60 protein-coding genes and 2 pseudogenes (1 of these 62 only partly in view) are annotated in these 57370 nt (G+C 68.2%); 31 read left to right on the top strand and 31 right to left on the bottom strand.

Annotated elements, in window-relative coordinates; translation table 11 throughout:
• Positions 1–1449: the 3' portion of an integrase gene (locus F9278_RS15250; RefSeq protein WP_152167257.1), read on the top strand. It extends 615 nt beyond the left edge of the window; the window shows 1449 of its 2064 coding nt (coding positions 616–2064); its start codon lies off the left edge, out of view; it ends in the stop codon at positions 1447–1449.
• On the opposite strand, the gene F9278_RS15245 is transcribed toward F9278_RS15250, so the two are convergent.
• Positions 1440–2198 carry a class I SAM-dependent methyltransferase gene (locus F9278_RS15245; protein WP_152167258.1) on the bottom strand — a complete coding sequence of 253 codons (759 nt, stop codon included), beginning with the start codon at positions 2196–2198 and terminating at the stop codon, positions 1440–1442. The two genes, F9278_RS15250 and F9278_RS15245, sit on opposite strands and share 10 nt — an antisense overlap.
• Positions 2199–2399: 201 nt before the next feature.
• Here F9278_RS15245 and F9278_RS15240 point away from each other — a divergent pair, with 201 nt between their 5' ends.
• Both F9278_RS15240 and F9278_RS15235 read left to right on the top strand, forming a co-directional pair.
• Positions 2400–2801 (top strand): hypothetical protein, encoded by a 402-nt coding sequence (locus tag F9278_RS15240; protein ID WP_152167259.1) that lies wholly within the window; start codon positions 2400–2402, stop codon positions 2799–2801.
• Between the two features lie 52 nt (positions 2802–2853).
• Positions 2854–3321 (top strand): ATP-dependent DNA ligase, encoded by a 468-nt coding sequence (locus F9278_RS15235; protein ID WP_193241495.1) that lies wholly within the window; start codon positions 2854–2856, stop codon positions 3319–3321.
• Positions 3322–3488: 167 nt separating this feature from the next.
• On the opposite strand, the gene F9278_RS15230 is transcribed toward F9278_RS15235, so the two are convergent.
• The 5 genes and pseudogenes from F9278_RS15230 to F9278_RS15210 form a co-directional block, all read right to left on the bottom strand.
• Entirely contained in the window at positions 3489–3908 is a 420-nt protein-coding gene (locus F9278_RS15230; protein WP_226966755.1) for a DUF6233 domain-containing protein, read from the bottom strand.
• Between the two features lie 35 nt (positions 3909–3943).
• The gene (locus F9278_RS15225; protein WP_152168818.1) at positions 3944–4147 is read right to left on the bottom strand and encodes a hypothetical protein; all 204 of its coding nucleotides are present in this window, start codon (positions 4145–4147) and stop codon (positions 3944–3946) included.
• Positions 4148–4296: 149 nt separating this feature from the next.
• Positions 4297–4569: pseudogene (locus F9278_RS15220) on the bottom strand (IS630 family transposase); the annotation flags it as partial.
• A 17-nt stretch (positions 4570–4586) separates the two neighbouring features.
• Entirely contained in the window at positions 4587–5672 is a 1086-nt protein-coding gene (locus tag F9278_RS15215; RefSeq protein ID WP_193241993.1) for an IS110 family RNA-guided transposase, read from the bottom strand.
• Positions 5673–5896: 224 nt separating this feature from the next.
• A pseudogene (locus tag F9278_RS15210) lies at positions 5897–6769 on the bottom strand (IS630 family transposase); the annotation flags it as partial.
• 130 nt (positions 6770–6899) lie between these two features.
• Between F9278_RS15210 and F9278_RS47070 the strand changes: the two are divergent.
• From F9278_RS47070 to F9278_RS15160, 11 genes are all read left to right on the top strand, one after another.
• Complete coding sequence (locus F9278_RS47070; protein ID WP_226966753.1) at positions 6900–7601, top strand: hypothetical protein; 702 nt, start codon at positions 6900–6902, stop codon at positions 7599–7601.
• Positions 7598–7933: a type II toxin-antitoxin system PemK/MazF family toxin gene (locus tag F9278_RS15200; RefSeq protein ID WP_152168815.1), complete on the top strand. Its 336-nt coding sequence runs from the start codon at positions 7598–7600 to the stop codon at positions 7931–7933. The genes F9278_RS47070 and F9278_RS15200 overlap by 4 nt, the downstream gene beginning before the upstream one ends.
• Positions 7934–8115: 182 nt before the next feature.
• Positions 8116–8634, top strand: coding sequence for a hypothetical protein (locus F9278_RS15195; protein WP_152168814.1), 519 nt, complete (start codon positions 8116–8118; stop codon positions 8632–8634).
• A gap of 35 nt (positions 8635–8669) precedes the next feature.
• Positions 8670–9362 carry a hypothetical protein gene (locus F9278_RS15190; protein ID WP_152168813.1) on the top strand — a complete coding sequence of 231 codons (693 nt, stop codon included), beginning with the start codon at positions 8670–8672 and terminating at the stop codon, positions 9360–9362.
• A gap of 642 nt (positions 9363–10004) precedes the next feature.
• On the top strand, positions 10005–10766 hold the full coding sequence (locus F9278_RS15185; RefSeq protein ID WP_193241493.1) for an alpha/beta fold hydrolase: 762 nt from the start codon (positions 10005–10007) through the stop codon (positions 10764–10766).
• Positions 10767–10886: 120 nt separating this feature from the next.
• Positions 10887–11399 carry a hypothetical protein gene (locus tag F9278_RS46175; protein WP_193241491.1) on the top strand — a complete coding sequence of 171 codons (513 nt, stop codon included), beginning with the start codon at positions 10887–10889 and terminating at the stop codon, positions 11397–11399.
• Positions 11400–11472: 73 nt separating this feature from the next.
• The gene (locus tag F9278_RS15175; protein WP_152168808.1) at positions 11473–12306 is read left to right on the top strand and encodes a transposase family protein; all 834 of its coding nucleotides are present in this window, start codon (positions 11473–11475) and stop codon (positions 12304–12306) included.
• A 171-nt stretch (positions 12307–12477) separates the two neighbouring features.
• Positions 12478–14211 (top strand): hypothetical protein, encoded by a 1734-nt coding sequence (locus F9278_RS15170; RefSeq protein ID WP_152168811.1) that lies wholly within the window; start codon positions 12478–12480, stop codon positions 14209–14211.
• 258 nt (positions 14212–14469) lie between these two features.
• Positions 14470–14796, top strand: a complete 327-nt coding sequence (locus F9278_RS15165; RefSeq protein ID WP_152168810.1) for a hypothetical protein — start codon at positions 14470–14472, stop codon at positions 14794–14796.
• A gap of 183 nt (positions 14797–14979) precedes the next feature.
• Entirely contained in the window at positions 14980–15144 is a 165-nt protein-coding gene (locus F9278_RS46170; protein ID WP_193241492.1) for a hypothetical protein, read from the top strand.
• Positions 15145–15219: 75 nt separating this feature from the next.
• Entirely contained in the window at positions 15220–15522 is a 303-nt protein-coding gene (locus F9278_RS15160) for a hypothetical protein (RefSeq protein ID WP_152168809.1), read from the top strand.
• 68 nt (positions 15523–15590) lie between these two features.
• On the opposite strand, the gene F9278_RS15155 is transcribed toward F9278_RS15160, so the two are convergent.
• From F9278_RS15155 to F9278_RS15145, 3 genes are all read right to left on the bottom strand, one after another.
• Entirely contained in the window at positions 15591–16424 is an 834-nt protein-coding gene (locus F9278_RS15155) for a transposase family protein (protein ID WP_152168808.1), read from the bottom strand.
• A gap of 73 nt (positions 16425–16497) precedes the next feature.
• The gene (locus tag F9278_RS46165) at positions 16498–17010 is read right to left on the bottom strand and encodes a hypothetical protein (RefSeq protein ID WP_193241491.1); all 513 of its coding nucleotides are present in this window, start codon (positions 17008–17010) and stop codon (positions 16498–16500) included.
• Positions 17011–17185: 175 nt separating this feature from the next.
• Positions 17186–18754 (bottom strand): helix-turn-helix domain-containing protein, encoded by a 1569-nt coding sequence (locus F9278_RS15145; protein ID WP_152168807.1) that lies wholly within the window; start codon positions 18752–18754, stop codon positions 17186–17188.
• On the opposite strand from F9278_RS15145, the gene F9278_RS15140 reads away from it, so the two are divergent.
• The 5 genes from F9278_RS15140 (at position 18741) to F9278_RS15120 (ending at position 21284) form a co-directional block, all read left to right on the top strand.
• Positions 18741–18938, top strand: a complete 198-nt coding sequence (locus F9278_RS15140; protein ID WP_152168806.1) for a hypothetical protein — start codon at positions 18741–18743, stop codon at positions 18936–18938. The genes F9278_RS15145 and F9278_RS15140 overlap by 14 nt on opposite strands.
• Complete coding sequence (locus F9278_RS15135; protein WP_226966752.1) at positions 18935–19306, top strand: pentapeptide repeat-containing protein; 372 nt, start codon at positions 18935–18937, stop codon at positions 19304–19306. Before F9278_RS15140 ends, F9278_RS15135 begins: the two co-directional genes overlap by 4 nt.
• 401 nt (positions 19307–19707) lie before the next feature.
• A complete protein-coding gene (locus tag F9278_RS15130; RefSeq protein WP_152168804.1) occupies positions 19708–20082 on the top strand; it encodes a DUF317 domain-containing protein in 375 nt (124 codons plus the stop codon).
• Between the two features lie 77 nt (positions 20083–20159).
• Positions 20160–20450 (top strand): hypothetical protein, encoded by a 291-nt coding sequence (locus F9278_RS15125; RefSeq protein WP_152168803.1) that lies wholly within the window; start codon positions 20160–20162, stop codon positions 20448–20450.
• A gap of 15 nt (positions 20451–20465) precedes the next feature.
• The gene (locus F9278_RS15120; RefSeq protein WP_152168802.1) at positions 20466–21284 is read left to right on the top strand and encodes a DUF317 domain-containing protein; all 819 of its coding nucleotides are present in this window, start codon (positions 20466–20468) and stop codon (positions 21282–21284) included.
• A 232-nt stretch (positions 21285–21516) separates the two neighbouring features.
• Here F9278_RS15120 and F9278_RS15115 read toward each other — a convergent pair whose 3' ends face one another.
• Together F9278_RS15115 and F9278_RS15110 are read right to left on the bottom strand one after the other, a co-directional pair.
• Positions 21517–22305 (bottom strand): hypothetical protein, encoded by a 789-nt coding sequence (locus tag F9278_RS15115; protein WP_226966751.1) that lies wholly within the window; start codon positions 22303–22305, stop codon positions 21517–21519.
• 29 nt (positions 22306–22334) lie between these two features.
• Positions 22335–23021: a hypothetical protein gene (locus F9278_RS15110; RefSeq protein ID WP_152168801.1), complete on the bottom strand. Its 687-nt coding sequence runs from the start codon at positions 23019–23021 to the stop codon at positions 22335–22337.
• 459 nt (positions 23022–23480) lie between these two features.
• On the opposite strand from F9278_RS15110, the gene F9278_RS15105 reads away from it, so the two are divergent.
• Positions 23481–24113 carry a class I SAM-dependent methyltransferase gene (locus F9278_RS15105; protein ID WP_226966750.1) on the top strand — a complete coding sequence of 211 codons (633 nt, stop codon included), beginning with the start codon at positions 23481–23483 and terminating at the stop codon, positions 24111–24113.
• A gap of 438 nt (positions 24114–24551) precedes the next feature.
• Positions 24552–26216, top strand: coding sequence for an IS1182 family transposase (locus tag F9278_RS15100; protein ID WP_193241490.1), 1665 nt, complete (start codon positions 24552–24554; stop codon positions 26214–26216).
• 105 nt (positions 26217–26321) lie between these two features.
• Here the strand turns inward: F9278_RS15100 and F9278_RS15095 are convergent, their stop codons facing one another.
• From F9278_RS15095 to F9278_RS15050, 10 genes are all read right to left on the bottom strand, one after another.
• Complete coding sequence (locus F9278_RS15095) at positions 26322–27017, bottom strand: hypothetical protein (protein WP_152168800.1); 696 nt, start codon at positions 27015–27017, stop codon at positions 26322–26324.
• 79 nt (positions 27018–27096) lie between these two features.
• Positions 27097–27540: a hypothetical protein gene (locus tag F9278_RS15090; protein WP_152168799.1), complete on the bottom strand. Its 444-nt coding sequence runs from the start codon at positions 27538–27540 to the stop codon at positions 27097–27099.
• Between the two features lie 425 nt (positions 27541–27965).
• Entirely contained in the window at positions 27966–29711 is a 1746-nt protein-coding gene (locus tag F9278_RS15085; protein WP_152168798.1) for a relaxase/mobilization nuclease domain-containing protein, read from the bottom strand.
• Positions 29708–30334, bottom strand: coding sequence for a plasmid mobilization protein (locus F9278_RS47065; RefSeq protein WP_226966749.1), 627 nt, complete (start codon positions 30332–30334; stop codon positions 29708–29710). Before F9278_RS47065 ends, F9278_RS15085 begins: the two co-directional genes overlap by 4 nt.
• The gene (locus F9278_RS15075) at positions 30331–30567 is read right to left on the bottom strand and encodes a hypothetical protein (RefSeq protein WP_152168797.1); all 237 of its coding nucleotides are present in this window, start codon (positions 30565–30567) and stop codon (positions 30331–30333) included. The genes F9278_RS47065 and F9278_RS15075 overlap by 4 nt, the downstream gene beginning before the upstream one ends.
• Positions 30568–30653: 86 nt before the next feature.
• Positions 30654–30845, bottom strand: a complete 192-nt coding sequence (locus tag F9278_RS15070; RefSeq protein WP_152168796.1) for a hypothetical protein — start codon at positions 30843–30845, stop codon at positions 30654–30656.
• Positions 30842–32683: a hypothetical protein gene (locus F9278_RS15065; RefSeq protein WP_152168795.1), complete on the bottom strand. Its 1842-nt coding sequence runs from the start codon at positions 32681–32683 to the stop codon at positions 30842–30844. Before F9278_RS15065 ends, F9278_RS15070 begins: the two co-directional genes overlap by 4 nt.
• Complete coding sequence (locus F9278_RS15060; protein ID WP_152168794.1) at positions 32680–33321, bottom strand: WhiB family transcriptional regulator; 642 nt, start codon at positions 33319–33321, stop codon at positions 32680–32682. Before F9278_RS15060 ends, F9278_RS15065 begins: the two co-directional genes overlap by 4 nt.
• A 162-nt stretch (positions 33322–33483) precedes the next feature.
• Positions 33484–34200, bottom strand: a complete 717-nt coding sequence (locus F9278_RS15055; protein ID WP_152168793.1) for a zinc finger domain-containing protein — start codon at positions 34198–34200, stop codon at positions 33484–33486.
• Positions 34201–34202: 2 nt separating this feature from the next.
• Positions 34203–35090 carry a helix-turn-helix domain-containing protein gene (locus F9278_RS15050; RefSeq protein ID WP_152168792.1) on the bottom strand — a complete coding sequence of 296 codons (888 nt, stop codon included), beginning with the start codon at positions 35088–35090 and terminating at the stop codon, positions 34203–34205.
• Between the two features lie 697 nt (positions 35091–35787).
• On the opposite strand from F9278_RS15050, the gene F9278_RS15045 reads away from it, so the two are divergent.
• A complete protein-coding gene (locus F9278_RS15045) occupies positions 35788–36651 on the top strand; it encodes a helix-turn-helix domain-containing protein (protein ID WP_152168791.1) in 864 nt (287 codons plus the stop codon).
• A gap of 81 nt (positions 36652–36732) precedes the next feature.
• Here F9278_RS15045 and F9278_RS15040 read toward each other — a convergent pair whose 3' ends face one another.
• The 3 genes from F9278_RS15040 to F9278_RS15030 are packed head-to-tail and all read right to left on the bottom strand — an operon-like array spanning position 36733 to position 38997.
• Complete coding sequence (locus tag F9278_RS15040; RefSeq protein WP_152168790.1) at positions 36733–37194, bottom strand: NUDIX domain-containing protein; 462 nt, start codon at positions 37192–37194, stop codon at positions 36733–36735.
• Between the two features lie 2 nt (positions 37195–37196).
• On the bottom strand, positions 37197–38480 hold the full coding sequence (locus F9278_RS15035) for an MAB_1171c family putative transporter (protein WP_152168789.1): 1284 nt from the start codon (positions 38478–38480) through the stop codon (positions 37197–37199).
• Complete coding sequence (locus tag F9278_RS15030; RefSeq protein WP_152168788.1) at positions 38467–38997, bottom strand: hypothetical protein; 531 nt, start codon at positions 38995–38997, stop codon at positions 38467–38469. The genes F9278_RS15035 and F9278_RS15030 overlap by 14 nt, the downstream gene beginning before the upstream one ends.
• A 710-nt stretch (positions 38998–39707) precedes the next feature.
• Between F9278_RS15030 and F9278_RS15025 the strand changes: the two genes are divergently transcribed.
• From F9278_RS15025 to F9278_RS15000, 6 genes are all read left to right on the top strand, one after another.
• Positions 39708–40499 (top strand): MmyB family transcriptional regulator, encoded by a 792-nt coding sequence (locus F9278_RS15025; protein WP_152168787.1) that lies wholly within the window; start codon positions 39708–39710, stop codon positions 40497–40499.
• Positions 40500–41108: 609 nt separating this feature from the next.
• Positions 41109–42341: an IS701 family transposase gene (locus tag F9278_RS15020; protein ID WP_450372093.1), complete on the top strand. Its 1233-nt coding sequence runs from the start codon at positions 41109–41111 to the stop codon at positions 42339–42341.
• 902 nt (positions 42342–43243) lie between these two features.
• Complete coding sequence (locus tag F9278_RS15015; RefSeq protein WP_152168786.1) at positions 43244–43972, top strand: hypothetical protein; 729 nt, start codon at positions 43244–43246, stop codon at positions 43970–43972.
• Between the two features lie 603 nt (positions 43973–44575).
• Positions 44576–46411, top strand: coding sequence for a hypothetical protein (locus F9278_RS15010; protein ID WP_152168785.1), 1836 nt, complete (start codon positions 44576–44578; stop codon positions 46409–46411).
• A 503-nt stretch (positions 46412–46914) separates the two neighbouring features.
• On the top strand, positions 46915–47781 hold the full coding sequence (locus tag F9278_RS15005; RefSeq protein WP_152168784.1) for a hypothetical protein: 867 nt from the start codon (positions 46915–46917) through the stop codon (positions 47779–47781).
• A gap of 128 nt (positions 47782–47909) precedes the next feature.
• Entirely contained in the window at positions 47910–48335 is a 426-nt protein-coding gene (locus F9278_RS15000) for a hypothetical protein (protein ID WP_152168783.1), read from the top strand.
• Here the strand turns inward: F9278_RS15000 and F9278_RS14995 are convergent, their stop codons facing one another.
• The 6 genes from F9278_RS14995 to F9278_RS14965 all read right to left on the bottom strand — a co-directional run bounded on the left by F9278_RS14995 (position 48336) and on the right by F9278_RS14965 (position 53619).
• Positions 48336–48635, bottom strand: a complete 300-nt coding sequence (locus F9278_RS14995) for a hypothetical protein (RefSeq protein WP_152168782.1) — start codon at positions 48633–48635, stop codon at positions 48336–48338.
• Between the two features lie 63 nt (positions 48636–48698).
• Positions 48699–48917, bottom strand: coding sequence for a hypothetical protein (locus F9278_RS14990; protein WP_152168781.1), 219 nt, complete (start codon positions 48915–48917; stop codon positions 48699–48701).
• Positions 48918–49030: 113 nt separating this feature from the next.
• Positions 49031–49645, bottom strand: a complete 615-nt coding sequence (locus F9278_RS14985) for a hypothetical protein (RefSeq protein ID WP_152168780.1) — start codon at positions 49643–49645, stop codon at positions 49031–49033.
• Between the two features lie 511 nt (positions 49646–50156).
• Positions 50157–50984 (bottom strand): shikimate dehydrogenase, encoded by an 828-nt coding sequence (locus F9278_RS14980; protein WP_152168779.1) that lies wholly within the window; start codon positions 50982–50984, stop codon positions 50157–50159.
• Positions 50981–51826 carry a coenzyme F420-0:L-glutamate ligase gene (locus F9278_RS47060; RefSeq protein WP_226966748.1) on the bottom strand — a complete coding sequence of 282 codons (846 nt, stop codon included), beginning with the start codon at positions 51824–51826 and terminating at the stop codon, positions 50981–50983. The genes F9278_RS14980 and F9278_RS47060 overlap by 4 nt, the downstream gene beginning before the upstream one ends.
• Before the next feature lie 128 nt (positions 51827–51954).
• The gene (locus tag F9278_RS14965) at positions 51955–53619 is read right to left on the bottom strand and encodes an IS1182 family transposase (protein ID WP_193241490.1); all 1665 of its coding nucleotides are present in this window, start codon (positions 53617–53619) and stop codon (positions 51955–51957) included.
• A gap of 186 nt (positions 53620–53805) precedes the next feature.
• Between F9278_RS14965 and F9278_RS14960 the strand changes: the two genes are divergently transcribed.
• The 3 genes from F9278_RS14960 (at position 53806) to F9278_RS49025 (ending at position 57126) form a co-directional block, all read left to right on the top strand.
• A complete protein-coding gene (locus F9278_RS14960; protein ID WP_226966747.1) occupies positions 53806–55080 on the top strand; it encodes a helix-turn-helix domain-containing protein in 1275 nt (424 codons plus the stop codon).
• Between the two features lie 79 nt (positions 55081–55159).
• Complete coding sequence (locus F9278_RS14955; RefSeq protein ID WP_152168777.1) at positions 55160–55795, top strand: 2'-5' RNA ligase family protein; 636 nt, start codon at positions 55160–55162, stop codon at positions 55793–55795.
• A gap of 368 nt (positions 55796–56163) precedes the next feature.
• Entirely contained in the window at positions 56164–57126 is a 963-nt protein-coding gene (locus tag F9278_RS49025; protein ID WP_450372089.1) for an NUDIX hydrolase, read from the top strand.
• 17 nt (positions 57127–57143) lie between these two features.
• On the opposite strand, the gene F9278_RS48465 is transcribed toward F9278_RS49025, so the two are convergent.
• Positions 57144–57299, bottom strand: a complete 156-nt coding sequence (locus F9278_RS48465; protein WP_319023108.1) for a hypothetical protein — start codon at positions 57297–57299, stop codon at positions 57144–57146.
• Positions 57300–57370 lie beyond the last annotated feature (71 nt).

Below are 57370 nucleotides of genomic sequence, written 5' to 3'. Positions count from 1 at the left end.
GGCCCATTGCTCATCTGGGCCCTCCGCGTGGTCGACGATTTTTCCGACGACATCCTTCGCGCCATCGACAGGAGGGAAGAGATACTGACCCAAAGTGAACTGACACCTTCCACTCCAGCGGGTGGGGCTGCGCTTGAGGAATATCTAAGAGGGCTGATAACTGCCGGAATATCGCCGCCCAGTATGGCTGCCGGAAACCGGAGTGGCCTCGCGGCAAAGTACATCTCCTTCGTGACAGGTGCTTCGATTCGCCAGGTCCACCGTCAGGTTATCGAAGGGTCTTGGAGGGATCATCTTCTGTCTGCCAGCGGACCAGCTCCAGTCCTCACTGAGGTAGTTGGACAAATCGATGGACTTCCATGGACGGAATTCATCGACTACTCGGAGGTTGAGGCCCTAAGGCGCCATCTGCTCACTGCCGCTTACGTAGCGGTCTCGTACCTGACCGGAATGCGCCCCCGCGAAGTTCAGGGACTCGAAAAGGGATGTTGCCCCGATCCGAGGTCAGGACGGCACCTAATCTACAGCCGCGTCTTCAAGACGGCACTCGACGACGAGGGGAATCACGTTCCTCAAGGTGTCCTACGCGATGTGCCGTGGGTTGCAATTGACCCGGTGGTCAAGGCTATTCGCATCGTTGAGCGCCTGACCCCGGAGGGATATTTGTTCGGCGGCGTTATACCAGAAACGATGAACAAGAGGATCGAAAACTTCACCATGTGGGCTTCGGACCTTGCCAAGCGTTTTGGGCGCCCTCATGAGGTGATCCCAGCTGACAAGTACGGAGCTGTCGGGGTATCACGTTTTCGTCGAACGTTGGCCTGGCATATAGCAAGGCGTCCGGGCGGCCTGGTCGCACTCGCTATTCAGTACGGACATATGCGTACTGCCATGAGCGTCGGATACGCATCCCGAAGTCGGGACGGGATCCATGACCTCCTGGACGTTGAAACGGCCCTGTCGGTTGCCGACACTCTCGCCGCGCTCAACGATGACTTGGCGAACGGTGAAGGAGTATCTGGTTCAGCAGCTCGGAGAGCGATCAACGCGGCCCAGCATGCCCCTGAATTCTCCGGATCCGTGGTCACCGCACGGCAGGCTCGTGCACTTCTTCAGAACCCATCACTGGCGGTCTATGACAACCCATCGGCCATGCTCATGTGTGTCTATAAACCCGACCGGGCGCTCTGCAATCGTGTCACCAACAGAGAATCGCCTCGCCTGGACCGATGCGTCTCGTCATGCTCGAACGTGGCACGGCTCGATAGCCATGCCCGGCTCATGAGGAAGGAGGCAGAATCCCTGAACGGGCAAGCCCTCAACGTTCCAGATCCACTCGGTCATCGAATGCGCGCCCGAGCCGACCTTCTTCGCGCCCAAGCCGACCACCACGACCGCTCTCGCGTCATCCTCAGTGACCCTTTGAGTTCCAGCTCTGATCAGGCATGAGTGGTGGCCGGCCGTACGACGGTCAGACCGCACCGGTACGGCTCATCAAGCTCGCCATCGGGGAAGAGCCGCGCAAGCGCGGTACGGTTCGCGTCGAGGAGTTCTGTCCGCTCGACGGGGTCCATGACCACGAAGTGCGAGTGGGTGGCGAGGTTGCGGACGTGCTCTTCGACGGTGATCCGGCGCGACCACGTGATCTCGCGGGTAGCCACCCTGACCGGAAACGAAGCAAAGAGCTCGGCCACAGTCGTCGGGAAACCGCGAGTGAAGGGCGCGAGCCGGTCCTCCTCCGCCGCGATCCACGGGACGCTGACGTCGGCCTGGTTCCACCACAGGGCCAACACGCCGTGCGGGCGCAGCACACGCAGTGCTTCGGGGACGGAGCGGGCCGGGTCGGTCCAGTGCCAAGCCTGGGCGTAGGTGATCACGTCGAACCTGCTGGCGGCGAAGGGCAGTCGGTTCCCTTCACCCCGCACCAGCGGAACCTCCAGCTCGGCCTGGCGCAGCTCCGCGGCCATACCGGCGCCCGGCTCCAGGGCGACGACGCGGGCGCCGCGTTCGCTCAGCAGCCGGGTGGCGATGCCGGTGCCAGCCCCACAGTCCAGCACGTCGGCGTCGGCCAGCGCTCGGCCGGCGAGTTCCTCTACGGCGTCAAAAAGGGCTGGTGGATAGCCCGGGCGGGTCGCAGCGTACTGCGTGGCAACGGTATCAAAGGACAGGGCGCGGGCTTGGTTCACGTGGGATGCCATACCCGCGATCTTTGCGGGCGGAGGGTGGAGTTGCCAACGGTGCACAGCGAGATCGGCGCCTAAGCGCGTGCAGTTGCCCGGGCCCTGGTGGCTGGGCAGCGAGACGGTGAGTCGTTTCGTCGGCTTCGAGAATCACTGCGCAACTGCGCCCACCGGGTCCCGCCGAATCCGGGATCCCAAACAGAAATTTAAGGAAACAGAGTGAGTCCCACACACGACGAGCGCATCCGCATTAAAGCGGCCATGGAACGAATCCTCACTGGAGAATCGGAGAACTCAAGCGGCGCTCTAACCATCGTCGCTCTGGCAGTAGAGGCAGGAGTTCCGAGAAACGCGCTCACCCAACGGCACCTCGACCTCAAGAACCTCTTCTACCAGAAGGTGCGAGCCCTCGGCGGCACTCCAGACAGCGAACAACGCCTCCGCCGGGAGGTCGCCAGGTTGAAGCGACTACGGAAGGATGATGCGGAAGAGATCCGACAGTTGAAGGCAGACAATGAAGCTCTCGTCGGCGCCCTCCATCTCGCACAACTTGAAAACGAAGAGCTTCGCCAGCAGCTGGCAGAGGCCGGGGGCAAGGTGCACGTCATCGCGAGGAGGTGAGGCGTGGTCCTTGACGCTGTCCGTCCGCCGGCCTCGCTTCAACACGCTGAACTTGACAGGGAAGCTGAAGGGCGGGGCGCAACGCTACCTGCCCGGGGTGCGCGGCTGGTACAAGATCCGCCGCAGGGACACGACCGAGGCCATCGTCGGCGGCATCACCGGAGCCCTGGACCGTCCCCGGACCGCACTCCTCGGCCGCTACGACCAAGGCGGGACGCTGCGGCTCGTCGCCCGCACTATGCCGTTGCATCCCGAAGTGGCCCGCAGCCTCGGCGAGCGGCTGACCGCGGCCGGGCCCGCTCACCCCTGGGCGGGCGTGCGCTTCACGACGTCGTGGAGATCGCGGACCCCGCTCGACGTGATACTCGTCGAGCCGGACACCGTCACCGAGATCGACGTGGACACCGCCCGGGACCGAGGAGCGTGGAGACACCCGGTCGGGGTTCTCCGGATCCGCCACGACATGAGGCCCGGCGACGTACCAGCATTCGACGAGGGCACGACCCAGACTGACGACTGACCGACACCGGCGGCTGGACACGTTCCCCCTCGGACCTCTCTCCGTAGACGCCCACGTCCAGGGTGACGGCGCTCCGATCCGTCACGGAGGCGATGCGCTGACACATCTCACCCATGCGCCCAAGAGCACGCCCATTCCTCGTACAGGCCGGACAGTGGTCAGGCCGGTCACGCCACGTCAACGCCCAGCTCGGTGTCCGGCCGACAGAACTGGCACGGCTCGATACTCGGATCAGTCAGTGCCGCCCGCGCCTCGTCCGCTCTGATCCGATGCGGAGTGCCCTCGACCATGGTGCAGTCATCCAAGTGGATCACGGCGGGCTCGGGCCCCGTCGGGGTGCGTTTCTGCTGTACGACGAAGCCCACATCCCTCGCCGACGGCGGGGCGAGGGCGGGGAGATGGCCCCCGCCCTTCGGCCTGCGTGCCGGCCGCTGCGGACGACGGCCCTCGGAGTCTGCGAGCGCGGCCAGCACAGCGTCCCGCTGGAGCCGCAGATAGACGGCCACAGCCTGGTGTTCCGCTATCTGGCGGTCGATGTAGGCAAGGATCGCCCGGAGCCGGAGCTGATCAGGTGGCAGCTGGGACATGAAGTGCACCATCCCTGTACGGGGGCGTCGCACAGTCAGCTTCCTGTGCCCCTCCCCGCGTACATCGCCGACCGTGCGGCGGTCGTCAGGCGGCCCTCCCAGTACGGGTGGAACAGCCCCGTCGTCGAGAGCCGGATGAGTTCGCGTCGCAGCGAAGTGCACGGCCGGGTGGCGAGCTGGCGGTAGGCGCTCTGCCGCGCTTCGAGGCAATGGGCGAGGTCGGTTGGCATGGGGCGCATGCTCAGATTCAATCATGTGTTCGAATTCTGCTGCCAGTGCGAACGCTGCTGACCCGGCTGTCCGATGTGACTAAGCGCCTGACGTGACCCTTGAGTGGTTCAGATGGCTGCTTTGACGCTCAGTGCGGCGGCAGGTAGCTAGTGCCGCATCAGGCAACGTTGGCCCTGTCGACGACGGCGCGTAGGTGCCGGTCGTCGGCGTGGCGGTTTCGCCAGATGATGTAGCGGCGGATCATGCTGCCCTGTTCTTTGTGGGTGGCGTGGTCGGTGCCGTCGAGGGTGAAGTAGCGCAGGGCGGTGAACTGGGCTTCGATGCGGTTGAGCCAGGAGGAGTTCGTCGGGGTGTAGGCGATCTCGACGTTGTTCGCGGCGGCCCAGGTGCCGACCCGCTGGCACTTCTTCGTGGTCAGGTGCGGGGAATAGAAGCCCCTATGTTTCGTCAAGCCGCAGAAGGGACCCGATTGGTGACTCGGGGCTGGATGTACCGGTAGAGCTCGCGGGCGACGTACCGCTTCAGACACCGGATGATCTCGCGCTTGGACATGCCCTCGGCGGTGCGTCGCTGCAGGTAGGACTGGGTGCGTTCGTCCCAGCGTATGCGAGTCTGCACGATGCGGTAGAGGGCGGCGTTGGCCTGGCGGTGGCCTCCGCGGTTCAGGCGTCGGCGTTGGGTCTTGCCGGAGGACTGTTCGACCGGGCTGACACCACACAGAGCGGCGAAGCACGCTTCGTCGACGAGCCGGTCGGGGTTGTCACCTGCGGCGATGAGGAGGACAGCGGCGCTGTCGGGCCCGACGCCGACCAGGTCCAGCATCTGGGGCCGACAGACACGAACGGCCCTGGTGGTGCGGCGGGTGAGCTCTTTGACCTCGTCGGACAGGTGCTGGGCCCTGCGGGCGAGCAGGCGCATCGTGAAGACAGCCTCGCCCCGGTCATCGACGTCGAGGGCCGCACAGGTGGCGACCAGCGCAGGGTTACTCAGGCCGGACAGCACCTCACGCAGGTCCGGGTCGATGGACATGAGGACAGCCTTGAGCTGGTTCAGCGCCTGCGTGCGAGCCTTGACCGCCGATTCCTTGGCCAGCCGCAGGACCCGCATGGCCTCCACGGGCCCGTCCGCGCTCTTCGGCACGGTGGTGGCCCGTCCGGACAGCACTGCACGAGCGGCCGCGTCCGCGTCGATGGCGTCGGTCTTGCCGCGCTTGCGCCGGGTGGCACGATCGGGTTGGTTGATCTCGATGACGTCGATGCCCTCCCGGCGCAGAACTCGGGTCAGCGCGGCTCCGAAGGAGCCGGTGCACTCGACACCGGCCCGACGCAGGAAGCCGAACGATCTTGCCCAGGTGAGCAGTTGGCGATAGCCGATGGCGGTTGTCGGGAACTCCTGCTGAGCGAGCGAGGCACCCAGGGTCGTGATGACCGCAGCAACATGGGCGTCCTTGTGGGTGTCCACCCCCAGGATCACGTCCTCGGCCTCCTGGGCCGGGGCGGGGACCCGCTGGGCGGGCAGCGTCGGCTGGGGCATGCTGGTGACGGTCACGAGGCTCCTTGGACTGGGTCTGGTGGCTGACACCGGTCCGGTGGACGGTCAGAACTGTGACGGTGCTTTGTGCAGCAAAGCCCCTATCGGGACACGTTCACCGGGCCGGCGGCAGTACGCACCGCAGGAGGCCGGGGCCGACAGTTCTACTCCAAGGCAGCTGCGGCCAGTTGTCGCACGGGTCAGGCTCCGGCCCCCTGCGGCACACCATGATCCTCACAGTTGTCGCAGATGATCGCGATCCGCACCGTCGGCGGGTAGAGGGTTCGCAGGTAGCGGCAGAACTCCAGGAACTGGGTGCGGCGCTTGACCAGCTTGATGTGGCCGTAGAGCTTGTCCCTGGCCAGGTCCAGGGCGGCGAACAGGTGCCTTACTCCGCCGTAGCGGTTGTAGGTGGCCCGCCGTCTGCGGCGCGGCTCACGGTCGGGGTCCTTGCCTTTGCCGCCGCGTTCGGCCCACTGCTTCCCGGGGTGGGGCATGAGGTTGAGCGGGCCGAACTCGTCCATGCAGAAGATGACTTCGGGCTCGCCCTCCTCGGGTAGGACTTCGCCGTCGGCGATCGCGTAGAGGTGCTCGACGCGGGCCTTCCTGGCCGCGTAGTCGGGGTCGCGGGAGGTCTTCCAGGTCTTCAGGCGTTGAAAGGAGACGCCTTCCTCGCGGAGCAGGATGCGCAGGCCCTCGTGGCTGATGTCGTCGACCACCCCCTCGGCGACCAGGAAGTCCGCCAGCTTGGACAGACTCCAGGTCGAGAAGGGCAGGTCGTGCTCGGTCGGCTTGGACTTCGCGATCTTCTTGATCTCGCGGCGCTCGGGCAGCGTGAACGTCCTGGGCCGCCCGCCCTTGTATTTCGGGTAGAGCGAGTCGAAGCCGTCGGTGTTGAAGTTGTGGATCACATCGCGGACCCGGTCGTCGCTGGTGAACGACACCTCGGCGATCTTCACCACGGGCATGCCCTGGGCGGACAGCAGCACCATCTGGGCCCGCCGCCAGGTCACCACCGATCCGGTGCCCCTGCGGATGATCCGCAGCAGCCGCCGGCCCTCGTCATCGTCGATCTCCCGGACCCGCACTCGTTCTGCCACGAGAACAGCATGACCTGCCCGCGCCGCCCGGACCGACACCCGGACAGCGCGTCACAACAGGGCGAACGTTGCCTGATACGGCACTAGTGAAGATCCCCCCCATGTTGAACAAACGTTGTACGCTCGAATCATGAGCGTTGGATTCCGTCCTTCACAGGAGGACAACGAGATAATCCAGGCCCACAAGCGTCCCGATGAGTCGACCTCCGATGTGCTTCGTCGGGCGCTGCGCGCGCTTGACCGTGAGCGGTGGGACAAGCAGGCGCGCGAGGACATGGAGCGAATCGCTGCGAGTGGTGAAGACCTCTCCGACGAGCAAGATGAGTGGGGATACGACGAGGACGGTCGCGCCACCGATCTTCGCGGGCGCACCACCAAGATGACTGGTGAGAACACTGGAACCGGCACGGTTCATTGGTTCCACCATGACACCCTGAAGGCGGCCCTCTCCCTCAAGCCCTTCGAGCACACCACCCCATTGCTCCTTTCCCCTCTCTCCGTGCGCGTGCCTGACACCGCGAAGACCGCCGAGCTGATCAGGGGCTTCGCAGAGATCACCGACGCCCCTTCGGAGCAGGCCCGGCTATTTGGGTGGCACTCGTCGTTTGCCCTGCCTGTGTTCTCTGCCTCTGACTGCGCCCTCGTGGACATGGACATTGCGGAGGCAGTCCGGGAGGCCGATGCGCTGATACCCGTGTCTGTGAAGGGTTCCGAGACGTTGGTCCGGCAGCATTCCGGCGAGGCTCGTGCTGCGTCCTGGAACCTGACCCGCCTCAAACTGGCACGTCTTCGCGCCGCCCGCGCCGCCGCCCGCCGGGCCCGCAAGCGGTGATCCGCGGCTCGGTGTACCCCGTTGATCTCGGCGACGCGAAACGGGGACACGAACAACGGGGCAAGCGGTTCGGCATCGTTCTCAGCGACACCCCCGACACCTGGTCGACGGTGGTCATCGTGCCGACGTCGACCAGTGCACAGCAAGCGATCTTCCGTCCCCGTCTGGTCATTGCCGGCCGGGAGACAGCGGCCTTGGCGGACCAGGTCCGCACCATCGACACACAGTTCGTGTGCGGGGATCCCGTAGATCACTTGACAGGTACGGACATGGCTCAGGTTGAGTTCGCGCTCGGCAGACTCCTTAGGCTTCGCATCAATCTCGACTACTAAGCCGTGTAGCGAAGACCGACCGAGGCCAGTCGTGTCACGCAGGCTGCTGATCGGCGCCGCCAACTGAGGTAGTCGATGGCCAGCTGGCGCGCTCAGTCACATCCAAAGGGGTTTTCCGTGCTCACCGTCCTACTGTGGGAGGGCAACGATCTCTCCTGGGAGCACAACGAGTGACAGCGTCAATGGAGCGGCTCTGCGACTGGGTCGTCAATAAGGACAAGGTCTGGGTTCACGGCGACCGGATCACCGACGGTCACGTCGCTCTCGACATGCGCCTCACCCCAGGGCTCGACCCTGGCGAGGTCGGCCGGGACGGACAGTGGGTCCTCCGCAAGGCGCAGCCCTCGCGTTGGGTGTCTGAGCAGCACCCCGACCTCTCGGACGTCATCCCGGACCCGGCCGACGGCGCGGACTGGAGCGAGGTCGCCTGGTCGGCCTGGGTGACCCGCGGCCTGCGTATTGGCGCGCTACAGGGCGCCGCGGTGGCCGTGGACCACGGGTGGCTCTCTCGCCTCCAACCCGGCTACCGGATCGAGGGGGCTCCCGGACACGGGATCCTGCGGATCGTGACCAAGAAGCCCGAGCCGTCGCTGCTGTCGGGCGGTGCCGCGCACCGAACGGTGGTCGGTGTCGTGATGCCCACGTCGATCGAGGGTTCGGATGCGGTCCTTGAAGCCATCGTGCAGGACCTTGCCGGGTGAGCAAGCGGCCTCAGCTTCCAGGGGATCCTTCCGACTTGTACCTGCGCATCTCCTACGACGACGAACTCTGGGACACCCCGCAGGCAGACACGCTGGAGCGATGGAGCGTGTCCGTCCTCCACCGCCGGCGGGTGCACGACGGAGGCCAGGGGCCGGCGGCCACGAGCAGCTGCGTAACCGTGGAGTGCCCCGCGTGCACGGTCGAGGACGTCACCGTGGGGTCGATGACGTTCTACCGGGTGCACCTCGACCGTGGCCGGAATGCGTTCCGGGCCATGGAAGAGGAGTCCGAGGACCTGTACGAGACCGCCCAGGTCCTCCTCGATCCCGAGACCGGCTCGTTCACCAGCGAGGTCAGCGAGAGGCTGGAGTACGTCGGCTCCGCCCTGCTCGTCATGGACCGGGTCACCCTTGAGCCACACTGGCGCGGACACGGCCTGGCCCCTGCACTCGCCATCGAGGCGATCCACCGGCTCATGACCGGATGCCGGGCCATCGCCTGCTCACCTGGCATCACCGACCTCAGCAGCCGACGTCTGACAGACCAGGGCGAGTGGGACCGCGTGAACACCAAGATCGCCCAGGGATGGCAGAGCCTCGGGTTCCGCCTCTTCCACGACAACGTCTATCTCCTCTCGCCCGCCTCGCAGGACCTGGAGGAACAGCGCGGCGCCCTTCGAGGGCGGCTCGCCGAACTCGGTGCCTCGTGGCGGAAGGGCACATCATGACCGGCCTCGCCACCATGAGAGGCGGCACGTCAGGGGCCGGACTAGGCGCGGGCGGGGGGTAGGTCTCACGGAAGCGGAAACACCACAGCAAGAGAAGGCCGCACGTCTTCGGCGGGCCAAGGAAAAGGACGCCCAGGCTGATAAGCAGCTTCGGACCGAAGCCGTTAGCACTCGCAGTACATCCGATGGTGCGGCCCACCGCGAAGCTGGTCTTCGGAATGAGCTATCAGCGCGAGCCGTAGAGAAGGCGCTGACGTCGATTGAAGGGCCCCGCACTCAGCCTGGGCGGGGTGGAGTTCCCGTTTCTCCCCACGCTGGGCCAGCCGACGTGCACGTTCATCAATCCCACGATGGACCATGAGAGCCACCTATTGAGCCTTTGCTGTGATGGCACCCGTCGCCTTCACACCTTCGGAGCGGGACGGTATACGGCGGTCCAAGCCTTGAGGGAACCAGCTTGACGTGCCGGGATGAGTGAGTGTCTCCGCGGCCTGTTGGCCGGTAGTGTCCCGACGTCGGTCCTCCACCAGCAGTCACGGCACTAACGGTTGAGCGTCTCTGTGTGCAACGGGCTCGGAGCAGCGTCATCGGTGCGCGACAATCAGTCGCACGCAGGCATCGCGAGGAGTACACGGAGGCGTAGTGAGCTCAGGCACCACCAACCTGGGAGTGGTGTTCATCCACGGGCTCTTCTCGTCCGAGAAGACGTGGGACACGTTCGCTGGTCTCATCGAATCCGATGAGGAGTTGGCTTCAGTCACGGTGACGCGGTTTGCCTACGCGTCGCCCAAACTCCGCCGTTTCAGACCTGACCGCCGCACGCCCGACTACAACGATCTCGCAGAGCGATTGAAGACGTTCCTGCACTTCGAGGCATCCGAATACGACCGCCTGGTCCTGGTCGCTCACAGCCAAGGCGGGCTGATCGTGCAGCGCTACCTTGCGCGGATGCTCAACGACGGGCAGGGCGAGGCGCTCACCAAGATCCAAGGCGTCGTGCTGTTTGCCTGTCCCAACGACGGCTCCGATTTCGTACGTCCGCTTCGCAATGCGTGGTGGCGGAGCAACCCTCAAGTGCGCGCACTCGCGCCGCTCGATTCCGAGGTGAAGGACGCACAACGCACCGTACTCAGACAGGTCGTTGAGGCTCCGGAAGTCGGGCCGGCCATGTGCCCCATCCCGTTCTGGGTCTTCGGGGGCATCGAGGACAATGTCGTCGTCCGAGCCTCCGCTCAGGGTGTCTTTCCCCGCGTCTTCATGCTGCCAGGAGACCATTTCAGCATCATCGAGCCCGACTCACACAAGGCCCCCGCCTACCTCGCTCTTCGCGAACGCCTACTGGACACTGAGCCTTCGCCAAGTTCGTTTCCGCAGTTCAGTGGGGCTGGTGTGATGCGCGGGTGAAGTCCTCGCGCTGGCAGGCGGGGTGATCGTTAGCACGAGATCGTCCGGCGCGGGCGTTCTCGCGGGTTCTGGCGTGAGGTTCGGGGCTGCCGCGTAGGTTCCGCGTCGGGAGGGATGTTCATGACAGACGTGCTGACGTGGACGATCGGGCGGCGGCTTGAGCTGGCGAAACGTGTTGAGGTGCTGCGTAAGGAGCTGGGCGAACTAGAGCTGGAGGTGGCCCGGTTGGAGGCCGCAGAGGTGGTGTTCGGGCAGTGGGCCGAGGCCACGGGCGGTGGACGGCGGCCGTCGGGCATCGTGTCGCCGGAGCCGGAGCCGGAGCCGGAGCCGGAGCCGGAGCCGGAGCCGGAGCCGGAGCCGGTTGCTGTGACGGTGGGCCCGGGTGCGGGCGGGATGCGGGTGGTGCCCGATCGCGTCGAGGGGATGGGGCTGGAGGCCCTGACCTGGGAGTACCGCCGGATCATGGAGATCGTGGCGGGGGCGGGCGGTCCGGTGATGGCCAAGGAGGTCGCCCTCGCGCTGGGCCGGGAGACGACCCCGGCGAAGATCGAGCCGGTCCGCGGCCAGCTGCGCAAACTCTCCGACCGTGGCTGGCTCGTCCGCACGGCATCGGGCCGCTACCGACCACGCTGACCAGCGGTGCTGACGGACGGACGGTCCGATTCCTGCCGTAACGCGAGGGCCCCCGGCGGGAGTTGGTTGATGTGTGACGAAAAACCAGCCCGCCGAGGGCGCTCAAGAAGTTGTCTACCAGGTCCGCCTCCCGCTGTCGAAGCGGACCATCGACCTCGTCGCCGACCTGATACGCCGGCGCCGGAACCAGATGCGCTCGCCCTGGCGCAAGGCCGAACCCGGTAAGCAGGCCGTCATCGTGCTCGCCGTCCTGCGTCACGACCAGCGCCTGGCCGACATGGCCGGCGGCAACGGTGTCGGGGAGTCCACCGTCCGCCGCTGGGTGAAGGAAGTCGTCAGGCTGCTGGCCGCCCGCGCCCCGCGCCTGGACCGGGCATTGAAGAAGATCGCCCGCGGCGGCGGGGTCGTGGTCCTCCTCGACGGCACCCTGATCCGCACCCGCCGCCGCACCGGGAAGGACGACCGGAAGAACTACTCAGGCAAGCACAAGACCCATGGCCTGCTGTTTCTCGCTCTGACCGACGAGAAGGGCAACCTGATCTGGATCTCCGCGGCCAGGCCCGGCCGGTCCAGCGAAATCACCACCGCCCGCCACAACAAGATCACCGAACACCTGCGGGAAGCCGGCCTCGGCGCCCTGGCCGACCTCGGCTTCGTCGGCCTCGACGACAAACCCGACGACGACCCGGTGATCATCACCGGCCGCAAGGCCACCCGAAACCACCAGCTGACCGCCGCCGAGAAGGAGACGAACCGCCTGGTCAGCCGCGAACGCGCCGCCAACGAACACGGCTTCGCGGACCTCAAGAACTGGCGGACCCTGACCAAACTCCGCACCGACACCCGGCAGGCCACCACGCTCCTGCGGGCCCTGCTCGTCCTGGCGAACAGCGAAGTACAGCGGTAACCAGACAGGGCGGACGATCTCGCCCCGATGATCACGCCACCGGCCAGCGTGAGGACCTCATCGACACATCACACCAGCCCCACTGAACTGCGGAAACGAACTTGGCGAAGGCTCACTCAGCTCCTCGTAGTTGCCGCGGACCCGACCACCTCCGTTCCCGCGAGTCTCCCTGTGATCGCGAGCGCGCCCGAACCGTGGGGAGACAAGGCAAAGGCTGCGCGGATTCTGGAGGTACTGCCCCCGTACGCCGATTGGCTCAAGACGCTGCGCACGCAGCAGTTCTTTGTCGTCAGTGGCCGCGTCAACAGGCTCATCCACGAGGCAGCTGACGCGCTCAGGAATGACCCCCTCGGGTTCATCGACCTCGAACTGAAGCAGGCGGCGGCGGCGTTCAGCCAGGCCGCCGTGCAGCTCAGCGAGGAGATGATCAACCTTCTCTTTGCCGACAGGGCAGAAACCGAGGCGTATGAACGCTTGTCGGTGCAGGAGAAAGAGGACGCCTGGAGGTTCGTTGTCGGCGAGCACCAGCCCGGCGAGGACGAACGCCGTCTGCACACGCTACGCAACGACTTCTTCGAGACATACGACATCCTGGTGTGCCTCCTCAACGAGCGCCTTCTCGCGCCCGGACAAGCAGCCGCCCCCACCGCACCGGACACGTCAGCGGCCGTGGCCGAGTCCGTCGCGGTGCCCGACACTGTCGGCCCGCAACCGCGCGTGGGCCAAGGTTTGCCGCTGCACGAACACGACCTGCTCGGGGCGCATTACCAACTGCGGTCCGCGGGGCTCGGTCAGCCGACCACCGGGGCATACCTGCACCGCGTCACCGCTGTGCAGCACTTTGCCGCCAGAGAAGGTTCCGGGCCAGGCTGGGTGCTCACCCTGCGAAAGGGCCGAGCCATAGCCGTGAGTGAACCACTGTGGCGGGCCCTGCTGACCGCGGGACACCCAGCAGGGAACGGCGACCCCCTTGCGGCTGTCGGATACCCCACTGCTGCGGGGACCGACAGCGTGGTGCTTGGCTCCGACGTCGAACGCTTCGCCCTTGAAGGAGGAGACTGGGGCCCAGGCTGCCTGGTGCGCACGGACCGCGACTGGCGGTGGGAGCCCCAGGAAGACGTGGGATTCAACCAGACGCCCTCCGCCAGGAACTGGATGGCCCTCCAGCCCGCACCCCAGTTGCGGGTGCGGGCTGTGGTGACGCTGCCCTGGGACCAGGCCGGGGGGCTGGAGATCACCCCGGCACGTCGCCGCGAACTTGCCCAGGCGCTGCCCATCAGCCGCTTCGCTGGCGCGGTGACCATGCTGTCGCTGAGGAGGGGCGCGGACCTCCCTGCCTCGGACTGGCAGTTGGGACCGCACCGTAACGCGAGCGACTCGCTGAGCTACTCGGCAACCATCACCGCCGAGGGCGGCCGGCCGGTTTTGGCCGGGGCGGTCATGGTCGCTCTGCCTGGCGCGCTGCAGTCGCACACCGTGACCTGCGCTGAGATCACGATCCAGGACGCCGCTGCCTGGGCTGCCGTTCTCCCTTCGGGCTCCTCGACGAAACTCACACTTGAGGAAGTGGAGGCAGTCCTGCTGGCAGCCTGGGAAACCGCCGCCGATCTCCTGCCAGCGGTCGTGCGTGATGAAACGACGATACGATGGGCAGGCGCGCCTACCGTTGAGCTGCGACTGAGTGCCGAAGGACCGCACGACCAGCCCCGGGCCGGCCTCGGCACCCTTATCGATGTCCGCGCGCTCGGGCGGACTGACCGCAGCTCGCTGTCCGAGATGGCGGTGACGATCAAGGGTTCTCCCATGCTGGAGACCACCGAGCGTCACGGGCGCCTTCGTCGTGCTCTCGTGCACATGGTCCAGCGCTTCGGATACGTCGAGGCCGACGGTCACCTCTTCGGCTGAGTGGGAAGCAACGAAATGTGATTCTGGGCGGTAACAAAATGCAGGACACGTCCCTCCCGTGTGGTCCCCGAGGCGCAAGCGGTGTGGTGCCTACGTCCAGGGGGCGGCCGGTGTACCGTCCGCGTCCAGCCCGTACGGCCACAAGCCTCTCCACTTCTCAACGACTCGCTGCTCGGAACCGTTGCTGGCGTCTGCAGCCCGCCGCAGCAGGGCTTCAGCACCGCTCCGGTCTCCAGCGGCTTCCCGGAGACGGACCAGTTGGCACAGAGCGAAGCTGTCGCCAGCGTCGGCGGCTTGCCGCAGCAGGGCTTCAGCACCGTCCCGGTCACCGGCGTCTTCCCGGAAGCTGGCCAGTTGTCGCAGGGCGAACTTGTCGCCAGCGTCGGCGGCTTGCCGCAGCAGAGTTTCAGCACCGTCCCGGTCACCGGCATCTTCCCGGAGATCGGCCAGTCGGCGCAGGGCGACGGTGTCGCCAGCGTCGGCGGCTTGCCGCAGCAGGGCTTCAGCACCGTCCCGGTCTCCGGCGTCTTCCCGGAAGCTGGCCAGCAGTCGAAGGACGCCGTCGTTGCCGGAGTCCCGCCGTAGCAGGGTTTCAGCACCGGCCCGGTCTCCAGCGTATTCCCGGTGCGTGGCCAACTGGAGTAGGGCGTAGGTAGCGCCGGCGTCGGCGGCCTGCCCGGCCAGGCTTTCGGCGCTTTCCGGATCTCCGGCGTATTCCTTCAGCTCGGCTAGCTGGAGTAGGGCGTCGGCGTCGCCAGCGTCAGCAGCTTGCCGCAGCAGGATTTCAGCACCGTCCCGGTCTCCGGCATCTTCCCGGAGTTCGGCCAGTTGTCGCAGGGCGTCGGTGTCGCCAGCGTCGGCAGCCCGCCGCAGCAGGGCTTCGGCGCCTTGCTGGTCTCCCGCGAATACCCGGAGTTGAGCAAGCTGACGTAGGCCAACGGCGCCGGCGATTCGTTGCAGCAGGGTTTCAGCGCCTTCTAGGTCTCCGGCGTTTGCCCGGAGTTCGGCTTGTCGGAGCAGTGCTTCCGTAGAGCCGTTGTCGGCGGCTCGTTGCAGCAGGGTTTCAGCGCCTTCTTGATCTCCACCGACTTCCCGGAGGTGGGCCAGTTCGAGAAGGATGTCTGGGCCGCCGTTGTCGGCGGCCCGCCGCCGCAAGGTTTCAGCGCCTTCTTGATCTCCAGCGACTTCCCGGAGGTGGGCCAGTTCGAGCAATGCGTCTGCATTGCCAGCCTTGGCAGCACGCTGTTGGAGGTGTCTGGCCCATTGAGCCTTCGCCAAGTTCGTTTCCGCAGTTCAGTGGGGCTGGTGTGATGTGTCGATGAGGTCCTCACGCTGGCCGGTGGCGTGATCATCGGGGCGAGATCGTCCGCCCTGTCTGGTTACCGCTGTACTTCGCTGTTCGCCAGGACGAGCAGGGCCCGCAGGAGCGTGGTGGCCTGCCGGGTGTCGGTGCGGAGTTTGGTCAGGGTCCGCCAGTTCTTGAGGTCCGCGAAGCCGTGTTCGTTGGCGGCGCGTTCGCGGCTGACCAGGCGGTTCGTCTCCTTCTCGGCGGCGGTCAGCTGGTGGTTTCGGGTGGCCTTGCGGCCGGTGATGATCACCGGGTCGTCGTCGGGTTTGTCGTCGAGGCCGACGAAGCCGAGGTCGGCCAGGGCGCCGAGGCCGGCTTCCCGCAGGTGTTCGGTGATCTTGTTGTGGCGGGCGGTGGTGATTTCGCTGGACCGGCCGGGCCTGGCCGCGGAGATCCAGATCAGGTTGCCCTTCTCGTCGGTCAGAGCGAGAAACAGCAGGCCATGGGTCTTGTGCTTGCCTGAGTAGTTCTTCCGGTCGTCCTTCCCGGTGCGGCGGCGGGTGCGGATCAGGGTGCCGTCGAGGAGGACCACGACCCCGCCGCCGCGGGCGATCTTCTTCAATGCCCGGTCCAGGCGCGGGGCGCGGGCGGCCAGCAGCCTGACGACTTCCTTCACCCAGCGGCGGACGGTGGACTCCCCGACACCGTTGCCGCCGGCCATGTCGGCCAGGCGCTGGTCGTGACGCAGGACGGCGAGCACGATGACGGCCTGCTTACCGGGTTCGGCCTTGCGCCAGGGCGAGCGCATCTGGTTCCGGCGCCGGCGTATCAGGTCGGCGACGAGGTCGATGGTCCGCTTCGACAGCGGGAGGCGGACCTGGTAGACAACTTCTTGAGCGCCCTCGGCGGGCTGGTTTTTCGTCACACATCAACCAACTCCCGCCGGGGGCCCTCGCGTTACGGCAGGAATCGGACCGTCCGTCCGTCAGCACCGCTGGTCAGCGTGGTCGGTAGCGGCCCGATGCCGTGCGGACGAGCCAGCCACGGTCGGAGAGTTTGCGCAGCTGGCCGCGGACCGGCTCGATCTTCGCCGGGGTCGTCTCCCGGCCCAGCGCGAGGGCGACCTCCTTGGCCATCACCGGACCGCCCGCCCCCGCCACGATCTCCATGATCCGGCGGTACTCCCAGGTCAGGGCCTCCAGCCCCATCCCCTCGACGCGATCGGGCACCACCCGCATCCCGCCCGCACCCGGGCCCACCGTCACAGCAACCGGCTCCGGCTCCGGCTCCGGCTCCGGCTCCGGCTCCGGCTCCGGCTCCGGCTCCGGCGACACGATGCCCGACGGCCGCCGTCCACCGCCCGTGGCCTCGGCCCACTGCCCGAACACCACCTCTGCGGCCTCCAACCGGGCCACCTCCAGCTCTAGTTCGCCCAGCTCCTTACGCAGCACCTCAACACGTTTCGCCAGCTCAAGCCGCCGCCCGATCGTCCACGTCAGCACGTCTGTCATGAACATCCCTCCCGACGCGGAACCTACGCGGCAGCCCCGAACCTCACGCCAGAACCCGCGAGAACGCCCGCGCCGGACGATCTCGTGCTAACGATCACCCCGCCTGCCAGCGCGAGGACTTCACCCGCGCATCACACCAGCCCCACTGAACTGCGGAAACGAACTTGGCGAAGGCTCATTGGATGCGGTGCTTGTCGCCAGCTGCATGGGCGAGGTTTTGGAGGTCGTCGGGGTGAGTCAGGTGTTTGTGCGCGGCGTGCCAGAAGGAGGCGGGTGGGCACAGAACCCGGCGAGTGGCGCGGCCGTGCTGTTCGAGGTAGTCGGCGAGCCGGAACACCAGCCCTGCTGGCGCGGATGGCGCACTGGGCTGGGGTGCGGGTGGCCGGTGCAGGGGGCGCTGGCGAATGCGGCTGAGCGGGGCCTGTTTGCCGTGGACTAGTTTCGCAAGTTCGGCGTAGGCCACCTCCGCCCAGTCTTCGGTGAGCCCCTGATAGTCGGCATCGGTGAGGTAGTCGGGTGCGGCGTCGGTCAGGAATGCCTGCGGCAGGTGCAGCCCGACGCCAAGGCGTCGGGCGTCCATCGCCGCCTGGAGCAGTGCCCTGGCCGGCGGGGATCCGTCCTCGTAGCGCCGCAGGAGTTCGGGAGCGCCGGCCAGGTCCTGGGCGAGGCGGCCGTGGCCATCGGCGCGGGTCAGTGCATCGGCCAGCTGGCGGTCACCAGCGGCCGCCAGCGATCGTGCCGCTGCCAACGCTGTCTCGTCGAAGGTGTCTGGGACCGGGACGCGCCGTCGGCTGAGCAGTTCGCGCGCGCGGCTGTGCGGGTCCGGTCCGCCTGGGGAAGGCAAGGTGGTGTAACGGTCTGCGTACTCCTTCCACAGAGTGCCCAGGATGAGGACTGGTGCCCGCTCCCGATCGGTGATCAGTGTGTGCAGGGCGGCCGCAATGTGTTCGCCGCGGGCGGCATCTCCGAGGTAGTGCTGGGCCTCGTTTAGCCACACCACCGTCTTCGGCCCGACACGGTTTAGGGAGGCCAGGGCGGCGTCGGCCCGAGTGGGGTCGAAGGGATGCCACAGCCGCCAGCCTAGATCGGCCAGCGGCTGGACTGCCTGCCAGCAGGCCCTCGTCTTGCCCGTCGAGGACGTGCCGACTAGCACCACCATTCGGCTGTTGCCCGCAGCGGCCTCTCGCACTTCACCGGTCAGTGTCTCGTCGTGCTCCCGCCGCACGTACCCTGGCAGCACTCGCTGTCCCGGCACGCCGCAGCCCGCAGCATCGCCAGCGGGGTGGACCTCCAGGTCGTGCGGATCCCACTCCGACAACGGCCGCCCCGGCGCCAAGACATCCCCAGCGTCTGGACCGATGGGCGTGGCAGCGTGGCGTCGCAGCTCCAGGAGCACCGCTACGGGCAGCTTCAGTACTTGGGCCAGGGCTGCGACCGTCTCCGGCGACGGCACGGGAGCCTCGCTTCGCATGGCCTCGTACACGGTGGTACGTGCCAACTCTGCCTTCGCTGCCAACTGCGTCTTGCTCCACCGGGAGCGGGCCAGCCCATCCTCAAGCCTGCGTCGCAGTTCCGCTAACGCCTGCTCAGGCCCCGTCTGTTCATCGTGCACGCGCGTTCCCCAGGGGTTCGGTGTCCGCCAGCGTCCATCATCGTTCGAACGGACCCTGATGTACGCCGATTCCAGGACAACAGTCACGTCAACGCCCGCCCGTTCAAGGGAGCCTGCCGTGATCGTCACCATCGTCCTCCTCGCCGCCGCGCTCATGATGGCTGTAGCACTGCTGGCCGCCACTGTGGCCGGAATCCTCGCTCGCGCCGACGGTGCCACGATCCCCGGCAGCCTTATGCGCGCCGCCGCTACCTTCGCTGCGGTCCTGACCCTCGCGTGCGCCGTCACTGCGGCCGTGGCCGCAGTGATCTGTTGAACACCAGCGTGACGTTCTCCGCCAGCGGCAGCCTCGTCAGCTTCGACGAAGCGGATTTCTCTGGCTGTAAGGTCGGATTTGATGATGCGACGTTCTCCGGCAGTGCGGTCCGGTTCACCCGCGCAGTGTTTTCCGGAGGCAGGGTCAGTTTCGATGACGCGGTGTTCTCCGGTGGCACGGTCGGGTTTGATGATGCGACGTTCTCTGGCGGAGATGTCAGCTTCCACGGCGCGACGTTCCCCGGCGGCAGCGTGGACTTCCAATCTGTCGCCTCGTGGGATTCGCCACCTCACTTCGACGACATGGTGTTGACCGCCCCACCCACAGGGCTTCTCCTTCCCTCTCCAGACATTGTTCGGCCGAGCTGACCGTTGCGCCGTCATGGTTGCTCCCGGCGCACATACGGGCTGATCCTCTTCACCGCGTCGGGAGCCAGTGCTAGCAACCGTTGCCAGGTCCGCTCCTGCGCCTGAGTAGGGCCGTATCACCACGATGCTCCCACTGCCGGAGAAGTGGCCTTCGAGCGACTGCCGTCACTCGAAAGACAGAATCCTCTGAGCGGGGAATCTCAAGACCGCTTCATATGTGCGGCGCGTGTGCAGTCGAGCCAGAGATTATGAAGCCGAAATTGAAACCCTACAAAATGACTCGCAACGGCAGTTCGCCGGGGGCAGACAGGAAAGATCGCGGAATGACTGGCCAACGCGGGCGGGGGCATGTCAACGTAGACGACCTTGCAAGAAACGCCAGGTCAGAGAGGTGAATGCCCGTGACCGTAGCGCCCGTGGACTCCGGTTTCTCCACCACCGTCGAAGCACTGCGGCTGCGTGAGTGGCAGCTCGGCCCCGGCCAGCCCACGCTCGTGATGGACCAGTTCTCCGCAGAGGACTTCCACCTGATTGTGGACGACCGCGCGGACGTGCACGTCAGCTCGAAGGACGGCCGCTTCTACCTCGGTTGGTTCCCGCTCGGCCGTCCCGGCACGGGCGGCGAGGGATGGAAGATCGCCGTGTCCGGCACGGCCAAGGTGCGCGGCTATCACCTGTCATTCGACACCGAGACGCCGGCCGACATTGTCGCCGCCGCAGTGGCGCGCGTGCTGGAGACCTCACGTCGTGTACGACAGCCAAGCGCCCACGAGTAGTTCTCGCTCGGACGGCCGGCTGTCGGGCTCTGTCCTTTTCACCGCTCACCGATTCCCCTCACCCCAGGAGGCTGTTCGTGACGACCCCGGAGATGACCGTCGGTAACCTCATCGACCTGCTGTCCGCCTGTGACCGGGATGCTCCGGTCCGCCAGGCCATGAACCCCTTCTTTCCGATGGCGCACCGCCTGGCGCAGGTCGTGCAGTCCGTGGACGAGACCGGCCGGACCGTCGTCTACCTCGCCGAGGGGCGGGACGAGGACGCACAGCTCGGCCATCTGCCGCCCGAGGTCGCCATCGCCCTGACCTGGCAGGGCCCCGTTCAGGCACCCCCGCGCCGCCCCCGCCGCAGTGCCGGCGGCAACTAGACCCGCACCGACCCCTTGGAGGCGCCCCTGTACCCCGACTTCCCGCCCGACCCGTCCGTTCCGCCCGGCGGCCAGCCCGCGTTCTGGGTCGGTCCCCGGTATCTGGCCGGTGACGACGGGCGTCTTTACGACGGCGTTGCCGACACGCTCTCCGGTCTGGGCTGGACGAGCCTGACGATCGTCCGCGGACGTCATGAGCCGGACGAGGCACTGGAGGACCGCCAGGTCCTGCGCAGCACTGTTCTGCACATCAGCTCCGACACCCTTCGATGGGCGCAGTGGAGCCTGGCGGACGAGCCGTTCCACCTGGGAGACCTGCCGATCGCCTGGCAGATCTCCGCCCGCGCGGACACCAGCAGCCCGCTCGCGTCGTGGTCGTGCTACTTCACCACCGACGTCCCCGGCGAGGCAGTGGCCGACTTCCTCGTCGCGCTCGACGCCCGAGACCAGCCCACCGTGCCGTTCGCCGGCCCCGAACTGGTCCTCGACGCCGTCGCCGCCCACGGCTGGCTCCGCGACATCGACCAGCCCGACGCGGCAGCGACGGACCCGACGTTCACCTCGCACATCAGCCTCGGCGAGGTACCGCCCCTCATCCAGGACGCCGACCCGCGCGCCCTGACGACCGAGGCCGACGAGCCGGGACCAACCGGATGGCAGGCATGGGCCGAGCCCGCGCTCGGCTCCCCCTGCCTGTGGGCGGCCTCCTTCGGTTCCAGCGTTCCGCACGACCTCGTGGCAGCATTCGCCGACTCCCTCAGCTCGACCGCACCGGTCCTGCGCCGGATCCTGCCCGAGGCCACCCGGGAGCGACTGCTGCGAGCGCCGGCCTAGCGACGGCGCCCCCAGCCAAACAGAAGAAGCCCGGTCCTCCGCCGAAGGGGCCGGGCTTCTGGCATTTCCCTCCAAGGTTCGCGCGAGCCATCGAGTCGGAGGAAGGCGACCCGGGCGACGAGTACAAGGTGTCGGGCCTGCCGTCAGCGGACTTTCACCGACTGCGACGGAGCCGAGTGGTGCGCGGACCATGCTTTCTCTGGGCGGGGGCGCCCTTCATCCGGTGCGGGGATCACAGATCTTCCCCGGCCGCCTGGGCGGACAGCACGACGGAGTCGGCGGGGCGGAACTTGGCCAGGCACAGCCCGCACAGCAGCGGTCCCTGTTCGTAGAAGTGCGGGGTGACCTGCTGGCGACGGGGAACGGGGGTGCACTCGCAGACGATCGCGAAGCGGGAGCCGGAACGTCCGCCGCGCGGCGGTGCGACGGCCTGGATGGTGGCCTTCAGCTGTACGGCGGCCGTGGCGTCGAGGGCCGCGATCACCTCGGCCCACTTCTCCGCTTCGGAGTCGGGCAGGGGGCACCGGCCCCTGCCGATGACCTTGGCGGCGCGTGCGGGCGGGACCAGGCCGACCTCGCGGGCGAGGCTTCCGTACTTTTTGTTGTGCCAGCGCCGGTCACCGCCGCTGACGTCGACGATTCTCCGGGTCAGGGCCAGCCCGTGCGCGGCGTGATGGAGCAGTCCTTCCATCATCGGTCGGCCGCCGAGCCCGAGAGTGCCGGAAGAGACCTGAAGCTGCATGGTCAGGTGCCCGTAGCGCTCGAAGCGCCGACCGGTACGGAGGGCGGTGCACTTGGTGGGGTCCTGCGCACCCGTGGTGGGCGGGGTGGTGACACAGATGTCCGGTACACCGTCGAAGCGGCGACGGATCTCGCGCCAGGCGGTCTCGATCGCGCTGATGATGACCGCGCCGTGGACGACCGGCGCGGTCGGCGGCATCTCGGCCGCCCAGGCAGCCGGCACGGGCTTGTCCGCTTTCAGGGGCGCGGGTGCCGGGGCGAAGAGGGTGGGGTCGCTCACGAGCGGATGCTTTCTGCCGGGCGGGGCGGTCAGGGGCGCGGTCGGGTGGCGGCGTCGAGGGCGAGGTGTACCAGTCGGCTGCCCAGTGCAGTGCCTGTGCCGAAGGCGAGGCCGCCGCAGAACAGAGCACCGACACCGAAGGCTGCCGTGCTCCAGCGCGGTATGGGCGGGGAGTCAGGCGCGGAAGGTGGCGGGGAAGCCGGTGCTGGAGCGAAGCGCTGGGGTGCGGGGCGCGGCACCCTGGGTATGGCCGCTGGCTGGGCAGAGGCCGAGGCAGGGGCGCTGTGGTGACGGGAAATGCGGTGCACGGTCGCCGCCTTGGCGAGCGTCTTGCCGACAGGCTGGCGATCCCACGCGAGGACGTGTAGTTCACCGAGTGCGGCGAGGGTGGCGAAGGCGGCGTCGGCGGAGACGACGGTGAAGTGCGTGACGCCGTTGGCGGCGGCCTGGCGGGCACGGTTGAGTAGGACCTTGTCGGCAGCGTTGGGCCCGATCCCGGCCGACAGCACCTTGACGCCCTGGTCGGCCAGAGCTTGTTTGACGTCGGGCCGGATACGTGCGGGCGGACAGGCGGCGACCACTTGGGCCTGCGCGGGGACGTGTTCGAGCAGAGCGGCCAGCCGGGTGACGGCGACGGAGCGCTGGGCGAGGGTACCGAAGGCGTTCTCGACGTCGATGAGGACCAGGGCGGTCTTGTGCGGGTGTTTGGTGGTCACCGGGTGCTGCCTTCGAGCTGGGCGAGGGACGGGGGAGGTCCGCATTTCCTTGAGGTCGAGGATGTGGTTGTAGACCCCGCGAGGGGCGGCGTGTCGATCTGCCGGTCGGGATTCTGTCCGCTGGTGGAGATCCAGGGCGGAGCCGATGCGGATCTCGGACGAGACGGGAAGATCCCGAGGAGGTCGTCGTCGGTGCCGAGCGCGTCGGCCAAGGGCGTCACGCGGGCCAGTCTGCCCTCAATGACCAACATTTTCTGAGGATCAGCCGACGATCACCGAAACGGGGCTCCAGCCCCTTCAACAACTCCCTCAATGTCTCGTCTCACGTGACTTTGCCGGTGTCTCAGGAGAAGTTCTCGGATCTGCGTCGGGCGGGCAACTTTGTGTGAGATGGAGGGCTTTGTTGTCCTGCTGGGGCGCGTGGGAAAACGGTTCGCGGCCTCTCACCATGGGCGGCTAATGTCCACCGGCGTGGACATCGAAGATCCCAAAGAGCTGGTCCGGCGCGGGTACGACGCGCTCTCCCTTCGCTATGACCAGGCGTACGGCGCCGAGACGAAGTACCAGCCCTGGATCAGCGAACTATCTAGTCGTATCCCGGCTGGAGGCACGGTGCTGGATCTGGGGTGCGGAAGCGGGGTTCCCGTCGCCCGCGCCCTGGCGACCGTAGGTCACCGTGTCACTGGCGTCGACATCAGTGAGGTGCAGATCCGCAGGGCCCGGGAGCTCGTGCCGCAGGCCGAGTTCATCCGCGCCGATGCCACGGCCGTGGACTTCGGGCCGGCCTCCTTCAACGCGGTCGTCTCCTTCTACGCACTGATCCACATCCCGCTTGAGGAACAGCTTCCGTTACTGGAGAAGGTCGCCGGATGGCTGCGACCTGGCGGTTGGTTCCTGGGCACCACCGGCTATCGGAGCTGGACTGGCGTCGATGAGGACTGGCTGGGCGGCGGGACCGCTATGTGGTGGAGCCACGCGGACGCCGCCACGAACCGGACCTGGATCACTCAAGCCGGCCTGATGGTCGAGCAGGAAGAGTTCGTGCCCGAAGGCGAGGGCGGGCACGCCCTGTTCTGGGCCCGACGCCGCTGATGTCCCTTCCCGGTCGCGGTCGAAGACGACTGACCGACAACATCAAGTGAGACAACTCTGTGGAAGTGCGGCTGGCAGACAACACCAGTTGAGACTCCGCCGAAGATCCGTCTCAACCTGTCTTTACATCACCCCTGGTCACAGCCTCGGCCGCGGGCAAGCTCAAATGAGCCGGGACACTCAAGACCCGGCCCCTCAACAACCGCCGACCACCCTTGATGAGGGAAATCGGACCCGTCCGGCAGGATGCCGATATGACGAATCGGTACGGCGAACCCATACGCGCGGTGCGCGAGGCGCACTGCCCCAGCTGCAAGACCACCTTCCGCACCGCGCAGTGAGCGACTCTGTCGGGAATCTTGAGGATGGGCAGTTAACGATCGTGACGTTGCGTCAGGCTCGTTGGAACGTTCCGCCCTCGTTCCCCAGGAGCCCGATGTGTCCCTCCAGCCTCACTCCGGAGCCGAGATCCCGCCGCTGACCGCCCGGGTTGCCCGCGCGGCCAACCCCAAAGGCACCACCGCGATGTGGATCCGCGACCGCCTCGACGGCCTCTGGAGCGACGAGGACTTCACCGCCTGGTACCCGCGTGACGGCCGACCTGGGCTCTCACCCGCCCAACTCGCCACCGTCTGCGTGCTGCAGTACGCGATGAACCTCTCCGACCGCCAGGCCGCCGAGGCAGTGCGCTGCCGAATCGACTTCAAGTACGCCCTCGGCCTGGACCTGGACGATCCCGGCTTCCACCACAGCGTCCTGTCCGACTTCCGCGACCGGCTCGCCGAAGGCGACCGCGCCGACCGGCTACTGGGCCTCGCACTCACCCGGATCCGACGGGCCGGCCTGCTCAAAGGGCGGGTCACGCAGCGCACCGACTCCACCCACGTCCTGTCCGCCGCACGGGAGCTGACCCGCCTGGAGCTGGCGTGCGAGGCGGTCCGCGCCGTGCTGGAAGAGGCGGCCCGCGACGCGCCAGAGGTGCTGGACGAGCTGGTCACCGCCGAATGGGCCCAACGCTACGGCCGGCCGGTTCGCCTGTGCTCCCAGCCCAGCCACCCCGTCGCCCGCCTGGAGCAGGTGGGCAACGACGCCCGCGAACTGCTGTACCGTCTCGACGCCCGGTTCCCCGGCGGCGCTCCGGCGCAGGCGAACGTGCTCCGAACGATCCTGGTGCAGCACTTCTTGGTGGATGCCAAGGGGCGGTTCAGGCCGCGCACGAAACGCGACGGCCAGCCGCCCTCCCGAGTCCGAATCGAATCCCCGTACGAGACCGAGGCCCGCTGCACCATGCGCGGTGACACACGCTGGACCGGCTACCTCGTGCACCTGACCGAGACCTGCGACGACAAGCGGGTCAACATCATCACCGACGTGGCCACGGCCGTCTCCAGCGCGGACAGCCAGGCGCTGCCCGGCATCCACGCCCGCCTCAGGCGACGGCGTCTACTGCCGAATCGGCACTTGGTCGACGGCGGCTACACCTCCGTGGCCGGCATGGACGAAGCCGCCCGCCTGCACCGCGTCACCCTGATCGGGCCGCTTCCGCCCAGCACCACCCCGCAGCACCGGGCAGGGGACGGCTTCGGCCGGGAGAACTTCATCATCGACTTCGACCAGCGCGAGGTGACCTGCCCCAACGGGCAGGTCAGCGGCAACTGGCAGGACCTGCCGACAGTCGAGCCGACCAAGGTCACAGTCCGGTTCGACGCCCGCCAGTGCGGCCGCTGCCCCGAGCGGGCCAAGTGCACTCCGGGCCGGTTTCGCAGCCTGTACTTCCCGACACGGCGCCTGTACGAACTCCAGGTCAAGAACCGGGCCGATCAGCAGGATGCGGACTGGCGCCGGCTCTACAGGCGGCGCTCGGGGGCCGAGGGCACCATCGAGGAGTTCGCGGACGGCCACCGCGGACGCCGGTGCCGCTACCGCGGCCTGGCCAAGACGCACGTCCAGCACGTCCTGACCGCACTCGCGATCAACATCGAGCGGCTGAGCCTTCAAGAACCCGCCGACAGCTCGTACCGGCCCCGCCCTCCCACAGCATTCCAGCAGTACCTCGACGCACGCGACTTACCCCGGCCGCTGTGGTGGCGCCAAGGGAAGTGACGCCCGTCCTCAAGATCCCCGACAGAGTCGCTCAGTGAGGCGAGCCGCACAGCGTTGCTGCCCCTGACCACCTCTTGGTCGGGGGCAGCAGTGTGTCGGGGCCGGTCAGCTGGCTGCCGTGGCCTTGGTGAGGGCCTTGTCGAGGTGGCGGTCGACGAGGGCCGGGGAGCCGGAGACGATCAGCAGCAGGCTGCCTTCGCGGATCGCGGTCTGCTTGACCACGGTGCTTCGTCCTCCGGCGGAGAACGTCAGGAGCTGGCTCCATTGCTCGTCACCGAGGTCGCAGGGCGCGGGCAGCTTCTGCGAGGCGATGCCGATCGGGGTGCCGCCCGCGACGACCTGATAGGTCGGGCAGCCGGTCATGGCGTCGAAGATCTGGCCGATGCCGTCGGACAGCTTGTTCGAGCCGTCGCTGTACAGCTCCTCCGAGAGCTCTGAGGAGCTGCCGCCGTAGGTGAAGGTGGCCTTCGCCCTGTGCGGGAAGGTGAGCGTGCCGCCGGTCGCCGCGTCGCCGCCCAGTTCGCTCAGGGCAGGGCAGCCGATGACTGTGACGTCGTTGTGCTGGGTGGGGCGCTCCGGCTTGCGCAGGTAGCCGCTGCCGAGGTCGCTCTCGTCGAGCAGGCGCGCCTCCAGCGCGGCCGACGTGAGCGGAGCAGCCTGCTGAGCGGCGTCGGCGGGCTTCCCGCTACGGGCGGATGCGGCGGTATCGGGCTTGGTGCCGCTGGTGTCGGTGGAGCAGGCGGACACGACGAGGAGGGCGGCGGTGATGCCGAGGACGGTGGTGGCGACGCGAACGCGCATGACGGAACTGACCCCTTGGTGCTAGGCGAAGGGTGGTCAGTGCGGACCCGCAGGCCCGGTGGGGTCGTAGGAGTTGGGGTCAGTGCCCGAGGTGGCGCAGGCATTCCTCGAACGAGGCGTGCGTCGCGTCCGCCGGCCCGCGGTTCCGGTTGAACCAGGCGGTGTCGAGGCGGGTCTCCTGCTGCTGGTGGCCGACCCGGCAACGCAGCCAGACCTGGTCGCGGGTGGAGAGGATGAGCCAGTCCCGGTACGCGCCGCACTCGGAGCAGGCGACCATCTCGCCGTCGAGGACGAGCGGCTGCTTCCACGGCATCATGGTGCCGTCGACCTGGTCGTGGCTGGGTACCCGAAGCTCCGGCGGAAGGAAGTCGTCCACCACCGCGGTCGGCTCGATGTGTTCCGGCTCGGCCGGCGGCACCCCGATCCCGGGCGGGACCTGGTTCTGCAGCCGCGCCGACAGCTCGAAGAATCGGCGCTGTTCCTCGCTGGGCTCCTTGGCCCGTCGGCGTATTCGGTGAAACACCCTGGCGTCCTCCTGTGCCTCGTCCTGCTCGCTTCATGATCGTGCCTTACGCCCCTGACGGTTTCAATTCACAAATTCCACAGCCGCCTTCGGGCAGGTCATCAGGCATTTTTCCGCCTCCTGGGGGCGCGGATGAGTGGGCACGGCGCGTGTCTCCGAGCGGATAGGTGATGTCCCCTCGGCGTGCCCGAACACGTCACGTCGGCTTCGGCCGCCCGACTTCGCGTCGCCTACTGGCTCGAGTCGCCGCACCTGCGCCCTTGCGTTACTCCTGAGTGTGCGTAGCGTCCGTGACCCACAACGCGGGCCTGAACGCTGCCGGGGTCCGCTGTGGCGTACGGCCATGCTGTGGGGCGCGAGCGGGGCGGTGGCGGTGCGCCTGCTCCTGGTCGTGTGCTGAGGCTGCACACCCCGGCTGGCAGGGCTCACCGGGTCTTGCTCGATGTCTCCTCCTTGCTGCTGCGGCGGCGGCCGGGTGCGGAGGTCTGGGGGGCCGTCCTGCGCGTTGCGGGCTGGACCCCAGCGGTGCCGCTTTCGGACAGGGGCGAGGCGTCGGCGGGCAGATCGGCCGTCCGTCGCATCCGCCACACCAGCACGTCGCTCACCGACTCCGCGGTGTCGAGTTCACGACGCCCGACCGCGGCGGAGAGAAGATCGGCCGGATCGTGGCCGGCGGCTTCGGCTTCCGCGATGGTCGTGGCCAGGGCGTACCAGCCGGGCTCGGCGAGGATCTGCTCGGCGAGCCCCGGCAGCGTTTCGCGCAGCAGCACGGTCTGCCGCTGGAGCACCGGCCGGCTCAGACGTCGGCCGCGCTGGTAGAGCACGCCGAGCGGCTGGGCGGCGGCGGCCTGGTAGGCGGTGCGCAGGTGCCCGGCCGCCTGGGCGGCGGCTTCGGCCTGCTGGGCGTGGCCCTTTCTCGCGTGCCAGTGGGCGGCGGCGGTGATGAGGAAGAACAGCATGTCGATCGCCATCGCGGTGGTGGCACCGTCCTCTCCGCGGCCGAGGGCGGGCCCTGCGTGGACGAGGTCGCGGGCGGCCTGCCGCAGCGCGCGGTCGTGCCCGCGTACGGCGCGGACGTGGGAGCGGGAGGCCCGCTCGAACGCTGTTGCGGCGTCTCGCAGTTCGCGGCGGGTGTGGGCGGCGGAGGTCTTCGCGAGCGCGTCCAGGACCTCGCCGGCGGCGGCGATGTGGGCGGCGGCGACCGCGTCGTCGCCGTGCTCGACGATGAGCACGGCCTGCCACGCGGCCGATGCCGTCCCGCGGCGGGCAGAGGTCGGGGCGCCGGGCCCCGTACGGACCGTGTCCTCCTGCCGCGGCGTCGGCTCGGCCCCGGTGCCGCCGGACCAACGCTCCCGGATGCGGGGCAGCGACAGGTCGGGGGCCAGACGCGCGCCGGGGTAGAACACCGGCTCCCCGTCCTTGTTCAGGTCGCCGGGCAGAGCGACCTTGTATCCGAGGAGGTCTCCGGAGGGAGCGGCGCGCTTACGGATCAGGACGCCGGCAGCGGCGAGCCGGTCGAAGAACTCCTCGTCACTCCCCGCACCGGACACCGCGCGCCGTACCGTCTCCCGCAGCTCCTCGCGGGCGGTGCGCTCGCGACCCTGGCGTTCGGCCTTGTGGCGTTCGGCGCTGGTGGGCCGCTGGGCGGCGGTGCCGTCGCCGGGGGCGACCTGGTGGAGGCCGAGTTCCTTCTCGATGAGGCGGCACTCGGCCTGGGCGCGTTTGCCGGAGCGGAAGTCATCGGGGCGGCTGCCGTCCTCGCACACCAGGGTGGCGACGATGTGGATGTGGTCGTCGGCGTGGCGTACGGCGGCCCAGCGGCAGCCGGGCTGCCCGTCGCCGGGGTCGATGCCGGTGGCGGCCACGATCCGCCGGGCGATCTCACCCCATTCCTCGTCGGACAGGATCCGGTCGTCCGCCGTCGCGCGGACGGAGGTGTGCCAGACGTGCTTGGCCGGACGGGTGTGCTTCGGCAGGGCCATCACGGGTTGGTCCAGGAGTTGCTGGAGGTCTTCGAGGGTGGCGTTCGGGTCGCGGCCGGGGTCGGGGGCCATGCCGTCGAAGGAGGCGACGAGGTGGGGGTCGGTGTGGTCCTCGTACTTGCCGGTGTCGTAGAGGTATTTGAGGAGGCCGAAGGTCTTCGATCCGGTGTTGTTGACGCTGGGGATCACGTAGCACGCTGGTCGATCAGGCGGGCGGAGGCGTCGCGGACGCTCTCGGCCGCGCGGTGGACGGCGGCGATCGCCGCTTCCAGATGGGGTGCTTCGGCACCGGAGTTGAGGGCCTTCACGGCCTGGTTGAGGTTGCTGCCGGCCCAGCCGAGCTTGCGGCGGCTGTCGAATAGCGCGGTGATCACTTCGCGTTCGTCGGCGATCTCGGCGCTGGTGCGGTCGAGGTCACGGGCTGCGGCGAGCGCGGCGCGGGCGAGGAAGCCGGCGACGGACAGGTTGCACCGGGCGGCGGCGGACTTGATCAGGGCGAACTCTTCTTCGTTGAAACGGGTGTTGGGCTGGTGCAGTCGCTTCGTGGCGCGCGGCTGACGCGGGCGCTGACGGGCGCGGTCAGCGCGCTCACGGCGGTCGCGACGGGAGGTCGGCTTCTCCTCCTGTCCCGGCTTCGATCCGCCCTCGGTCGAAGCCTGATGGACCTGCGCCCCCTGGTGCAGGCCCTCCCCGTCCCCCTTGGGGGCGGGGTTGGCGGAAGCTACGCTTCCGCCCCAACTTGCTGGCCTTGAGAGCGAGTTGGAGTCGGGGGCACGTTCCGGGGTGGTGCCGTTCTGAGTGGGGTTCGTCATCGGATTTCGGGCCTCATGGTTCGGGTGTGGTGCTGGATGGTCGCGGCCAGCGCGACGACGTCGGCCGGTCCCGGGAGGACACGGACGGGTCCGTCGGGCCGGTCCTGGACGAGCCACTGCCCGGTCGGTGCGAGGACGGCGGCGTGCAGGAGCCGCCGGCGGACGAGGACGTCCGCCCAGGCGCCGGCCTCGGCAGCGGTGGGCTCGGAAGAGCGAGGGGAACGAGAAATCACTACGTGTCTCCTGGAGCGGGGCGGTGGCCCGGCACGGAGCCGGGCCACCCTTTGCCGATAGGGCGTTGAGCTGGGTCTTTGCCGGTTCAGCCGCACTCGGGGCAGCGCCCGACGTGGGTGTTGAGCGCCCGGGCCATCCGCCGCTTCGTCGAGGCAGCCTGCTTTGCGCTGGACTTTGCCGCCGGCCTGCCCTCGTGCCGCTTGGAGTGGGCGAGCATGAAGCCGATCTCCCGCTCATACTCCGCACGGACGGTGTCGAACTCGTGGCAGGTCTTCATCGGGTGGTGCTCCTTGTCTTCGTGGTGTCGTCGCTCCGCAGTTCCTGGAGGACGAGGCTCAGCCGGTCGTTCCGGCCGCCCCTCAGGCCCTCGCGGCGGAGGATCTCCCGCAGCTGGACCCGGGTGACGGACTCGTTGCCGTCCCGTTCGAGCAGGGCGGGGACGTGGGGGCGGACCTGCTGGACGAGCTGGTCCACCGACTGCTCCAGCTCGCGTGGCGGGCGCTGTGTCTGCGGGCTGCGGGACCGGCCGCGCTTCCCCTTGTTCTTCGCCCTGGACTTCGTGGTCGTCTTCCGCCGGAGGGGGGCCTTGTGTCCCCGGTCCCCGGTGGGCTCGGTCCCCGTGTCGGTGGTGGTCGGTCCCCGGTCCCCGGTGGGCTCGGTCCCCGTGTCGGTGGTGGTCGGTCCCCGGTCCCCGGTGGGCTCGGTCCCCGTGTCGGTGGTGGTCGGTCCCCGGTCCCCGGTGGGCTCGGTCCCCGTGTCGGTGGTGGTCGGTCCCCGGTCCCCGGTGGGCTCGGTCCCCGTGTCGGTGGTGGTCGGTCCCCGGTCCCCGGTGGGCTCGGTCCCCGTGTCGGTGGTGGTCGGTCCCCGGTCCCCGGTGGGCTCGGTCCCCGTGTCGGTGGTGGTCGGTCCCCGGTCCCCGGTGGGCTCGGTCCCCGACTCGGTGGTGGTCGGTCCCCGATGCAAATCAGGGCCCTGAGCAGGTACTTCTCGCGCAGGAAGGTCGGTCCCCACGCTTCCGGCGTCTCCCGCCGAGGCTTCCGAATCGGCGGGACCGGTCCCCGGGACCGCGTCCCTCTCTGCCTCGGTCCCCACGCCGGTCCCCTCGTCGTTGCCTTCGGTCCCCGCGCTTGACGACTCCGTCGAGTCCACGTTTTCCGGGACCGGTCCCCTCGGGTTGCACGGTCCCCGGTCCCCGCCCGACTTGTCGGGACCGGCTACGGGGACCGGCGCTTGCGAGGGGACCGTGGCTGCCGTGGCGGGGCTGCGCACCGGGGACCAGGGGGAGGGCAGCGGGACCGTAGCGAGCGCGAGTGCGTGTCGGCGGGCGGCGAGCTGGTCGAGCAGTTGCGCGCGCTGGCGGGCGTCGGTCCCGACCGAGGCCCTGCCGACCGCCTTCGACAGGCGCCGGGTGAGCCGACGGCCGCTCCAACTCCGCTGCTGCTCGGGTGTGCGCTCGGCAAGACGGGCGGCCAGGGCGACCGCGCGGGTGGTGGCCCGGTCCCGGGTGATCTGCGCGGCGTCGCGGTCTCGCGCGGCGATGCCGAGGCGGGACAGCAGCCGCTCGCGCAGTTCCCTGCCCAGGACGGCGATCAGTCCGTGGGAGGCGGCGCCCGGGGTCCGCAGGCGCAGCTCGATTCCCATGGCGAGGTGCCACAGCATCGCAGCCATGACCGGCCCGACGAAGGCCCGGACCGTGCCGCCGACAGGGCCGCTCTCGGCGTAGGCGGGGATCACCTGCACGCCGGTGATCACCCAGACCAGCGTGCCCGGCAGGCCGGGGGCGCCCTGAACGGCCAGGTTTTGCCGTGCCATCAGCGCGGTCGCGAAGAGCGCCAGCTCGGCCGCGGCGAACATCCCGGCTCGTTCAGCGGTGCCGGCCATGTCGAGGTAGTCGGCGGCAAAGCGCCAGCTCGTGTCTGCGCTGTAGGCCGTGCAGCCGAGAGCGGCAAGGGCGGCGACCTTGACCGCCGGGCCGCCGAGACGTTTCTGCGGGCGGCTTCCGCGGCGCCGGAACGCCCAGGCGGTCAGCACCAGCACGAGGGCGGCGGGCACGCAGGCGGCGAGGAGGAGAGGGAGATCCGGAGCGGCGCTGAGGGCCAGGACAGGGTGGGTCATGCGGCCTTTCCGAGAGGGGCTTGCGCCGGAGTCGACGCTGCCGGGCGGGTTACCGGCTGCTGTGTGCCGGGTGCAGTGGGAGCGGGGCTGCCTGCTGCCGCGGTGGTCTTCTTCCGCTTTTTCTTGGGGCGGGGCACGCCGTAGGTGCGGTCGCGGTCGAAGACCTTGTTGGCGGCCTGCCGGAGCAGGTCTCGGGCGTGCTTGTGACTGATCTGGAGGGCGGCGGCGAGCCGGTTAGGCAGCCAGCCTCGGACGTAGGCGTGGTCGATGACGACTTGCCGCTCGGCCTCGGTCAGGTGCACGTCGCGCCCTTGGAAGAAGGCGGTCACGCGCCGGTAGTCGAGGCGCTGGTGCAGGTTGTCGTGCAGCGGGCGCCGCTCGGCTTCGGTGAGGCCGCCCCAGACGCCTTCCTTGAGGACGTTCTCCAGGGCGAAGTCCAGGCACGCGCGGCGTACGGGGCACCAGCCGCACAGCTCCTTCGCCTCCGCGATCTCCTCGTGATCCCGGGGCCCGGGGAAGAACACCGCGTCGGCGTCCTCGACGTCCATGCCGTGGCACGCTCCGCGGGTGTGCCAGCCGGTGTCTCCGATGCCGCGCAGGCCGGTGGGCGGCGCGTCGTGGGTGGTGATGTGGCGCAAGGCGGTCTCCGATGTGCTGCCGCGTCGGGCGGCCGTGGCGGTGCTCGGCGGGCGCGGCGTCGGGGTGCTGGCTGCGGCGCGCGGGCGTGCGCCGCAGCCGGGGCGGGACGGTGATGTTGGGAGGCGGTGCGTGGGACGGGGACCACGCGCCGGATGAGCAGGTCAGGCCATGGCGGGCTGTTGAGCCTGCTCGTTCTGCCGGTCCTGTTGGGCGGCGGCCAGGTCGATGCGGCCTGGGTGTGGGGTGGCGCGCGGGGCAGTTCCGCGTACCCCGTCGTCGGGGCCGATCCGGCGGCGGCGACATGGCTCGCCGGGCTGGGCCAGGCACCACTCGCAGCGAACGCTCAGGGCGTCGGGCAGCGCCTGTGCGACGGCGGCTTCGCGGGCTGCTCGGGCGGGCCGGTAGGGCGCGAGGGCGGCTCGGGCTGCGGGCGGTATGCAGGAGCCGATCTCCCGCAGCCGCGCCTCCAGCTTCGGGTCGAGTCCGTCGCGACCGCTGGTGATCGCCCGGGCTTGCGCGGGCTGCGCGGTGCCGGCGGCGACGGCGCGGCGGGTGCCGACCAGTTCGGCGGTCCAGGCGGCTTGGTCGTCCGGGTCGGCGGACGGTGTCGGATCGGAGTGCCGGGCCAGGCGGTCGCGCCGGTAGCTCTCCCAGGGACGGACGACGTCCGCGGGCAGGATCTGGTACGGCGAGGTGCGGATGTGTTGGCGGGCGGCGACGCGGGCGTCCCAGCCGTGTGGAGTGGCCATCGGCATGTCGCCGAGCAGCTCGTGCCACTGGGCGAGCTGGTCGCGGGCTTCGCCCTGGTCGGTGCGGATGGTGCGGGGGTCGAGTCGGCCGATGTAGGCCAGCAGGGCAGCGGTTTCGCGGCGGTCCACGGTCAGCCCTCCGTTCCGGTCGGCTCGTCGAGGGCGGCGAGAAGGGCAGCGGTGTGGGCCTCGGCCCGCGTCATGCCGCTCGGTGCGGCGGTGGCCCTGCCGGGCACGGCGGAGAGGTTCGGGCGGCTGGGGGCGTGCTCCCGGACGATCCAGGAGCGCCAGTCGGCAGCCCAGGCTTCCGCCGGCCTCGGCGTGTGGCCCGCCCGGTGGGCACGCCACTTCGCATCGGCGGCCTGCAGGCCCTGCTCGCCGAGTCGGTCGAGGTGCCCCTGCTGGCGGACCCAGGTGTGGGTGGCCGCGTCGACCTGCCACTCGGCAGCCAAGGTGACGGCAGCACCACCACTGCTGTACCTACGGTTCAAATCCGGTTCACTACGGTTCTGTGTGCCGGTTTCCGGTACATCGCTGTGCCGGTTTCCGGTACGTCGACGTGCCGGTTTCCGCCTTGACCTGCCGGTTTCCGGTACTGCCGGTTTCCGGGCCCTCGCGGCGGACTCCGGCACCTCACGCGGGCGGATTCCGTACCGCCGCAAGGCCGAGATCCGGAGCGCTGGGGTGGCCTCGGGGTCATCCGCCGACCCCTGGTCGGCGTCCTGGTCCTCTGATGCCCGAGCCTCTGCCTGGGCAGCGAGAGGGAGGCGGTAGACGGTGCTGCGCTGCGGACCGGTGAGGTCGTCGAGCTGCTCCAGCTCACCGGCGTGGACCAGACGGTCGATGGCCTCGCGCACCGTGGAGACGGATGCGTGAGTGCGCTGGGCCAGGCTCGACAGCGAGGCCCAGGAGACGCACTGCTCATCGGCCACACGGTCGGCGATCGACAGCAGGACCAGACGCGCGGTTCCCCGGCTGGAGCTGTGCTCCCACACCCACTCGCGGGCTTCGCTGCTCATCGGCCGCCCCCGATCGGCTGCCGCGAGGTGGGTGCCTGCTCGGCGGCCCTGGGATGTTCGCAGGCGAGGCGAGGGACGGTGGGACCGAAGGCGGCTGCCGCGCGGGCCCGGTTCTCGGGCCTTTTGCGCAGGGCAGAGCACATGTACGATTCTCCCTTGGTGTTACCACGCTGAGATGCCCCGCGGAAGGGATCAGCGTGGTGATGGTGGCGATGTCAGCCCTTGCCGGGGCGGATGGAGCCGTGAAGCGTCCGGCGTCCGGGAGTTGCCGCTCTCGGGCGCCGTCGCTCTATGTGGACCTACGAGGCCCGGAGCGCGAGCATGGTGCTGCTCCTCGCAATCCTCGTGCCGGGCAGGCTGCCCGGGTGACGACGAACATACGCACGACCCTGCGTCAAGATCCAGAGTTGGTTCTTAAACTCTGTAGAAGTCGCGCGACTGGGCGCGACGAGGGCCGGGCGATCATGGGCGGTCCTGGAGCTGGGATGCAGGGAACGCCGTGGGAGGTGGCGCCCCGTCCTGGGCAAGGGGTGTGAGTGTCGCTGCGCGCCAGCGGCTGCCGGGTGCACGTATGTGTCGGCCGGATAGCGTGCATGCCTTCTGGCCAAAACGATGGAACGAGAATATCCTCGTTTAGTTCATCGGGCAAGTGGCTAGAGTGGCCCCGCCCCCTGTCGGACCTGGAAGGACGTGTTGGATGCCGGCTCGCCGGTTTGACGCTGAGCGTCTTCTGCTCGCTCGCCGGGATGCCCACCTGAAGCAGAGTGACATCGGCCAGGCCCTAGGGGTCAGCGGGGCCCGCGTCAGTGCCTGGGAGACGGGGCGCTCGGCCCCCGATCCGGAGCGGCTGCCGGGGCTCGCCCAGGCGCTTGGGCAGGATCTGGATGTGCTGTTCCCCCGTGAGGGGTGGGCGGATCTCGCGGATCTGCGCGCCGATGCCGGATACTCGCAGGCAGCGACCCGGGAGCTGATCGGGACGCGGACGGCGGGTCCGGTTGCTGCTGCAGAGCATGGCCAGCGACGGCTTGCGCAGGAGTATGAAGAGCGCCTCGCTCACGCGTACGGAGTAAGCCGGGAAGCTTTGCGGCGCGCCCAGGAGCGGTCCTTCGGTATTGATGTGCCCGAGCCGGGCGCGCGGAGCGGGGGCACCCTGTCGGAGCCGAGGACCCTCGCCGACAAGATCACCTATGTGTTGGACCAGATGCCGGTGCGGCCGTCGGATACGGAGATCGCCGCGCGTGGCAACGCCATGATCGGGCGGCACGTCCTGACCGGGGACCTCGTGTGCGGGCTTCGTACGGGTCGGGTGACCAGCGTCTCCCCGGCGGCAGGGGAGGCACTTGCAGAGGCTCTCGACACCACGTCGCTGATGTGGTCCGAGGATGCCGATGTGCAGCGGATCATTACGGAAACGCTGGTACTGCGAGGGCAGATTGCCGCGATTGCCGCACGTGGCGGCGGCGAGGAAGGGCTGTCGGCGGAGCTGCTGGCGTTCGTGAGCCGCGAGGTCGGCAAAGCTGGTGAGGAGTTCCGGGGGCAGCCGGACCAGTCCGCCCCGTGACGGGCTGTTGCGTGGGTGGCTGAGGCGAGACTGAGGCCCGGGCGCCGAGGGAACGTTCCCTCGGCGCCCGGGCCTTGAGGGCTACAGGCGCACGGAGACGAACTCGGTCCGGCATTCACTGCGGGCGGCGAGAGCGGCCTGCCACACTTCGGTGAGGTGAGGGGGCATCAGACCAGGCTCCAGGCCGTGGGGCGGGCAGAAGCGGTATTCGCTCAGTTCGCTCTCCTGCAGGGTGATCGCGGCCTCGTCCTCGGCGCTCAGCACCCCGCCGTCGAAGATGTACAGCAGCTGGGCGCCTTTGGTCCCGAGCGAGAGCCAGGCGGTGACGAGCAGGCGGCCGATCGGCGGGGTGATACCGATTTCCTCACGGACCTCGCGGACAGCGGCGTCGTACGGCGTCTCACCCAGGCCGATCTCGACCCCGCCGCCGGGAAGGTTCCAGTGGTCCTTGTAGGTGGGGTTGACGATAAGCGCGCTGCCCTCGTTGTTGAAGAAGAGCGCGGCGGCCGAGGCATTCAGGGTGGCAGGGCGTGGGGTACTCATACTCAGTTCCTGGTGAGGTGGGAGGCTGGCGTGGTGGTGGGTACGAGAAGCTTGGTGGCCGTATCTGGGCTGGCCCGACGGTAGGCGTCGGCGACACGCAGCAGCCAGGAGACCTCGGTGGCGAAGTCGGACCCTTCTGTTTCGAAGGCGGTCGGTGCCCCGGCCGGGTGGTTCAAGGTGGTCAAGGCCGCTTTGATCCAGTACGCCTCGGCAACGGCATCGGCGTCTGCTCCGGTGTGGCCTTGGGATTCGGCAAGCTGCCGGGCCCGCACGAAGAGGTCAGCCGGGGCGCGCCGCCGCAGTTGCTGGATGCTGTCCCGAATTTCGGTCACGTAGCGGCCGAGCCGGACCTGCGGGGTGACGAACTGGGAAATGACGTCCCGGGCCGTGTTGAAGAATGCGGCAGCTCGGTGTCCGTCCAACATGTTGCTGGGCGCGTACAGAGCGATCCCGTCCAAGGCGACGGCGAGATCACGCCACAACGGATACAGGCCGAACACGTCCTTCGTGCTCTGGATCCGGCCGATGAGAGCCCGGGTCGCGGGAGTGATCGAGCCAAGTGCCCACAACAGGAATCCTGCGTACAGCAGGCCATCGGTGAAGTTCTCCTGCTCGATGGAGGTCGCGAGGGATACGGGGCGGATGGTGGTCACGACGACATAGGAGATGCGCACAACGGCGTAGACGGCCACCAGCGCCATACCCGAAGCCATCAATGCCAGCCCGATCCGCAAGGCCCACCGGTGGGCGTGCCGTGCGGCCCTGCCCCACTGGTATCCGCAAACCGCGGCGGCTGCGGCGGTATAGAGGTAGAAAAGGCCCATGTACACGGCCAGGCCCGGCTCGCCGGCGTGCCGGCCCATGAAGTACGGGCTGTCCGCGGCCGTCTTCGACCGGTCCAGAGCGAAGAAGAAGACGCCGGCGAGGCACAGAATCGTGGCGAGCGAAGTGCGGGCCGCTGCGCGTCGCACCACCGAAGTGATGCGGATATGGAGGGCGGTGGCGTCCTCGCTGCTGTAGACGTCCGTGACGTAAGTCAGCAGCACGCATATGCCTGTGATCCCCAGAACGTGCTTGAGCAGAGTGGGCAGGTCGTTGACCCCGAGCACGTCGATCACGGCGCGACCGGCATCGGTGCGCAGGCACCAGGACAAGGAGAATGCGGCGAACGCGCCCCACAGAGAGCGTGCGCGGCGCCGTCCCAGCAGAGCGGCGGGGATACGGATGACGGCCTGCAGGAGCAGGAGCGCGATGATCAGCGAGACGATCGCATCAGCGACGGACATGGTTCTTCCAAGGAGCGCGGGGGCGGGGGGCGAAGCGGGGTAGGGAAAAGTCCTCGTCAAGGTGCCGGAGGGTGGCGTCATCGGAATAGTCGGTTGCGTAGGCTTCCTGGAGCAGAAGATCGGTCAGCATCTCGGCACGCAATTCGGCATGGGAGTCGTAACGGTGGCGGGCCATGACCCGGCCTGCGCTTGTCAGTCCGCGCAGAGCATCGGACGGAAAATCAGGGATCAGCCCGGCCAGTTCCTCGGGGCCGGCCTCTACATCGTCGTCGCACCACAGATGAGCCAACTCGTGGAGGATGATCCGCAACCGGTGAAATGCAGTGGTGCCGTCCACGAAGAAAATCAAATCGACTGGTGCATTTTTCAACTGCAGGCAAAGTCCGCAAACGTCGGTTTGAGCCAGCAGGTAGTCAGGGATAGGCACCAGCTTGATCCGCCGACCGCGTTCAGCCTCGACTGCGGCGATCAGCCGCTCCAGGCTGAACGGCCGGGGCAACGGCATCTGCGCCAGCAACGTCCGGCATTCCTCGCGTACGGTCCGCCGACTGACCCTTGCCTCAGACGTTTCCTTACCCGCCCGGCAGCCTGGGTACCAGCGCCAGCCGCCTCGCCCTGGAGACCACCACATCACGCTTCCTCTATCCAGCCGTAGGTTCGTCGGCCCTGTCAGCTGCGGAGAGAACGGCGGTGAGACGGGCCGAGCCCAGTGCCGGTGCTGTGGCGCAACGCCGCGCACACATCCGAAGCTCCCCCCCGTGGCGTTGACCCGAGCGCTCGTGGCCGCCGCCGCTTCGGCCTGTACCTCCGGGGGGTCCGGTCAACCTTGTGCTCAAGCTTGGTGGGGTTGTGCGCTGGGGCGGGGCCGATTTCGCACGCGCCTCCGCTGGTCGTAATGGAGCGGGACATGAAGATCCTTTACAGTGAAGCCAATGAGGAACGCGCTGCAGGAAATCGATCCAGCAGGAGTGCCAGTGACCTTAGGGCCGTAAGGCGACGTCGCAGGTTCCCGGCACCTCAGGGAATCCTCAAAATGAGAACTGGCAGTTCCCACCGCCCGGACTGGACCTTCACGTTCGAAATCACGGACGGATTGATTCGGGTCAACTCCCTTGGCTGGGCGTCGCGATGGGGTGAGGTTCGATCTTTGATGGAATGTTGAATGAAATGGTTCTGTGACTTGAGTCCCAGCCGTGTCGTTATGTGATCGTTATGGGTGAACGTGGAGTGCAGTCCCCGCTCGTCACCCGCACCCTGAAGCGGGCGCGGGCGCGACGAAATCCCTCGGACATCGCGGGCTTCGAGGCCGTTTTCGGGTGCCGATCCCGTCTTGGCGTCACTCAAGCCGAGACGGCGCATCTGGCCGGCGTCAGCCGCCGCTGGTACAACGCGCTGGAGGCCGGCAGGCCCGCCAACTACAGCGACGCCTTCCTGTATTCCGTCCGCCGTATCCTCGATCTCAACGCAGAAGAGTGGGATATCGTCTACCGCCTCACGCGTGGGCATTCCCCCGCGGCGGCGCCGGTCGTCCTCCCCGATGGATCGCTGCCCGATCCCATCCGTACCCTCGTCGAGCAGAGTGCCACGTGGGCCGTCTATCTCAGCGATCACCGCTGGGATATTCTGTCCTATAACCCCATGACGTTGGAGTACTTCCCCTGGATGAAGTACGGCCTCAATGTCATGGAGTGGGCTCTCACCTGGCCGGAGGCCCGCGCCCAGCTCATTAACTGGCAGGACGAGTGGGCGTTACCCATGATTGCTCAGCTTCGCGTCCATGCCGAACAGTGGCGCCACGACGAACGCCTAAGTGCCGTCATTGAAATTGTCCGTGCGAATCCCGAGGCTCGCAGGCTATGGGACTCGCCCAGTCTTCCCGCCATCACCCACCCCGTATCAGGTCAACCCCGCCGCCTATATTTGCCGCGGCAAGGTGGCAGGGAGTTCGCCATTCGACTCATCGCGCTGACACCGATGGAGTTGCCTTCCTGCCGTATGATGGTCATCATCCCCGCATAGGGTCCGCGCTCACCCAGCACCCTTCTGGCGGGCCAGGGCGTCGCTGGGCATGGAGAGACGCTGCCGCGAAATGCGAAAACGGCGCGGCTTGCATGAGAGGCGATGACTCAGGGGAATCTGAGCATCCCGCGGATCCGGGGTGGCCTCCGGCTCGGCGGTGGCGCCGTCGTCCGGAGCTGGCACCGTATCGACCCGCCGGCGGGCGATTGCCCTCTCCTGTCATTCCTGCTCGGCCGCAGCCAGCTCGGCCTGGATGCGGCCGGCCTCCTCACACGGCCCGTCGACTCGACGCCGAGCGGCGAGCTCGTGCTGTTCCAGCAGTCCAACAACCGACGGCATCCGCGACCTCCCGGGGAACGACGACCCGACACCGCGACCACTCTCACGGAACCATCACACCTATCCCCGACCAGCGGAAACGCGTGGATCACGTCCGGAAAGACAGCACCTTCTGAGAAGCACCCCCGAAAGTGGGGCCCTGGCGGTACAGAGTTAGCCGTCTTCACCGCCAGGGCCTCCCCGTCCACCCACCACGTAGGGACTGAGTCCCAGTACTACAGCCGTGACTCGTTCCCGTGTCCGGTCCGTGTGTGACGCGTTGTCCGGTTCGTGGATACGGAACGGGCGGTGCTGGTCTGGGCGGGCTGGTTCGATGACTTCTTCGCCTCTTTGGCGGGGGTCTTCGGGCGGGTCGAGCCGCGCCGGATGGCGATGTCGTATGTGAAGGCGTTGATCGCGCCGGTCGAGCGGAAAAACGGCTGGCAGATCGCTGAGCATGTCGGGCACGCGACGCCGGACCGGGTGCAGTGGTTCCTGGCGCGTTCGACCTGGTGCGCGGATCAACTCCGCGACGCTCTGCGGTTGTTCGTCGTGCAGTTCCTGGCCCGCCCGGACGGGGTGCTGGTGCTGGACGAGACAGCGTTCTTGAAGAAGGGCCGGATGTCGGCCGGGGTGGCCCCGCAGTACGCCGGGATCACCGGGCAGATCGAGAACTGCCAGGTCGCGGTGTTCTGTGCCTACGCCACCGACACCGGCAGGGCGTTGATCGACCGCGAGCTGTACCTGCCGGCCGCATGGTGCGAGGACGCCGGTCGCTGCCAGCTCCAGCGCATCCCCCGCCCCCGCGCGAAGGCCGTGGTCACCAAGCCCGAACTGGGGCGGCGCATGGTCGAACGGTGCCGCCGGGCCAGGGTCCCGTTCGGATGGGTGGCCGCCGACAGTGCCTACGGCCAGGACCGCAAGCTCCGTGCCGCCCTCGAACGCCGCCGCATCCCCTACGTCATGGCCGTCCCGGTCGACGAGACCGTGCACACCCGCGGCACCGGAAACCTGCGCGTGGATGCGTTCGCCGCCGCCGTCCCGCTCCTGTTCGAGCGCCGCTCGTGCGGAGCCGGCGCCAAGGGGCCGCGCTCCTACGACTGGGCACTGGCCGAGGTCACCTGGCCCGGCGGCGCCGAGGGCGGCCCCCGCCGCGGCTACGTCCATCTCCTGCTGGTGCGGCGCTCGGTCACCGACCCCACCCGGATCGCCTACTTCGCCGTCCACGCCAGGGCCGGCACCCCGATCGGCGAGATCGTGCGCGTGATGGGCCTGCGCTGGAGTATCGAGGACTGCTTCGAGACCGCGAAGTCCGACTGCGGCCTGGACCACTACGAAGTCCGCACCTGGGACGCCTGGCACCGCCACATCACCCTGTCCATGGCCGCCCTCGCCTTCCTGACCATCACCGACACCCGCACCCGCCACCTCCCAGAACCCGACAGCACTGCCGACCTGCCCACGCCGACCGATCCGGCCAGGACCTCCGAAAAGGGGGAACACCGAGGGCTGTTGAAAAGCTGATCCGCTACACCGCCGAAGAGATCCGCCGCCTGCTCAACCGGCTCCTCTGGGCCACCGCACCCCCACCGCCGGCAACCGTGATCAAGCAGTCACGCTGGCGCCGCACCCACCAGACCCGCGCACAACGCTGCCACTACACCACCCGCGACAGACGAGATCACGAGTCACGGCTGTAGTACCAGAAGGGGGCTTCGGTATGCCCTCATACAAAAAGAGAGCTGATGGCCACGCTAGTGGGAACCCACTTCGGAACCAAGGCGACTCACGCCTTGGTGCACGTCTTTCGCGCCTTTTGCCGACCCGTACCGCGCTGATCGGTTTCGTACGAGGAGACTGTCGGCGTCCCTCTCGATGCGGGTACGCCTCTGTTGCGGTCGACGTCCGACCAAGGCTTGGAGGTCTGGGCACACCTCGCTGTTCGCGTTCCCGGAAATCGCCGTGTCTGTCGGCACGCCCGGATGAATCAACTGTTCGGCGAGCCTTCGCAAGACGGTCCTCATGTGGAGAGGCACGGTTCTGGGGCACGGGCTTTACGCAGGTGGGCCTTGCTTCCTTGAGACCTACAGCTCCGCGTCTGCCGCAATGTCCGGGGCTCAGCCGTGCCCGTGCGGTGTGAGGCCGGGCGGGCACGGTGGACTGGGGGGAGCCGCTGGATCCCGGCCTGTGGCACGGCGGCGCACGGCCCCTCCTGGGTATCCTGTGCCCGCCGAAGCACTGGGAGGCCGCGCTCGACTTGAGCTCGCAGAGCGAGCAGGTAAGTTCGCGGAGTTCATCTTCTAGGCCCGCGCCGACCTGTCCAGCAGGAGCCAGCCCATGACCCCTCGTCCACCGGCCCCCGGTCTGGGGGTCTCAGAAGTCGCCGACAGGGGTTACTCGTTCGAGACCGCATGGAGGCTCGCAGCATGACGGAGGAACGTCTCGTGGTCTGGGCACAGGCGGTTCAACGCGCCGACGAGATCGCGGCTCTCGGACATCATCCGGCGGACTCGTGGGATGGGCGTGCGATTCGCGGCGTGCTCGCGGTGACCCTCTTGGTCCTGGCCACGCGGCAGAAACGCCCCGTTGAGGAAGTGGACACCGGAAGCGCGCTGTGGCACCTCGCCCAGGGGCCCACGATGGTGTACGAACTCGGCGACGGTTTGCAGTTGGCCGCAGACGTGACACGCGCCGAGTGGGCTTGGCTGATCCGCTCGTGGCCGAGGGAGCCCTCGCTGGCCAACAGCGACGGGATGCCGCGCGGCATCGGCCGTGGTTCGCCGCTTCCTGCGGTGGATGTGGTGACGCACTGGGCCGGTTCGGCTGTGCAGGCGGCGCTCGCAACTGAGCGGCCGGCAGGCTTGACACCACGCACGCGGGTACAGGTAATCGGCGGCGAGGACGAGGGACGAACCGGTGAGGTCGTCGCTCCGGCCTGGCTGATGGACGACGAGAACCGCACCGTCATGGCAGGGCCTCCAACCGGCTACGAGGTGGTCTTCACCATCCCGCCGGGGCAAGGCGTGGCGCGGCGTGCTGTGATGCCCATCAGGGACGGTGAAATCAGAATCGAGGCCCCGGGCTCGCACGGCGAGCACGTGATCATTCGGGCCAAGGACCTGGAACCCGAGGAACCTGTCTCCGCCTCTCAGTGATCATTGCCCCAGACCTCGGCAAGTCGGTCAGGCTCATGACGGTCAGGGCGGTCATTCGACTCGGTCGGCAGACGCGGCATTGTTGGCTGCCTAGACCGACCACGTGGCGAAGCCGGAGGCGGCCCTGTGGGACTTCGCCTGGACTCTCATGGCCCCCGAGCCGGCGGAACGTTGGTTGGCCAGTGGCCTGGCCGAGTCCGGGCTACGGGTGCCAGCGGAAGAGCAGGCCCCAGGGGCGGCTCAGGCCGCTGGAGCGGGTTTCCCTGGCCCGGAGACGCCGCCGTGATCTGACGCCGGACCACCTCGCGGCGTGCCCCGACTCGGGCAAGTACCTTCCCCGTCCGGCCGCCAGTCAGCGGTGCTGCGTGCTGCAGAAGCTTCCGTCCAACCGTTCGCGGCGGCCTCGGAGTCCCGGCCGCCGTGTTCCAGCCTGCCCGTCACAGCAGCCGTCCACCCGGCGCAGCCGGTATCCGGCAAGGGAGCGCTGTCACTAGAGATGGCCGGGCCGGCACCCCGGCCAGGGCCAGCAGCAGGCACGCATCAACGCCTTCGTGTCAGCAGACTATTTGAGCACGCGGGTGAGGAGCCGCCTACGATGCGTTCATGACCGAGGACACGGTGGCACGACGCTGGTCGGCCGCACACGCGAAGGTTCGCGAACTCAAGATCTACGGCTATGAGAAGGAGAGGGCCGTCGCTCTCATCTACTACCTCATCGCCCTGCAGGCCGACCGCGAGGTGGACAGCGTTTCCCCGTACGAGGTCCGATACCGGCTCGACGACCTGGTCTCCTTGCAGCAGGACATAGTCCAGTTCCTGGGCGGACCCGGACACTCCGCTGAAGCCGTGACGACGCCCAAGGCCGTCTCCGCCATCCGGCATGCGTGGTCGGTGGCCAACCTCACGCGGCACGAAATGCTCGAAGACGTCGTGCCGTCCGAGGCGGCCGACGACGTCCGCGGCATCGAACGCGCCACCCCGGACAGCCACTTCGAACACGCCGCCCAGGGACTTCGCGTGCACCTGGACCGCACGCTGCTGGAGTCAGCGGGCGGCATTCTCCTGTCGTCCACCGTGGAAGCCACGGCAGGCGTCCACACCGGGCGATCCGGCCGGGTCAACTCAGTCGCGTGGCCGATGGACCACGAACAGCGTGCGATCGGGCCGGTCCCCCTCTCCTTCCAGGTCGAGTTCAGCGATACCTACGAGGCGGCCGACATGGCCCCCGGCGAGCTGGTGATGCTGCCCGAGTGGGACCCGAAGTTCGTGGTCGTCCAAGCCGGCGAGCCGCTGCCCACCGAGTGGGCCGCCTGTGTCCTGCTGAGCGATACGGACGGGGAGCAGGTCTGGCAGCAGGAGGCGATCGACGCGCTGCGTGAGGGCTGGAAGAGCTACCAGCGTCTTGTCGTCCTCGTTCCCGAGCCTGCAGGCAGAAAGCCGATGAGCGAGGAGCACGACGAGTGGATGGACCAGGCGTTTGCCTGCGCCGACGAGATCATCGCCCGGGTGCCGTCCACCGGCCCCCTCCCGCCCAGGCTCCTCCCGAACCGGGCCACAGACGCGCGCGACGTCCCCTTCCGGCTCACCCTCCTGCTCACGTGTACCAAGGACTCCTCAGGTCTGCGCTCATGGGCCCGCCGCAACAGCATCCCGGTGGCCGCCGCGCCGGCCGAAGCCGCCGCCACCGTCCTGGACCGCATCCGCGGAGGGATCGAACGCAAGGGCGGCTTCCGCCAGGTCCCCCTGGTGGTGGCCCGTACCAGCGGCTTCGTCGACTGGCACCGGGCACTGCGCGATGCACGCATGACCCTGGAGGCCGCAGACATCCAATGGGTCCAGCACGACGACACCGCCGAGCCTTCCGTCACCTGGTGGGCGATGAGCGCCCGGATCCGGCACCCCGATCACCACATCACCACCGAACTACTCGTCACCCGCGCCAGGGTGGTCAGCATCGTCGCGTACCGCAGCAGCCCTCGCTGGACGGACAGCGAAGTCGTCCTGGTCGAAGGCGACAACAGTCTCTCCGGCGCAACGAACTACGGGCTGGAGAAGACCAAGTTCCTGCACCTGCCCACCGCCACCCTCGACCAGTGGGCGCCGGGAGGCACCGCAGCGATGACTGCGCCGATCATGCAGCGGATGCTCGGCCTCAGCGTCGAATCCGAGCGTGTCCGCCCCTTCCGCGAGCGCAACGACTCTTCCCTCCTGGCCGCCACACGCGTGCTGGCCGCTGTCAAACTCACCGACGAGGAATTCGACCAGATCAGGCATACCCCCACCAACAGCGGGGACGGCAAGCCGCCCACGGTCATCTGCCGCGTCGCCGACCTCCTCGCGCACCCTCTCTGCGACTATGCCACCATCGGCGCCGTCACCAGCGCGATCGCACCCACATCCCCGCCCCCGTTCGGCAACCTCCATCCCGAAAACCGCTGACCACAGAAGCCAACCAGGACCGGCCGCCCCATTCGGCGGAGAGCGCTCAACGGCGGGATGCAACCCCCGGCCGGCCATCCTGACCAAGACCGGGGAGAGACTCACGCGATGCCCAGTACATGAAGATCAGCGACATCCGGGGCATGACCTTTCAAGAGCTTTAGCGCGCCGAAGAACTCCACGAGCCCTGGCTGGTATGCAGCGGGACACGACGCGCGTGAGGAACTGGGCCGGCGCCACCCGGAACAGGTCGCCGCTCTTGTCGCGGGGGCCACGTCGCTCTGCGCCCCCGGAACGACCCAGCTCCACAGGGACGTAACTCCCAGGTCCCGGGGACAGCTCGTCCGGGAGCTCAAGGCCGCGCTCACGGAAGACAGATGGCACCAGCTGCTCGAAGCCCCGTAACGCGCGCTCCACGCTCTGACCACGAGCGCGGCTCAGGCCAGGGTCTTGCCACGCCCCGCTGATAGCGTTGGCCAACACGGCCTTGGAGGGTACGAGTTGTGAACGATCTGATGGAGCAGCTTCCGCGTCCGATGGTGGAGCGGATCGGGCGTATGAGCGGCATGGCGCTGCGGAGCATCATCGCGCTGATCGACGAGCAGCCAGACACCTTCGCCGCCCTCGTGGAGCGGATCGGCACCTGGGACGACGATCCGGGCCGGACCCCGATGCCCTTGCCGCGCTACCAGTTCGCCATCCGGGAGGCGCTGCGGATCGTCAACGACGCTCTCACCGCCATCGAGGAGCGAAGCCCCCTGCCCAACGAGGTCTTGGTGGAAGGCGCGTGCGACCTGATCAAGCGGCTCGCGCCCGCCCAGTACCGCGAAGACGCTCTGGCGAAGATGGCGGCCTTCCCAGCCGGGTCGGAGCCGATGGACATCTCCGGTGGCGAGGACGCCGGCCCCGTGGACTTCGTCATCGCCGCGGCGGCGGGCGCATGGCTGTGCGGCGGGGCAGGCGGACGCATGGCGACGCTGGAGAACATCCGGCTGATGCTGCTGCAGCAGGTCCGCAACGCGGAGAGCACCGCGACCGGCGCCCCCGAACGCGAGCGGGTAGACCAGGTCAGCGACGAGGACGCCCTCGCACTGCTGGCCGATCTGTACGACGAGGACTACGCTCACCTCATCCCCGGCCCCCGCGAGCGCGGCCCCTGGGAGTGGGACATGCTGGCCGTCCTCAAGACCCACCTACTTGAGACCCCCGCGGATGCCACCAGTCCCAACCAGGCCAAGGAGCTCAAGACCAGGCTCCTCACCGTCCTGCAGGCCGCCGCTGCCACACAGAGGACGAAGCCCTCAGTACGCACGGTCGGCAAGCGGACACAGCCCAAACGAACGCCGAAGCGGAAACGGAAGGGCAAGTAGAAGGAGGCGGAGACTCCCGTGAACCCGACCGACACCGATGCCGAGGCACCCGCCGAGCACGGGCGACTGCGCCCCCGTCTTCTCCCACATCGATACCGAGGGCGACGCGCATCCATACGGGCTTCGCGGTGATCGTGCTCTGGGCCCTGTTCGGGGTCATCGTCGCCTTGTTCGTCGCGGCCGTCGTACGCGGAGCTGTACGCGCGGCCCGGGTCTCGATCCGGCAAGATCTGGTGTCGCTGGGGGAGATGCAGCAGCTCACCGGCGCGCTGGCGCAGATGACGACCAGCGCCTATGCCTTCGCGGCACCTCTCCTCAAGGAGCGGGAGTCCTGGGTCGGCTGGCTGTGGTGGCGTACCCGGATCGGACCAGACGGGAAGACCCAGCGGGACATGGGCTGGGCCCTGACGTACCGGCGGGCGCGGAAAGCCGCCGGGATACCTCTTGACTGGCGTCTGTTCGACGGCAGCGAAGTCGTCGTCGTCCCCCGGGACGCACGGTTGCCGGAACCAGCCACCGGGGAGCCGAACGGCGCTTCCTCACAGGAGCGTTGACTACCCGACGCTCGGCACGCTCAGCCAGGATCTGAAGCTGGTCACGGAGCACCGCAGGGACAGCGCGATCACCGTGCCTTGTCCAGGGGGCAGTCGGTGCCCGGTCGTCATCTGCACGAACTGCTGGTGCGTCTCGTGGGTGTGGATCCGCAATCCTGTCGAGGGTCTGAGCCCCGTTCGCGTTTCGTACAGGGACAACGACCGCTTCTGCAGCTCTCGCCACTGCTTGGCCTCGATCAGGTCCGCGCAATGCGCGCACGCGTACCAGGGCGTGTCGTTGAGGCCCCTGGTGGTGGACACTTCTCCTGGCCGGAGTCCTGCGATCAGACCGACCCGGGTTTCCACGGGGAGGACCTGGTAGAACTAAATGGCCTGGATGTCCGGATCGCAGAAGTCGCACTGGTGGAGGATCTCGCCCCAGACCGGCTCGACCTCGTGTCCGGCCGTTGCCTCGCTCCGCCGGTGCCGGAACACCTGCGTGACCATATGGCCGTCGGTCAGTGTTCCGGCATACGCCTGTTGCCCGCACCTGCCGAATGTCAGGCGTTGGTCGTCGCGGAGTACCGTCGTTCTGTCGTCCACGGTTGTTGACGATAGCGACGCTCAGGGCGTATGCGATTGGTGGTCTGGCTGGGAAGGGACTTCGAGCCCAGAAGCCGTCGTCACCTTGCCCCGTTCACCGCGTCTTGCGGGGCTCAGTCCTCTTCGCCGAACACGGCGGCCAGGCGCGCTGCTTGGTGTCGGTGCTGCTCGCCGAGGAGGACGTCGGCCATCATCACGCCGCGTTCCCAGTAGGTGCCGGAGTCCTGGGCGAGGGGATGGCAGCGCCCCTGGTGAGGGCTGCCGGCGAAGGTGGCGACGTCGATGACGATCTCGCGCGCGGCACAGCGGATGCGGTCCCACAGCCCTCGTTCATCGGGGTGGTCCGAGCGGGCGGCGTTCAGCAGCCGGTGTACTTCCGCCTGGCCGGGGCCGGCGGGGACGGAGGTGTTCTCCAGGGCGTGGTAGGGGTGGCGGCGCAGGGTACCGGTGACGCCTTCCTCGCCCGGTGCGCCGAGGGGCACCAGATGCAGTTCCTCGTCGGGCAGCGCGAAGTGGTCCATGCGTTCGTGCAGGGCCGCGGCGATGAGGACCACGATCAGCGGGCGGTCGTCCCCGTGGAAGGCCGCAATCTCGGCTTCCGTGGGTTGAGTGCCGTCGGTGCGAGGGCGCTCGATGTGTCTGGCCATGAGTAGATCGGCCCAGGCCAGGCAGTACTCCCAGCGTGAGCGGGGCAGTTGCTGGGCCGGGTTCGGCTCGGCGGCGGTCACTGTTCTACCATCCCTTCGGTGTGCGCCAGTTGTACGCTCGCGCACGTCAAGTCCCCTCCCGCTTACCGGCTTCCGGATAAGGCTGGGGAGTGAAAGCGACCGCCGACCGGACTGTGGCCCCACGACGTTCCCGTCCGGGCGGCCATGCGCGTGTCGGACGCCTCCGGTGGGACGGCAGGTGCGGACGGGGGGCCGCACAGGGACGAGAGTAGTCCGCACGAAGCGTGGGCGTCCGGCTCGGTCGCTCCCCAGGGACACAGGACTACGGCGTACCGGGGCGTCAGGGCCCTTGCGCGGTGCCGAGCAGGTCGCCGTGTTCGAGGGCCGCACGCAGGATGGCAGACTGGCGGGCGATCTGGTGTGAGGGCGTGCGCGGTGGTGTCCGGGCAGGGTGTTCTCGGCGTCGGCGCCTGGATCGCTCCCGCGAGCAGAGCACAGAGTTCACGCAGCGCCGCAGACTTGTCTGCTCTCTCCGGAGTTTGATCTGCGGCTATCACTTTGGCGGGCTTGGTCAGACTCGCCCAGCCGTGCGGATCTCGTACTGACCGGCCAGCAGCATCTCGGTGACCGGAGCAGGGGAGCGCCCGGTCTGGAGGGAAACTTGTCGGGCGGCTTGGTGGAGGAGCATCGGCAGCCCGCCCACTATGCGCCTCCCGGCTTTCTGGGCGGCGTGCGCGAAACGGGTGGGCCATGGACGGTAGACGACGTCCATGAGGGTGCCCGTGCCGCGTGTCCACTGCGGTGCGAGAACGTCCGCGGCGTGAGGTGGCAAGGCGGAGATGACGAGGTCGGTGGCCAGGTGGTGACTGGCGGCTGTCCATGGCTCGACGGTGGCTGTGATGGCGAGTCGTTCGGCCGTTGCCTTGAGGAGGGAACTGGCCCGGTTGGTGTCGCGGGCGATCACGACTGCCTGGTCGCAGCCCAGTTCGCGCGCGGCGGCGAGAGCCGTGCGGGCCGTTGCACCAGCGCCAAGGACGGTGACGCCAGCGGCGGTTGTCACGCCCGCCTCGCGCAGTGCCTGCACCATGCCGTACAGGTCGGTGTTCTCTCCGGCGAGGCTGCCGTTCGGCGTCACGACGATGGTGTTCGCCACACCGAGCCGCTCGACTGCTTCGGACACCTCGTCCAGGAGCGGGACGGCGGTCTGTTTGAGGGGCATGGTCAGCGAGAAGCCGCGCCAGCTGTCGTCGAGTGTGCCCAGGAAGCGTGGCAGGTCCTGAGGCTGGCATTCGATCGCGTGGTAGGTCCAGGGCAGCCTCATCGCTGCGTAGGCCGCCCGGTGCAGAACGGGCGACAGCGCGCCGTCGACCGGGGCACCCAGCAGGGCCAGCCGTGTCACGGCGCGTGGTGGAGCACGGCGGCAACGCCTTCGTCGCCGCGCTCGTAGGCGATGCCCCGCACCACGGCGACGGGGGCGCCGCGTCCGCGCTGTCCGAGGATCAGGCCGGCTGCCGCTGCCACCAGGTCGGTCAGGGTCTCCTCCTGCCGCTTGGTTTTCTGGCCGGCCTCGGCGTGCTCGGTGACGCGCAGTGGCGTGATGCCCGCGGCGCCGATGCTGATGACGGTGGCGCCCCGCCGGTCGGCGCGTCCGTCGGAGTCGGCGATCACCACGGCGACGGTGACGCCGGTGGACGCGGTCTCCCCGCCATACGGGTGCCGGAGCGTGGTGAACTCGCCTCCCTCGGGGAACATCCCGTGATCGGCGACCACCTTGCCCAGCACCTCGCCGCTCGCGTTGTACAGGTGCGGCGCCCACCCCATCGCCGGCAGGTCCTCGGTGAGCGCGAACGCCACGGTGACCGTCGACTTGATGGAGTCCAGGTGCAGGCCCTGGAAGTCCCCCTCCCGGTAAAGGACGACCGCGCCGCCGCGGGGCACCAGACGCGGGATCCCGGTGTGCTCGCGTACCGCCGACAGCAGCTCCTTGTCGTACGCCAGAGTCTCCAGGGCCGGTCCGGGCTCGATGAACGCGCAGTGCACCGGCGTCGCGAAGGACCCGTCGCGGTGCGCGGCCGTGTGGTCGTGCACGTGCGGCGTCGCTTTGTCCAGGCGCTCGGCGGCCTCCGACTTGATCGCGGTGAACCTGTCCGCCGACAGGACGTCGGGGATGACGATGGTGCCGATCCGATTCCATGCCGCACGCCGCGGACTCTGCTGGGCCGGGGCTTCGGTGTTCTGCATCACGAGGAGACCTCTTCCCGTCGAGGAGTCGCCAGGGGCCGACTGGGCAGCCCTCATGACGCTTAGTCAACTCCCGTACGTGGTAAGTCCCCAGTGAGCGACTCTGTCGGGGATCTTGAGGACGGGCGTCACTTCCCTTGGCGCCACCACAGCGGCCGGGGTAAGTCGCGTGCGTCGAGGTACTGCTGGAATGCTGTGGGAGGGCGGGGCCGGTACGAGCTGTCGGCGGGTTCTTGAAGGCTCAGCCGCTCGATGTTGATCGCGAGTGCGGTCAGGACGTGCTGGACGTGCGTCTTGGCCAGGCCGCGGTAGCGGCACCGGCGTCCGCGGTGGCCGTCCGCGAACTCCTCGATGGTGCCCTCGGCCCCCGAGCGCCGCCTGTAGAGCCGGCGCCAGTCCGCATCCTGCTGATCGGCCCGGTTCTTGACCTGGAGTTCGTACAGGCGCCGTGTCGGGAAGTACAGGCTGCGAAACCGGCCCGGAGTGCACTTGGCCCGCTCGGGGCAGCGGCCGCACTGGCGGGCGTCGAACCGGACTGTGACCTTGGTCGGCTCGACTGTCGGCAGGTCCTGCCAGTTGCCGCTGACCTGCCCGTTGGGGCAGGTCACCTCGCGCTGGTCGAAGTCGATGATGAAGTTCTCCCGGCCGAAGCCGTCCCCTGCCCGGTGCTGCGGGGTGGTGCTGGGCGGAAGCGGCCCGATCAGGGTGACGCGGTGCAGGCGGGCGGCTTCGTCCATGCCGGCCACGGAGGTGTAGCCGCCGTCGACCAAGTGCCGATTCGGCAGTAGACGCCGTCGCCTGAGGCGGGCGTGGATGCCGGGCAGCGCCTGGCTGTCCGCGCTGGAGACGGCCGTGGCCACGTCGGTGATGATGTTGACCCGCTTGTCGTCGCAGGTCTCGGTCAGGTGCACGAGGTAGCCGGTCCAGCGTGTGTCACCGCGCATGGTGCAGCGGGCCTCGGTCTCGTACGGGGATTCGATTCGGACTCGGGAGGGCGGCTGGCCGTCGCGTTTCGTGCGCGGCCTGAACCGCCCCTTGGCATCCACCAAGAAGTGCTGCACCAGGATCGTTCGGAGCACGTTCGCCTGCGCCGGAGCGCCGCCGGGGAACCGGGCGTCGAGACGGTACAGCAGTTCGCGGGCGTCGTTGCCCACCTGCTCCAGGCGGGCGACGGGGTGGCTGGGCTGGGAGCACAGGCGAACCGGCCGGCCGTAGCGTTGGGCCCATTCGGCGGTGACCAGCTCGTCCAGCACCTCTGGCGCGTCGCGGGCCGCCTCTTCCAGCACGGCGCGGACCGCCTCGCACGCCAGCTCCAGGCGGGTCAGCTCCCGTGCGGCGGACAGGACGTGGGTGGAGTCGGTGCGCTGCGTGACCCGCCCTTTGAGCAGGCCGGCCCGTCGGATCCGGGTGAGTGCGAGGCCCAGTAGCCGGTCGGCGCGGTCGCCTTCGGCGAGCCGGTCGCGGAAGTCGGACAGGACGCTGTGGTGGAAGCCGGGATCGTCCAGGTCCAGGCCGAGGGCGTACTTGAAGTCGATTCGGCAGCGCACTGCCTCGGCGGCCTGGCGGTCGGAGAGGTTCATCGCGTACTGCAGCACGCAGACGGTGGCGAGTTGGGCGGGTGAGAGCCCAGGTCGGCCGTCACGCGGGTACCAGGCGGTGAAGTCCTCGTCGCTCCAGAGGCCGTCGAGGCGGTCGCGGATCCACATCGCGGTGGTGCCTTTGGGGTTGGCCGCGCGGGCAACCCGGGCGGTCAGCGGCGGGATCTCGGCTCCGGAGTGAGGCTGGAGGGACACATCGGGCTCCTGGGGAACGAGGGCGGAACGTTCCAACGAGCCTGACGCAACGTCACGATCGTTAACTGCCCATCCTCAAGATTCCCGACAGAGTCGCTCAGTGCCACAAGCGGTGCCAATTTCCTGGCACCCCGGGGCCGGTCGAAGGCCCACCCGCGCGCGTCGACGACGTTTGGGAGCAGGCGGATGATGGCACCGGACGGGATAGGGAACCTGCTGCGCAGCAGCCGTGAGCAGGCGAATCTGACCCGAGAAGAGGTCGTTCTGCGCATCGCCGAGGTACTCGGCGAAGACTTCGACCCGGACAACCTCAAGCGATGGGAACTCGAAATCCGGCTCCCAACCAAGCGATACCACAGCAGTATTGAAGAGGTGCTCGGCATCCCCGTCTCGGAGATCGTCCGCACCAGGGCCATCTCGAAGGCGTACCGGCTGCAACAGAAGATGGCGACGAGGCAAGACGGCCAGGAGGTACCGCCCGTGAAACGACGCGTATTCATCACCGGGACACTCGCCGTGGCCGGCACAGGAGCACTGGCAGGACTCGCTGAGGCACACGAGGGCATCGACGCTGCTCTCTCGGGGTCCAGCAACGCCGCCGACATCGCCTACCTGGAGTCGGTCTTCGAGCGGAACACCGGCGGCTACCGTGGACGCGACCCGCAACGGGTCCTTGGGCAGATGCAAGACGACCTCAAGCTGCTCGGCCAGGTCCTGGACCGCCCGCACACCGCCCGGGACCGAGCCACGTTAGTGCGGACCGCTGCCGGGATCACCGGCCTGGTCGCGATCATCCAGCACGACATCGGCGCACAGCAGGGAGCCGAGAGCTGGTTCACCACAGCGGCCCGCGCCGCCCAGGAATCCGGCGACCGCCACATGCTCGCTTGGGTCCTGGCCCGCCACGCCATGGTCGGCCTGAACTACGGCGCACCGTCCTCGGCCGCACGCCGCGCCGCACGTGCCCAACGCGTAGCTGGCACCACGCCCAGCGCGGCAGCCGCACTGGCCTCCGCCGTGAACGCAAGGGCCCTCGCTGGCCTCGGCGACCGAAACGGCGCACGCAAAGCCGTCGAACAGACCCAGGACATGATCGAGCAGCTGGACAACATCGCTCTGGCGGACAACTGGTTCGGATACCCGGCTCAGAAGCACAGTGTCCACCTCTCCCAGGCGTACACGCTGCTCGGCGACACCATTTCGGCCCGCGCCGAGCAGGAAGCCGCCCTTGCCCTCACCGACTCGCCCTCCGTCATGACCCGCGCCCTCCTGGCCCTTGACCACGCGCAATGCCTTCGCATCGACAAGGCCCCCCAGACTGCGGCGGACATGGCAACCGCCACGTGGAACAAGCTCCCGACGGGCTACCGGACCGGGCTGGTGCAGACCCGGGCCGAGGCGCTGCGTGACGCCCTCACCGGCCGGCCCCGCGCACGACTCGCCGAAGCTCTCAGCGCCTGAACACGAGGCAACCGGTATTTCCGGGCAACCTGCCGCAACCGACACCGCCTGGAGGCATCAGCGACTACGTTTCCGATCTATGCGAGCCTTCAACTTCAAGCAGGGCAAGGCGTCTTGGGACACAGGGACCTTGCTCCACTGGTACGTCGAGGTGGACTGGGACGACCCGCGTCATGATGCCCTCGCCCAGTTGGTCACGGACTCGAACCAGACCCTCCTGGACGCCGGGTTCCCCGTCACCCCAGTCGAACATCGCTGGCTGCACATCACGATCGACCAGATCAGCAGACCCGCCCACCTGATCGGCCAGACCGAGCGCGACAAACTCGTCGCCGAGGTCAGCCACCGCCTAGCCACCATCGCGCCGTTCACCATCATGATCGGCTCCGTACTCAGTTACGGCAGCGGCGCCATCGCCGACACCCATCCCGATCACCAGCTCTCAGCCCTGCACGCCGCGGCCCGCGACAGCACTCGCGCCACGCTCGGCGATGACGCCTGCCAGTACGAATTCGGGATTCAGCATCTGACCACGGCCTACGCCTACGCCGAGGCGGACTCCGACGCCGCGCAACGCCTCCTCCGGCGAGTCCGACCGAGCCATGCCCCGATGGAAGTCAACGCGGTGCACCTTGTCGACGTCACCGCGGACCCACAGGCCAAGACGATCACCTGGGAACGGGTGACGCGGGTCCCCCTCGGTACAGCTCTCTGACTCCCCGGAGACCCGCGGCCCCTCAGGCGCCGTACCGGGCAGCGAAAAGGACAAGATCGCGAGACGGAATGCCGGGCCAAATGAACGAGACAGCGCAGGAACACGCAGGTGGTGACATCGGAACGGGACATTCCAATTGCGGACCTACAGCCGAGGACGAGCTGTCCTGCGCGGATTTCCGATCACGTGCGTGGAAGATCGCTGGCTGCATATCACCGTGTGGCGATTGAGCAGGTCCGATCGCAGAGGCGGTTTTCGCGACGCAGATGGTCGGCTGTGTTGTATTCCGCAGGACCTCCCGTGATGCAGGTCACACTCTTTCGTGTTCCTGGGGCCTCGCTGTCAGTGGGGACTGAGATCGTGCCTCCGTGAGCGAATTGGTGGAGCATGTAGATGAGCAGGACCGCGTGTTGGGAGTCGTCGAACGAGGCGAAGCGGAGCGTCAGCACTGGCCGCATCGCATTGCGACGACGATCTGCCGTGATCGGGCAGGGCGGATCTTGGTGCTGCGACGGTCCGAGACGCATTCCCGGTTCCCTGGCTACTACGACGTGATGGTCGGTGGCGCCGTGAACGTGGGTGAGTCGTATGAGGAAGCCGCGGCCCGGGAACTGTCCGAAGAGCTGGGCGTTCGTGTGCCCGTGCGCTTCATGTTCAAGTTCCTTTGCCGGGAGGGGATCAGCCCCGTGTGGTTTGGGGTGCATGAGGCTGTCGTGACTGAACCCCTGATCCCGGACCTGGGCGAGATCGCCTGGCAGGGCTGGCTGACAGAGGCCGAATTGTGCGAGGTCGTCGATCAACGGCTCTTCGTTCCGGGAGGACGGAAAGCTCTGCGCCGATACCTGCAGTCCGAGTCCGGGCCGGCAGCTGAAGAGGCGTCTCCCCGGCGATCCGCCGATGTCAGTGGCGACTGCGATGCTGTCGGCATGATCCCTTGGAACCTGCTGGTCATCGACAAGGCTCTGCGGGCCAGTTGGGCCGCTGACACCTGTTCCCCGGACGACCTCGCCCGCGCCGGCTGGCAGCCCGGCAACCCGGCGTGGGGTCACTGTGACATCACCGCTTTGATAGTGAATGACATCTTCGGTGGCGACCTCATGGTCGGGGAGGTCCACTGCGGCGGGGAACAGCACGGATTTCACTGGTGGAATCGGTTGCCCAGCGGTGTGGACCTCGACCTGACGCACGAGCAGTTCCGGGATGGCCAGACCGTCACCGCAGCCCGGGTCGTCAAACGTCCACCTGGGCCTCTTCCTCGGCGCTGGGAGGAGTATCTCCTTCTGCGCGAGCGCGTCATCGAGCACCTCGGTCACCTCCCCGAGCCTGCCTGACCCGCGGAGATCGTGCTTCAACTGCACATCCCGATCATGGTGGTTCGTGGTGCGGGAAGGCGGCTGACCCGGCTGGCCCCGGCGGCGGCATCACGGAGCCGAACGATCTCCTCGTGCTGTGCGGCGAGCCGGGCCAGGGCCTGGGTGCGGAAATCCGCGAGCTCGTCGATCATCTGTTCCGACTTGGCCAGTCGCTCCCTGAGCGTGGCATTCTCCGCCTTGAGGCGGGTGATCTGGGCTTCGC

It is taken from the genome of Streptomyces phaeolivaceus, from assembly GCF_009184865.1.
GTDB classification, from domain to species: domain Bacteria; phylum Actinomycetota; class Actinomycetes; order Streptomycetales; family Streptomycetaceae; genus Streptomyces; species Streptomyces phaeolivaceus.
This window is presented reverse-complemented; position numbering and strand designations above follow the sequence as displayed.

Bases quoted from the DNA above. Each gene is read 5' to 3' on its own strand.
- F9278_RS15245 (WP_152167258.1), bottom strand. From the start codon at position 2,198: ATGGCATCCCACGTGAACCAAGCCCGCGCCCTGTCCTTTGATACCGTT.
- F9278_RS15230 (WP_226966755.1), bottom strand. From the start codon at position 3,908: ATGTCCCAGCTGCCACCTGATCAGCTCCGGCTCCGGGCGATCCTTGCC.
- F9278_RS15225 (WP_152168818.1), bottom strand. From the start codon at position 4,147: ATGCGCCCCATGCCAACCGACCTCGCCCATTGCCTCGAAGCGCGGCAG.
- F9278_RS15215 (WP_193241993.1), bottom strand. From the start codon at position 5,672: ATGCCCCAGCCGACGCTGCCCGCCCAGCGGGTCCCCGCCCCGGCCCAG.
- F9278_RS47070 (WP_226966753.1), top strand. From the start codon at position 6,900: ATGAGCGTTGGATTCCGTCCTTCACAGGAGGACAACGAGATAATCCAG.
- F9278_RS15195 (WP_152168814.1), top strand. From the start codon at position 8,116: ATGGAGCGGCTCTGCGACTGGGTCGTCAATAAGGACAAGGTCTGGGTT.
- F9278_RS46175 (WP_193241491.1), top strand. From the start codon at position 10,887: ATGACAGACGTGCTGACGTGGACGATCGGGCGGCGGCTTGAGCTGGCG.
- F9278_RS46165 (WP_193241491.1), bottom strand. From the start codon at position 17,010: ATGACAGACGTGCTGACGTGGACGATCGGGCGGCGGCTTGAGCTGGCG.
- F9278_RS15145 (WP_152168807.1), bottom strand. From the start codon at position 18,754: ATGGTGACGATCACGGCAGGCTCCCTTGAACGGGCGGGCGTTGACGTG.
- F9278_RS15105 (WP_226966750.1), top strand. From the start codon at position 23,481: ATGTCCACCGGCGTGGACATCGAAGATCCCAAAGAGCTGGTCCGGCGC.
- F9278_RS15095 (WP_152168800.1), bottom strand. From the start codon at position 27,017: ATGCGCGTTCGCGTCGCCACCACCGTCCTCGGCATCACCGCCGCCCTC.
- F9278_RS47065 (WP_226966749.1), bottom strand. From the start codon at position 30,334: ATGACGAACCCCACTCAGAACGGCACCACCCCGGAACGTGCCCCCGAC.
- F9278_RS15070 (WP_152168796.1), bottom strand. From the start codon at position 30,845: ATGAAGACCTGCCACGAGTTCGACACCGTCCGTGCGGAGTATGAGCGG.
- F9278_RS15065 (WP_152168795.1), bottom strand. From the start codon at position 32,683: ATGACCCACCCTGTCCTGGCCCTCAGCGCCGCTCCGGATCTCCCTCTC.
- F9278_RS15050 (WP_152168792.1), bottom strand. From the start codon at position 35,090: ATGAGCAGCGAAGCCCGCGAGTGGGTGTGGGAGCACAGCTCCAGCCGG.
- F9278_RS15045 (WP_152168791.1), top strand. From the start codon at position 35,788: ATGCCGGCTCGCCGGTTTGACGCTGAGCGTCTTCTGCTCGCTCGCCGG.
- F9278_RS15040 (WP_152168790.1), bottom strand. From the start codon at position 37,194: ATGAGTACCCCACGCCCTGCCACCCTGAATGCCTCGGCCGCCGCGCTC.
- F9278_RS15035 (WP_152168789.1), bottom strand. From the start codon at position 38,480: ATGTCCGTCGCTGATGCGATCGTCTCGCTGATCATCGCGCTCCTGCTC.
- F9278_RS15015 (WP_152168786.1), top strand. From the start codon at position 43,244: ATGACGGAGGAACGTCTCGTGGTCTGGGCACAGGCGGTTCAACGCGCC.
- F9278_RS15010 (WP_152168785.1), top strand. From the start codon at position 44,576: ATGACCGAGGACACGGTGGCACGACGCTGGTCGGCCGCACACGCGAAG.
- F9278_RS47060 (WP_226966748.1), bottom strand. From the start codon at position 51,826: ATGCAGAACACCGAAGCCCCGGCCCAGCAGAGTCCGCGGCGTGCGGCA.
- F9278_RS14960 (WP_226966747.1), top strand. From the start codon at position 53,806: ATGATGGCACCGGACGGGATAGGGAACCTGCTGCGCAGCAGCCGTGAG.
- F9278_RS14955 (WP_152168777.1), top strand. From the start codon at position 55,160: ATGCGAGCCTTCAACTTCAAGCAGGGCAAGGCGTCTTGGGACACAGGG.
- F9278_RS48465 (WP_319023108.1), bottom strand. From the start codon at position 57,299: ATGATCGACGAGCTCGCGGATTTCCGCACCCAGGCCCTGGCCCGGCTC.